Below are 56423 nucleotides of genomic sequence, written 5' to 3' on the forward strand. Positions count from 1 at the left end.
GAGTACTGCGATAGCGGTCCGGGCGGCCGGGCGAATAGCGGCCCTGCACCGGCACGCGATGGCCGCTCGCGTACATGCACTGCACGTAGGCGTGGTCATAACGCTGCTGGGCCTCGTAGCCGGACACTTCGGCCGCGCCGCTGCCCGCCGCACTGCCGATCAGCAGCCCGGTGCCGGCCCCCACTCCGGCGCCGCGGCCGCCATCGACGGCGGCACCGACGGCCGCGCCGATCGCCGTGCCGACCACCGCGCTGCGCACGCCGGCGTCGGCCGCCGCCTGCTCGGCGGAGCGTCCGCCGAGGTAATCGCGCGCGTACTGGCGACAGGCGGCGTCGTCGGCGCGGAACTCATTGAAGCTCGCACGGGTACCGGGCAGCACGAGCACGCTCGGCCCCGACGGCATCGACACACAGCCGGCCGTCAGTAGCGCAAGCGCGAGCGGCACGAAACGGAAACAGGTGCTCATGTTCGGATCCTCCCTCAGCGCGACGACCGCGGCTTCACGCGTTCCCAGCCGCCGGGGCAATCCTTGACGTCGGGGTAGTAGCCGGCCGGCCGGTCGCAGTAATACCAGTAGCTGCCCGCCGAGGAGCGGTCCGCGTCCGCTTCGTCCTCACGCTCGATATAGACGGGCGGCGATGACGGTACGGTGACGACCGGCGGATACGCGTAATAGGGCGGGTAATAGTAGGAGTAGGGATACGGCGAGTAGAAGGGCGAGTAATACGGCCCCGGCCACCCCCAGTGCAGCGGGACGCCGATGAAGAGGCCGATGCTCGAACGACTGTGCCCGCGGAACCGTCCGCGGTCGGCCGCAGCCATGTCCGGCAACGCGGATCCCAGCACCAGAAGCGCGACAAGCGCAAGTTTGAGCCACTTCATGATGGCCTCCCCTCGACGGGCTGACATTTCCTTAACGCACGAATCTCCTGAAAAGACCACAGCTTCGGCAAGGAATTCCCGCCGGCGTGACGGCGCCGCCCGCACCCGTCGTGACTGTTGTGATACAAATTGCTTGCCGTCAATCAATCAAACCAGTATCGTTTTCTGCAAAGAGGTCGCCCGTCCCGGAGCGAGCCGGCAATTCTCAGGAGACATGCCGATGCAGCAGCATTCCCATTCCTCGTCCGCCGTCGATATCGGCGGCATTCTCGACTACGGACCCTTCACGTCGATGCAGAAGCTCGTCGTGACGCTCGCCGCGCTGGCGATCGTGATGGATGGCTTCGACGGACAGCTGATCGGCTTCGCGATCCCGATGCTGATCAAGGAATGGGGCATCACGAAGGCCGCGTTCGCACCCGCCGTGGCCGCGGGGCTCGTCGGCATGGCGGTCGGCAGCGCCTGCGCCGGCATCGTCGCGGACCGCATCGGCCGGCGGCTGGTGCTGGCCGCGAGCGTGTTCCTGTTCGGCGCCGCGACGATCGCGATCGGTTTCGCGCCGGATGTGACGACGATCGCCGTGCTGCGCTTCCTCGCCGGGCTGGGCATCGGCGGCGCGCTGCCGACCGCCTCGACGATGACCGCGGAGTTCACGCCGGCCCGCCGACGCACGCTCGCCGTCACCGCGACCATCGTGTGCTACCCGCTCGGCGGCATGCTCGCAGGTCTCTTCGCCGGCGCGATCCTGCCCGTACTCGGCTGGCGCGGCCTGTTCTGGATCGGCGGCGCGGTCCCCGTCGCCTACAGCCTCGTGCTGCTCGCGCTGCTGCCCGAATCCGCCCGCTACCTCGCCCGCAAGACCGCCCGCTGGCCGGAACTGTGCCGGCTCCTGGCGCGCATGGCACGCCCTGCCGCACCCGGCACCGTGTTCGTCGATGCCGTCGAAGCCGGCGCCGGGCACGGCGCGGGCTTCGCGGCGCTGTTCCAGGCCGGCCGGGCACGCGACACGCTGGCGATCTGGGCCGGCTTCTTCCTCGTGATGCTCGCCACCTACACCGCCTTCAGCTGGCTGCCGACGATGCTGGCGGCCGAAGGCCTGCCCGCGACGCTGGCCGGCTCCGGCCTCACCGCCTACAACCTCGGCGGCGTGATCGGTTCGCTCGGCTGCGCACTGGCGATCACGCGCTACGGCTCGCGCTGGCCGCTGATCCTCGCCAGCATCGGCGCGGCGGCCAGCGCCTTCATGCTGCAGGGCGTCGATTTCTCGGCGAACACGACCTGGCTGATGATCGGCCTCGGGCTGCACGGCATGTTCGTGATCGCGGTGCAGGCGACGATGTATGCGCTGTGCGCCTACGTCTATCCGACCCTGGTGCGCGCGACCGGCACCGCCTCGGCGCTGTCCTTCGGGCGCCTCGGCGCGATCCTGAGCTCCTTCGCGGGCGCCGCGGTGATCACCTCGGGCGGCGCGTCGAGCTACCTGTCGCTGCTCGGCTTCTCGATGGTATTCACGCTCCTCGCGCTGGCGCTCGTGCAGCGCCATATCCCGGGCCTGCGCCGGCACGCGCCCGCCGCCGAACCGGCGATGCCCGACCCGGCCCTGGCGACCCGCAGCGCACGATAGCTGCCGTCCCGCGCGTATTCGACTAGGATATGTACGATGAGCGCTTTCCGAACGTCCCGGTACCGGGGGGTACCGGGCGGAAAGCGCCCGGCGCCCTGACGCGCCGGACGGAGGCGAACGTGATCGACATCAAGTGGGACAGCAAATTCGAGATCGGGCACCCGCGCATCGACGCCGAGCACCGGGCCTTCGTCGATCTCATCCGTGCGGTATCCCTCGAAGCCGAGCGCGACTGCCCCAAGGAAAAGGCGATGCGCCTGCTCCTCGAAGTGCGCAAGTACGCCGAGTTCCACTTCGTCAGCGAAGAGAACATCATGCTCGACATCGGCTACCCCGACTACGCCGAGCACCGCGAAGAGCACGCGTGGCTGCTGCGTCGGCTGGAAGACGAAGCCCACTCGTACTACACCGACAGCGCCCCGCTCGAGGAGCTGGCGCACTTCATGTTCAACTGGTTCGCGCTGCATACGACCACCGTCGACAAGAAGCTCGTCGCCAGCATTGCCGCGCACGAGGCCGCGGCAAAGACGTAGCGACCCGCGCGACGGACCTTACCGGGGCCGCTCGTCGTCGAGCTTCAACTGCAGGAAGGCGAGATCCAGCCAGCGGCCGAACTTCGTCCCGACCTCGGGCATCAGGCCGGTGCGCGCGAAGCCCAGCTTCAGGTGCAACGCGATCGAGGTCTCGTTGCCGGCCTCGATGCCCGCGACCATCACGTGCTTGCCGAGCGCGCGAGCGCGCTCGATCAGGGCAAGCATCAGCGCCTTGCCGATGCCCGCGCCGCGGCCATCCTGGTGCACGTACACCGAATGCTCGACGGTATGGCGATAGCCGTCGAACGCACGCCAGTCGCCGAAGCTCGCGTAGCCCAGCACCGCGCCGTCGGCGCCCGCCGCGACCAGCACCGGGTAACCGAGGGCCTGGCGGTCGGCGATCCACTTGCGCCGGTTCGCCGCGTCGACCAGCGTCTCGTTCCAGATCGCCGTGGTGTTGGCGACCGCGTCGTTGTAGATCGCCATGATGCCTTCCGCATCGTCCGCGCGCGCATCGCGAATTTCCATTTGCTCTCCTGAAGTGCGTTCCCGTGCCCGATCTTTCATCCGGCGAGGATCGCGCGGAGACGTGCAAATTGCTTCTCGCCGTGCCGCGCCGCCGTTGAAGTCGTAGACTCACACATCCACGAACGGAGAGCCAAGCGGTGGAACACCCTGAAAACCTCGGCGCCGACCTCGCCCGCGCCCTCAAGGCCGCGAGCGGCATCGATTTCGCGGCTGCCCGGCTGCGGCCGGTCGGCGGCGGCTGCATCCATCGCACGCGGGAAGTCGAAGCCGGCGGCCGGCGGTACTTCCTCAAGCTCAACCACGCCGCGACGCGGCCGATGTTCGAGGCCGAAGCCGACGGCCTCGCCGCGCTGGCGGCCTGCGACGCCTTCCGCGTGCCGCGCCCGCTCGCCTGCGGCGCCACCGACACCGAAGCCTTCCTGCTGCTCGAACACCTGGAGCTGCGCCCGCTCGCCAGCGCCGACGACGGCCGGCGCTTCGCCGAAGCGCTCGTCGCGCTGCACCGCGACACCGGCGAACAGTTCGGCTGGACGCGCGACAACTACGTCGGCGCGACGCCCCAGCTCAACACGCCACACGACGGCTGGGCGCGGTTCTTCGTCGACTGCCGCCTGCTGCCGCAGCTGCAGCTGGCGCGCGCGAAGGGCTACGCGGGCGCCGTCGGCCGCGACGCCGACAAGCTCCTCGAACGCATCCCCGCCGTCTTCCTCGACTACCGTCCGCGTGCGAGCCTGCTGCACGGCGACCTGTGGAACGGCAACGCGGCCATCGCCGCCGACGGCACCCCCGTCATCTTCGACCCCGCCGTCTACCGCGGCGACCGCGACGCCGACCTCGCGATGAGCGAACTCTTCGGCGGCTTCCCGTCGTCCTTCTACGCCACCTACCGCAGCGCCTGGGCGCCCGCCGAAGGCTACGAGCTGCGCAAGACGCTCTACAACCTGTACCACATTCTCAACCATCTCAACCTCTTCGGCCGCAGCTACTTCGGCCAGGCGGAGCGCATGATCCGCACGCTGACCGCGGAGCTGGTGCGCTGATGCGCCGGCAGATTCCGTATCGTCCGGGCCCGCCGCTCCACTAGACTAGAGGGTCCACAGCACCATCACCGCAGGGGCTTCGCTCATGGACGCCAACTTCTGGCACGCGAAATGGGAACGCAACGAGATCGGTTTCCACGGCAGTGAAACCAACCCGCTGCTCCTCGAACACTTCGATGCGCTCGCGCTCGCACCGGGCAGCCGCATCTTCCTGCCGCTCTGCGGCAAGACGCTGGACATCCACTGGCTGCTCGCCCAAGGCTATCGCGTCGTCGGCGCGGAACTGAGCGCGCTCGCCATCCAGCAGCTCTTTGCCGAGCTCGGCGTGGAACCGACGGTATCGCGCGTCGGCCCGCTCGATCACTACGCGGCCGAGAATCTCGACATCTACGTGGGCGACATTTTCAGCCTCACCGCGGAAATACTCGGCCCGGTCGACGCGGTCTACGACCGTGCCGCACTCGTCGCCCTGCCGCCCGGCGTGCGGCCGCGCTACACCGCCCACCTCGTCGCCATCACGCACGGCGCGCCCCAGCTGCTCATCTGCTTCGAATACGAGCAGGACCGGCACGCCGGGCCGCCCTTCGCGGTCGAAGGCGACGAGGTACGGCAGCACTACGAGGCTGCCTACCACCTGACCCGGCTCGTGCAGATCGACGTGCCGGGCGGCCTGAAAGGCAAGTGCCCGGCCACCGAAAGCGTCTGGATGCTCCGCCCGCGCTGACGCGACCGCGCGCCGACGCCCGGCAAGGGGTCACGGGCGGCCGGACGTTACCCCGGCTGCTATGTCCGCACCACTGTGTCGGGCGATATCTTCCGACCGTACGCTGGCGAGTGATGCGCACCTTCACACCCGCGGCGCAGGCAATGCGCTGACCACGCGGGCGCCCGTGGAAGGATCATTGTGCGCCGATCGCGGCGGGGATCGTGCAACTCGCGCAAGCACTCGGGCGAACACGACGCGGGCCAACGCCGCGCAATGCGGGTTGGCCCGGAAGGATCATCGCACGCCGGTGGGCGCAGCGTCCGGCGCTCGGCCGTTCCGGTGGGAAGGCCGGGCCGAGGCATCCTGGCGAGGTGTCGCCGGGGCCCGTCGCTTGTGGCGGCGGGGGGATGCATCGGCTGCGGATGGGTCCATTAGACCCGCATCGGCGCGATCTGAAAAATACAGAATCGCGATTGTTCGATCTATTTTCCAGATACCTCTACAATCCTCGGCATGGAATTGCGCCAGCTGCGTTACGTCATCGCGATCGCCCGCTCCGGCAGCCTGTCGAAAGCCGCCGAGCAGGTGTTCGTCGCGCAGTCGGCGCTGAGCCACCAGCTCGCGCAGCTCGAGGAGGAGCTGGGGACGCCGCTGTTCCACCGCTCGCGGCGCGGCGTGGAGCCGACCGAGGCGGGGCGCATCTTTCTCGCCCATGCGGCGGCGATCCTGCGGCAGGTGGAGGATGCGCGCGTCGCGGTGCAGACGGCGCGCGGCGAGCCGACGGGCAAGGTGGTGTTCGGCATTCCGCACAGCGTCTCCGCCGCGCTCGCGCTGCCGCTGCTGCAGGCGGTGCGCGAACAACTGCCGAAAGTCGAGCTGGAGCTGACCGAGGAGCTCACCGGCAACCTGATGCTGCAGTTGCGCAGCGGCCAGCTTCACCTCGCGGTACTGTTCGACGACGGCCTGATCGGCGAGTTCACGCGGCAGCCCTTGCTCGACGAGCGCCTGATGCTGATTTCGCCCGCGCAGGCGCCGGAGCGGCCGCGCCGGAAATCGGTCACCCTCGCCGCTGCGCTGGCGCTGCCGCTGATCCTGCCCGCGCCGCCGCACGGCGTGCGCCCCATCATCGAGCAGGCCGCGCGCGAGCATGGCTTGCCGCCTCCCAACGTGGTGGCCGACATCAGTTCGATCAGCATCCTGCGCACCAGCCTGCTGGCCGGCCTCGGCCACACGCTGCTGCCTCCGATGCCGCTGCGCCACGAGCTGGACGCCGGCCTGCTGCACGGCTGCGAGGTGGCACGGCCGACACTGGGCCGGCGCGTCGTGCTGTGCGCGTCGCGCCACCTGCCCTTGTCGGCGGCAGCGGAGGCGGTGGCCTCGCTCACCGGCCCCTTGTGCCGGGAACTCGCGCGTTCGGGACGATGGCAGGGCGCGACGCCGGTCGCGGAACCCGATCAGGACGGCGGATTCGCCCTGCCCGACAACACACAAAATGTCCATTTCTTGCGCTAAATCCACGCCTTGCGAATTCCGGCGCGGCGCGGCGGATGCATCCGGGCGCTGGATGGAGCCTGTCAACGTGTTTGCCTTGTAGGAAAGGGTACGGTTCAATGAGCGGCTGGCAGCAAGTTCCCTTAATCCAAACCAATTCGCTGGAGGACTTATGCAACTGATGTCCAAGACCCTCGTCGTTTGTGGCGCCCTCGCCTGTGCCGGCCTCGTTCACGCCGCCGACATCAAGATCGGTGTCGCCGAAGCGCTGACCGGCGGGGCGGCCCAGTATGGCGTCACCATCCGCAACGGCTTTCAGCTGGCCGCGGACGAAATCAACGCCAAGGGCGGCATCAATGGCAACAAGATCCAGCTCGTCATCGAGGACGAACAGGGCAAGAAGGAAGAAGGCATCAACGTCTTCAAGAAGCTGATCTTCCAGGACAAGGTGCTGATGATCTTCGGCCCCACGCTGTCCAACTCGATGTTCGCCGCCGGCCCGGTCGCCAACGCCGCGAAGGTCGTCGTCTTCGGCACCTCGAATACCGCGAACGGCATCACCGATATCGGCCCCTACGTCTTCCGCAACTCGGTGATGGAGTCCGACGTGCTGCCGGTCACCGTCGCTGCCGCGACCAAGCAGTACAAGCTGCAAAAAGTCGCCGTGATCTACGGCAACGACGATGCCTTCACCAAGAGCGGCTACGACGTCTTCAAGAAGGTGCTGGAAGAGCAGAAGCTGCCGGTCACCACGACCGAGACCTACGTCAAGGGTGACGTGGATTTCAAGGCCCAGCTCACGAAGATCAAGGCCTCGGCGCCGGACGCGGTGATCTGCTCCTGCCTCGCCGAGGAAGCCGCCAACATCATCCTGCAGGCGCGCGGCCTCGGCATCAAGGCGCCCTTCATCGGCGGCAACGGCTTCAACTCGCCGAAGCTGTTCGAGATCTCCAAGCTGGCCGGTGACGGCACCTTCGTCGGCAGCCCGTGGGCCAATACCAATCCGGCGCCGGTCAACAAGGCCTTCGTCGCCGAGTACCAGAAGAAGTACAACGCCGAGCCCAACCAGTTCGCCGCCCAGGCCTATGACGCGCTGTACATCGCCGCGGCGGCGCTGAAGGACGTCAAGCTCTCCGGCGACCTGAACGCCGATCGCGAGGCGCTGAAGAACGCGCTGCCCAAGGTGGCGATCAACGGCGTCACCGGCCCCTTCAAGTTCCGTCCGGCGAAGACCAAGGACGGCAAGCCCGGCGGCTGGGATGCCGACCAGAAGCCGTTCATCTACGTGGTCCAGGGCGGCAAGTTCGCGCTGCACGACGCCAAGTAAGCCGGCATACGCCAGGCATGCGGGGCCGATGAGAATCTGCCCCGCTTTGCTTTTGGCGCGACGTTTCGCTCCACGGACGGAATCTTCCGATGCTTGAACAACAACTTCTCAACGCGCTGACGCTCGGCAGCGTCTACGCGCTGTTCGCGCTGGGCTTCACGCTGGTGTTCGGCGTGCTGGCGGTGATCAATCTGTCGCACGGGGCGGTGTTCATGGTGGGCAGCTATGCCGCCCTGGCCCTCGTCACCCGCCTCGAGGCGCCGCTGTGGGCGGCCATGCTCGGCGCGATGCTGGTCAGCGGCACGCTGGGCCTGCTGGTCGACATGCTGATCCTCAAACCCCTGCGCGCGCGCAACGCGCCGCACCTGATCCCGATGATCGCCACGATCGGCGTCGGCATCATGCTCACGAGCACAGCGCAGGGCCTGTTCGGTGCGGAAATCCTGCGCTTCCCCGACGGCATCCTGCCCGCCGGCGAGTTCGTCGTCGGCGACGTGCATGTCCGCGCCCTGGAAATCGCCATCGTCGCCATCGCCTTCGTGCTCATGGCGGTGCTGTTCGCCGTGCTCAAGCGCACGCAACTGGGCCGCGCGCTGCGTGCCATTGCCGAGTCGCCGAAGGCGGCGTGGCTGCTCGGCATCAACGTCGAGCGCCTGTTCCACATCACCTCGTTCGCGGCGGCCGCGCTCGGCGGCATCGCCGGCGTGCTGATCGGCCTCAACTTCAACGCCATCACGCCGCAGATGGGCCAGCCCATCCTGCACAAGGGCATCGCGGCGATCATCCTCGGCGGCATGGGCGACATCCGCGGCGCGCTGTTCGGCGGCCTCTTCCTCGGCTTCGCCGAAGTCATCAGCAAGGCCTACCTGTCGAGCCAGATGGGCGATGCCGTTGCCTTCGGCCTGCTCTTCCTGATCCTGCTGGTGCGCCCATCCGGGCTCTTCGGCCGCAAGCTGGAGCGCAAGGCATGATGGACTGGCTCCCCGGCAACTTCAGCGATTTCTGGTCCACCTACAGCACCCTCGTGTTCTCGGTGGGCGTGCATGCCCTGCTCGCGCTGTCGATCTGGCTGACCCTCTCCTGCGGCCTGCTGTCGCTGGCGAATGCGGCCTTCATGGGCATCGGCGCCTACGTGTCGGCCCTGCTGACGCTGCATCTCGAATGGTCCTTCGGCACCGTGCTGCTCGCCGGCGGAATCGCCCCGGCCGTCGTCGCCCTGATCATCGGCGCGCCGGTGCTGCGCCTGTCGGGCGTCTATCTGGCGATGGCGACGCTGGCATTCGGCGAGGTGGTGCGCATCACGGTACTCAACCTCGAGATCACCGGCGGCCCGGAAGGCCTCAACGGCATTCCGCTCGCCACCGAGGGCTGGCACATCGCGTTGCTGCTCGCCCTGACCGTCTACGGCCTCGCCCGCCTGCGCCGCTCGAAGGTCGGGCGCGCCTTCGAGGCGATCAAGGAGGACGAGGTGGCGGCGCGCCTGATGGGCGTGGACGTCGATCGCTACAAGCTGCTCGCCTTCGTGCTCGGCGGCTTCATCGCCGGCATCGCGGGCGCGCTCAACGCGCACTTCACGTTCTTCATCAGCCCGCGCGAATACGGTTTCGAGAACGCCGTCGACATCCTGACGATGGCCGTCCTGGGCGGCACGTCCGGCCTCGTCGGACCGATGCTCGGGGCCTCCATCCTCACCCTGCTGCCGGAACTGCTGCGTTCGCTGCACGATTTCCGCTCGCTGGTGAACGGCGCCATCCTGGTGCTGGTCGTCCTCTTCCTGCCCAAGGGCATCTGGGAGCCACGCCGCATCCGGAACTGGCTGAATCGCAACAAGGGGAAGCCGGCATGAGCGCCAACCTGCTGTCCATCCGCAACGTCGGCAAGCATTTCGGCGGCCTGCACGTGCTGCACGACGTCAGCTTCGAAGTGCCCGCCGGCTGCATCTACGGCCTCATCGGGCCGAACGGCGCCGGCAAGACGACGGTCTTCAACCTGGTCACCGGCCTGCTCGCGCCGAGCAGCGGCAGCATCGACTTCCGCGGCGAAAGCCTGCTCGGCCTGGCACCGCATCGCATCACGCAGCGCGGCGTGGCGCGCACCTTCCAGAACATCCGCATCTTCAAGGAAATGGACCTGCTGGAAAACGTCATGGTCGGCCGGCACGAGCACCTGAAGTACGGCGGGGCCGGACTCTTCTTCAACACGCGGGCCTACCGTGCCGCGGAACGGCGCGCACGCGAACGCGCGCTCGAACTGCTGACCTGGGTCGGACTCGCGCACAAGGCTGACATGCTGGCCGACAACCTGTCCTATGGCGACCAGCGCAAGCTGGAATTTGCCCGCGCGCTGGCCACCGAGCCCAAGCTGCTGCTGCTCGACGAACCGGTGGCGGGGATGAACCCCGCGGAAAAGACCGTCCTGATGGAAGAAATCCGCAACATCCGCGAGCGCGGCTACGGGGTCTTCATGATCGAACACGACATGCGCTTCGTGATGGGCGTGTGCGACCGCATCGCCGTGCTGAACTTCGGTCGCATCATCGCGGAAGGCACGCCGGACGAGGTGCGCAACAACCCGGAAGTGATCGAAGCCTACCTCGGCAAGGAGGACGCAGCATGAGCGAGATCCTGCGCGTGCACGACCTCGCCGTGAGGTATGGCCACATCGAGGCCGTGAAGGGGCTGGACTTCCGGCTCAACGAAGGCGAGATCACCGCCCTGGTGGGTGCCAACGGCGCCGGCAAGAGCACGACCCTGCTGGCCCTGTCGGGGCTGCTGAAACCCTCGCGCGGCCGGATCGAATTCCAGGGGGAGGACATCACCCGCCTCGCACCGCACCAGATCGTCCAGCGCGGCGTGGTGCAGGTGGCCGAAGGCCGCGCCATCCTCACCACCCTGACGGTCGCCGAGAACCTCCAGCTCGGCGCCTATACGCGCCCGGACAAGGCCGGCGTCGGCGATTCCCTGGACGAGGTCTATCAGCTGTTTCCCCGGCTCAAGGACCGGGCCGCGCAGTTCGCCGGCAACCTTTCCGGCGGCGAACAGCAGATGCTGGCGATCGGCCGTGCGCTGATGGCGAAACCCAGACTGCTCCTGCTCGACGAGCCCTCGATGGGGCTGGCGCCGCTGATGGTCCAGGAAATCTTCCGCACCGTGTCCGAGATCAACCGGGCCGGCCTGACCATCCTGCTGGTCGAGCAGAACGTCCGCCAGGCTTTGAAGATCGCGCGTCAGGGCTACGTGATCGAAACCGGGAAGATCGTCCTGTCGGACTCGGGGGAGAACCTGCTGGCCAATCCCAAGGTCGAGGAGGCTTACCTCGGGGGGTAGGCAGGCGCTGGCGTAGCGGGAGGGAGAGCCGAAGCGAAAAAGCCACCGATTGGTGGCTTTTTCATTGAAGCGGCGCACCCGGGCCGACGTGCGTGGGCACTCGACTGAGGTGGCGCAGCTACCCGTCGGGTCGTCCCAGTCGCTTGATCAGCCCCTTCCGGCCATGATCGTGCGACAAAGCCCTATCAATACACAGTTCCTCCATCGCTCTTCTGGTACAGGGAGCGCCGAGGTTTCTTGAAGACCTGCCGCACCATGGGTTCGAAGAATTCGAGCGGCAGCGTTTCCGCGGCCGGATCGAAGGCGGGCGCGTCATAGCGGGCGCAGAACTCGGCAGTATGGCGAAAGTGCGGATGATCCTTGAAGCGGTCGCGCAGGTTGCGGTCGAGGCCGAGGTGATGGAAGAAGTAATAGCCCTGGAAGATGGCGTGGTGGGCGACCATCCAGTGGTTTTCCTCGCTGACGAAAGGCTGCAGCAGGGTCGCGGCGAATTCGGCGTGGTTGTAGGAGCCGAGCAGGTCGCCGATGTCGTGCAGCAGGGCGCACACGACGTATTCCTCGTCACGGCCGTCGCGGTGCGCGCGCGTCGCGGTCTGCAGGCAGTGGGTCAGCCGGTCGACGGGAAAGCCGCCGAAATCGCCCTCCAGCTGCTTCAGGTGCGCGAGCAAGCGATCCGGCAGCGCGGCGGCATAGGGACCGAAATGCGCGGTGATCCCGGCCCAGTCCTCGGCGGTGGCGTCCTTCAGGTTGGTAAAGCGGGTGGCGCTCATGAGGGTCCTCGCGGTGTTGACGTCGGGGCCGGCCCGATCAGAGCTGGTAGCCCGGGTTCACGCGGTCGAGACGACGCAGGAGGGCCGGCCAGGGCACCGATCCGTCGAGGTGCTTGCGGTGACCGCGCATCCGGTCGTTCATGGCGACGGTCAGGGTGACGGTCCTGTCCTCGACCTGCGGCGACACATGGGTCAGTTCCACGCCGCAGCTCAACGCCTTCACCTGGATCTCGCAGGTGCGCTGCAGCATGTACATCATCAGGAAGGTGTCGGCGACGGTCTCACCGCAGGTCAGCAGGCCGTGGTTCGGGAGAATCAGGTAGGATTTGTCGCCCAGGTCCTGCTGCAGCCGCGCCCGCTCGTCGGGGTTCAGCGCGACGCCTTCGTAGGGGTGATAGGCAAGGCTCGCGCGGATGAACACCGATTGCTGCGACAGGGGCAGCAGGCCGTCCTTGTGCATCGACACGGCGATGCCGTCGGCCGTGTGGGTGTGCAGCACGCAACCCACGTCCGCGCGCGCTTCATGGATCGCGCCATGAATGATGAAGCCGGCGGGGTTGATGTCGTAGGGGCTGTCGAGCAGCTTGTTGCCGGACAGATCGACCTTGACCAGACTCGACGCGGTGATCTCGTCGAACATCAGGCCGTAGGGGTTGATGAGGAATTCCTCGGTGCCGGGCACCTTCGCGGAGATGTGCGTGTACACCAGGTCTTCCCAGCGGAACAGGGAAACGAGGCGATAACAGGCGGCGAGCTCGACGCGCGTCTGCCATTCGAGGGGCGAAACCTGTTGCCGGACTTCGGGATGGACGAATGGTGTGCTCATTTGCGGATCTCTCTTCGGGGGTTGAGGATGTATAGGTGTTGTATCGGGGGAGTCTAGAGAGCGATGCCCTCCCCGACTGTCAAAGTCTTTACAGTCGCCGCCGATCGCGAGCGGCGGACGCTCCTGCTGCGCAATCCGATGTTCCGCGACCTGCCGGAAGCGGCCGTTGGCGCCGTGGTCGCGATGACACGCACGCGGCATCTGACGGACCATTCCCGGCTGTTCACGAAAGGTGACGTCCCCGACGGCATGTATGGCGTGGTGAGCGGCTGCATCCGCGCGACGAGCTCGACGGCCGACGGACGCGAGGCGCTGCTCGGACTCATGGAGCCGGGCTGCTGGTTCGGCGAATCCTCATTGTTCGACGGCCTGCCGCGCACCTACACCGCGGATGCCCAGGGCGACTGCGAGCTGCTGATGATCCCGCGCGAACCGCTCAACGCCCTGCTCGACGCCCAACCGCAGCTGTACCGCCATTTCGTGCCGCTGCTGTGCCAGCGCATCCGCCTCTCGACGCTGCTGCTGGAAAGCAATGCGCTGCTGTCACTCGAGGGCCGGCTCGCACAACGCCTGCTGCTGCTGGCGGAAAACGTGCTGCAGGGTGGCGGGGAGCCCCCGCGCCACATCCTGCACCTGTCGCAGGAAGACCTGAGCCAGATGCTCGGCACGAGCCGGCAGAGCATCAACAAGGTGCTGGGCGACTGGGAGCGTACCGGCCTGATCGAGCGCCACTACGGCGCGCTGACGCTCTCCGACCCGGCGGCGCTGCGCGCGCTGTGCGCCCCGCCCTGAGCGCATTCCGCCGCGCGCCGCTCGCGCGCCCAGGCTCTCGCCTCGGCCGAGCACGCCCAGCGGATGGCATTCGCGAGCACGCGCCGGAACGCGGGATTGCCGTAGGCCGCGGGACCATCGCCGAACTGCAGGTATACGATCGGGCTGTTGCGGTAGTGCTTCACCCATCCGACCAGGTTGCTGCCGGGCGCGTGAGTCCAGCCCGCATTCGAATTGAGCTGCCCGGCCAGCGCGAGCCGCGCCGAGAAGAAGTTCTCCGCGGTGAAGGAATAATCGCTGCGGAAGAGCGGCACCACGGAATCCTCGAACACCTCGAACAGGTAGGGCTCGTCGACGAGTTCGAAGGCTTCGACGCCGCGCGTGATCGGGTGATCGGCGACGGGCACGATGCGGTGGGCGGCATCGATGCGGTAACCCGAATCCGGCCTGTCCCGTCCGCGCGATTTCATCGGCAGGTAGAGGAATTGCCCGCCGACGATCTCCGCCCACTCCGGCCACGCGGGCCACGCCGCACAGGCATGGTGGAGGATGACGAGCGGGAAGCCCTCCTCCAGCATCGCGAGCAGACCGTTGCGGTAGGACTCGGGCGGCTCGTGGAAGACCGGCACCCCGTCGCCATGCCGCTTGAACTCGATGCCGGGCATGTCGTACAGCACATAGCAGTCGAAATGGCGGGCGATGGCCGGCGCGAACATGAGCTGCGCCGCCGGATGTTCGACGCCCGACCACTCGATCTCGGGGTTGTCCTCGAAGAGCGCGTAGAACGGATCGCGCGCGAAGGCATGGCCGCGCGTGACGACCAGGAGGTTGTGCTTAGTGCCGCGGGCCGGGAAGAAGGTCTGCCCGCCCTTGCCGCTGCGTCGCCGATGGTGGTCGGGGACCTCGTTGTCGGGCGTCATCGCCGCTCCGCTTGGTCAGTCGGCGGGCGGCGCGCACGCCACCCGCAGAGGGCCGCCGTGGCGGACTAGATGCCGGCCTTCTTGCGCGTGCGCGGGGCAGCCTTGGCACGCGTGGCACGCGGGCGCCGCGTTGCGACGATGGCCGGCTTCTTGAATTCTTCCAGGCTTTCCTCGGACGGGAAGACAAGCTCGCCGACACGGATCTTGCGCACCATGTCGGCCGTGAAGGCGAGCAGGATCCATTCGGTCGCGGGATCCTTCCACAGGTCGCGGCTCATCGTCAGCCCCTCGAGGATCGCGCGCGTGAGCCGGCGGGTGAGTTCGAGCTTGCGCATGTCGTCGCGCCACTCGGGGAAGACCTTGAGGAGCTCCTCCTTCCACACGAGGTCGTGATGGCGCGCGCGCGGCAGGAAGATCGCGCGCAACTCGCTGTTGGTGCGCGAGGCGACGCGCAGTTCGAGGTAGGCCTGGAACTCGCGGCTCTGGCACAGCTGCCAGTCGATCCCGATCGCGCTGTTGCGGCCGACGCGGTCTTCGTCCCGCAGCCGGACCACCGTCTGGCTGAACGCAGTCATGTGCTTGTAGAAGGCGTAGTCGATGACCGCCACGAGGAGATCCTGCCGCGTCGGGTAATGATGCAGCATCGCCCCGCGCGAAACCTTCGCGATCTCGCAGATCAGGTTGTTGGTCGTTTCGGCGTACCCATGGTTGGCGAGGCAGTCGAGCGTCGCCTCGAGGATGGTTTCGCGCGTCTCCGAACTCTTCCGCTCCTGCTGGCTGTCGGGCCGCGGCGCCAGCCCCTCTGGAGCGAGTTCCAGGATGGCGTTGGGAAGGTCATTGTTCATGGTCGGTTGCAGTCCAGGCAAAAACAGAAAGGGCTTGCGCCGGCGCGCGCGACGAACGCGCTCACGACGCAGGATTCAAACACAAGATGCGGCGCTTGACGATGCCTCGGACGGGCGGAGGGCTTGCGATCGCAACCCCCGATGTCCGACGCCCGGCCCGCGGTCCGCGAACGCGGCGACAGCCGCCAGGAGCGCACGGCACCGCTCATGCGGACTTGCACTCCACCACCCCGGGCGGCACTGCGCGTGCGGGTTTGAGCGCGCTCAATACGGTGCCCAGCAGCACCAGAATCATGCCCGCGAGGTGCCAGACGCTCAGCGGCTCGCCGAGCAGCAGGGCACCGAACGCGACGCCGAGGACCGGAACCCAGGCCATGTAGATGGCCGCACGCCCGGCGCCCATCGCGGCGACGCCGCGCGCCCAGGCGAGCGCGCCGAACGCCGTCGCGCCGACACCGGAAAACGCCACGACCAGCCAGTCGCGCCAGCCCAGCGTCTGCAGCACCGCCAGCGGAGACTCGATCACGGCTGCGCTGTGCACGCAAAGCGCCAGCGCACCGACCGCATACAGGAACACGTTGATCGCGAGCGGATTGCTTTCCCGCGACAGGCGCTGCAAGGCCAGCACGCCGCAGGCGAAGCTCAGCATCGAGCCGAGCACGAGCAGGTCGCCGAACGAGGGGCCGGCGAGCGCCGCGTGCGCTTGGTTGAGGACGACCAGGCACACGCCGGTCACCGCCAGCAGCGCGCCGGCGACGTAGCGGCCGGTCAGCGGCTTGCGGAACACCAGCGCCTCGAGGACGCCGTTGATCAGGGGATTCAGCGCTAGGATCAGGGCCGCATTGGTCGCGGTCGTCGTCTCCATGGCCTTCGCGAACAGCATCTGGTTGCCATACACGAGCAGCAGCGCACTGGCGCACGCGAGCAGCAGCATCCGTCCGCGCCAGCGCGGAAAGTGCTGGTGACTGAACAGCAGCAGCAGCGCCAGCGCGACCACGGCGCACACCATGCGCAGGCTCGCGACCAGGGTGAAGTCCATCACCCCGGCGAGCCATTTCACGGCGGTGACGTTCAGCGCCCAGACGACCATCGTGGCCATCAGGGCGAGGTGCAGGCCGGCAGTGACCGGGCGCGCGTTCATGCGGACGGTTCCTGCGTGGCGGCCTTGCGGTTCGCCTCCGCCATGCTGCGCGCGTCGTAGCCACCGGTGCGGTTGCCCGAGATCAGTTCGCTGTGGCTGTGCGCGAAGTGGTGCCAGGCGAAGGAGGCGTCCATGGCACTGCGCTTGCCCTGCAGGTCTTCGACGTGGTTGATGGCCTGCTTGGTGAGCGCGAGCCCCATGCGCGGCTGCTCGGCGATGCGGGCCGCGAGCACATAAGTGCCCTGCTCCAGCTCCGTGCGTGGCAGCACGCGATTGACCATGCCCATCTGGTACGCGCGTTCGGCGCTCATGCGGTCGCCGACAAACAGGAATTCCTTGGCGATGCGCGGGTTGAGCTCGTACGGGTGGGCGAAGTATTCCACGCCGGGAATGCCCATGCGCACGACCGGGTCCTGGAAGAAGGCGTCGTCGCTCGCGATGATCAGGTCGCACACCCACGCGAGCATCAGCCCTCCGGCGATGCACGCGCCCTGCACCATCGCGATGGTCGGCTTGGGCAGTGCGCGCCAGCGCCGGCACATCTCGAGGTACACCTCCTGCTCGCGCGCATAGAGGAATTCCCCGCCCGGCTTGTTGGTGTGGTCCCACCACAGGTGCGTGCGCTCGAACGGCTTGTTGATGTCGCGCCCCGGCGTACCGATGTCGTGCCCCGCCGAGAAATGCTTGCCCGCGCCGCGCAGCACGATGACCTTCACCGCGTCGTCATCGACGGCGCGCCGGAAGGCGGCGTCGAGCGCATAGGTCATCTGCGAATTCTGCGCGTTGTTGAAGGCCGGGCGGTTCATCGTCACGCTCGCGACGCCGTTCTCCACCGCGTACAGCACGGGCTCGGCGGTCTCGTAGGTCGACGTGTCCTCGCGCGTGACGAAGCCGGCTGGAGTATTCGTGGTCATCCTCGGATCCTTGGAAACATTGCGAGGCCGTCGCAGGCTCAGCGCCGCGCTGCGCGCAGTGCGAAGAAGGCGTCGATCGCGGCGACGAACTCCGGGCGGCCGGCACAATCGAGGAAGGCCTCGTACTCGGCATCGAGCTGTGCGGCGAGGGCGCGCCCCGAAGACGCACGCATCAGGCGCTTGAGGTGCGCGAGCACGTGCGGTTCGCGACTGGCGAGGCGCCGGGCGGCCGCCAGCGTCTCCTCGGCCAGGGCGTGGGCGGGAAGGACGCGGTTGACCAGCCCCAGCCGCAGCGCCTCCGCGGCATCGAAGGTGTCGCCCAGCAGCGCGATTTCCAGCGCCTTGCGCATCCCGACCACGCGCGGCAGGGCCCACGACATGCCGCCGTCGCAACTGGTGCCGATGTCCGCATAGGCGAACGTGAAGCGCGTCCCCTCCGCGGCGAAGGCGAGGTCCGCCGCCAGCATCAGGCTCATCCCCGCCCCGGCCGCCGCGCCGTGCACGCTGGCGAGCACGGGCTTGGGCATCTCGGCGATGAGGCGCACGGCCTCGTGCACGGGCGGGATCAGCTCATGCACGGCCTCGGTCGGCCGCGCCCGCAGGGTCTGCAGATCGCCGCCGGCCATGAAGGCCTTGCCGTTGCCAGCGAAGACGACGACCCGTACTTCGGCATCCTCGGCGAGTGCACGGCAGGTCGCCGCCAGCGCGCGCGCCAGCTCGCCGTCCAGCGCATTCAGGACGTCGGGGCGATCGAAACGCACCTGGGCGACGTGGTCGGCGACTTCGACGGTCAGGGGTGAACTCATGCTCATGGTTCCTGCGGTTTCAACGACGTGGTGAGCGAGGTGCTCACTGGGTTTCGGGGACGTGCAGCGTCAGGCGGCCGTCGAGCTCCGGGGTCACGGCGATCTGGCAGCTGAGACGGCTGTTGGGGCGGCGTTCGGCCGCGACGGCATCGAGCAGCTCGTCCTCGAGCGTGCCGCGCTCGGGCAGCAGCCCCTCGCAGCTCGGATCGACGTACACATGGCAGGTCGCGCACGCGCAGGAGCCGCCGCATTCGGCGACGATTCCGGAGATGCCGCTCTGCACGGCACCGCTCATCGCGCTGGCGCCCTTCAACACATTCACTTCGCGGCGCTCGCCGTCGGGCAGAACAAAGGTCACGCTAGGCATTTCAGATACTCCGGGAACGCCGGCCCCGCAGCACGGGGCAGGCAATTCCAATGTTGATGAAGAATCGGCATCAGTCCAGCTTCGGCATCGTGCCGAGGAAGCCGCCGGGCCGGCTGTGGAACAGCGCGGACGCCGAGGAACCTGCCGCCGATACGCCCGAGTCGATGACCAGGGTATGGGCATTGACGTGGCGCGCCTCGTCGCTGGCGAGATACAGCAGGGTCTCGGCGACCTCGATCGGGAACGCGGGACTGCCGAGCGGCGAACCGCGTCGCGCGCCTTCCATGGCACCGTCGCGGTCGCCATACACCTGCTCGACCAACGGCGTGACGACCAGTCCCGGCGCCACCGCGTTCACGCGGATCCCGTACTGCGCGAGTTCGGAGGCGGCACCGCGCGTCAGGGCGATGACGCCCGCCTTGGCCACGCTGTAGACCTGCGGCCCTACTCCGCCGACCACGCCGGCGAGGCTGGACAGGGACAGGATGACTCCGTCGCGCTGCTCGCGCATCTGCCGCCCCGCATGCTTGATGCCGTAGAACACGCTGTCCAGCAGCACGGAATGGGTGCGGTGCCAGTCTTCCGCCGAGGTTTCGAGAATGGAGCCGACGACGCCGATCATGCCGGCGTTGTTGACCATGCAGTCGAGCCGGCCGTGCAGGCTCACCGCATGGGCCACGGCCGCCGCGACCTGCGCTTCGACACTGACGTCGGCAGCGACGAAGCCCGCGCCGAGTTCGGCCGCCAGGCGCTCGCCTGCGGCCGCGTTGATATCCGATAGCACGACCGCGGCCCCTTCGACCGCGAACAGGCGCGCCGTCTCGGCGCCGATGCCGCTCGCCGCACCCGTGATGAGTACCACTTTGCCTTTCAGGCGTTCGCTCATGATGAGGTTCTCCGATCCCTTGCCTGTTCAGGCATTGCCCGACGGGCCGATGAAGGTGCTGGGGCGGTCGCGCAGCACGCTCGCGCCGGACGCGAAGCCGCCCGCCGTGACGCCCGAATCGACCACCAGCGTGTGCGCCGTCACATGCGCCGCGGCATCGCTGGCGAGGTACAGCAGGCTCGCGGCGATCTCCTCGGGGAGGAGCGCCGAACCCAGCGGCGAGACCTGCTTCGCCCCTTCCATCGCCGCCTCGCGCCCGCCGCGGATCTGCTCGACCAGCGGGGTGACCGTCGTCCCGGGCGCCACGGCGTTCACGCGGATGCCGTATTGGGACAGTTCGGCCGCCGCCGAGCGCGTGAGGCCGATCACCCCGTGCTTGGCGGCGGTGTAGGCATGCGGCCCGAGGCCGCCCATCACGCCGGCGATGCTCGACACCGACAGGATCACGCCGCTGCGCTGCTCGCGCATCTGCCGCGCCGCATGCTTGATGCCGTAGAAAACGCTGTCGAGCAGCACAGCCTGGGTCGCACGCCACGCCTGTGCGGTGGTCTCCATCAGTGAACCGACGGCGCCGACGACGCCCGCGTTGTTGATCATGCAGTCGAGGCGGCCGAGGAGCTCCACCGTGCGCGCCACGGCACGCGCGATCTGCTCTTCGCGCGTCACGTCGAGCACGACGAAGTGCCCGCCCAATTCAGCCGCGAGCGCCGTCCCCGCCGTCTCGTTGATGTCGGCCAGCACCACCCGGGCTCCTTCGGCGGCGAAGCGGCGCGCCGCCGCGGCACCGATGCCGCTCGCCGCCCCGGTCACCAGCGCGACCTTGTCCTGCAGACGTCCACTCATGTCGATCTCCAATAACTCAGCCGAGGAGCGCGTAGGGGCGCTCGACCCACTTGCGCAATGCTGCGAGGAAGCTCGCACCGACGGCGCCGTCGATCGCGCGGTGATCGCAGGACAGCGTCACCGACATGCGCGAGCGGAATGCCACACCGCCATCCGAGGCCTCGCAGGCCTCGCGGCGAACGGTGCCGACCGCGAGGATGGCGCCCTGCGGCGGGTTGATCACCGCGTCGAACTGGCGCACGCCATACATGCCGAGGTTCGACACCGTGAAGGTGCCACCGGTGAGCTGTGCCTGGCTCAGCGTCCGGCTGCGCGCCCGCTCGGCGAGATCCGCGGTTTCCGCGGCGATCGCGAACACCCCCTTGTCTTCCGCGTTGCGGATCACCGGCGTCACTAGCCCGCCCTCGATCGCCACCGCCACGCACAGGTGCACCCCGCTGAACTGCTTGATCCCGGCCTCGGTGAAATGCACGTTCGCCGCCGGCACGTCGCGCAGCGCCAACGCCACCGCCCGCATCACGAAGTCGTTGAGCGACAGCTTGCGCCGCCCTTCGCTCTGCTCGTTGACGGCCTGGCGCAGCGCGATCAGCGCATCGAGCTCGAGATCCACGGTGAGGTAGAAATGCGGGATCGTCTGCTTCGACTGCGTGAGGCTCGCGGCGATGGCCTTGCGCATCGGGGTGAGCCGGATCAGCTCGAAGTCCTCGACCGGCGCCGCGGCGACGTCCTGCGTCAGCGCGGCGCGGAAGGCCTCCTTCACGTCGCCTTTCTGGACGGTGTTGCGCGCGCCGGTTCCACGCAGGGTGGACAGGTCGATGCCGAGCTCCGCGGCCAGCTTGCGTGCAGCCGGGCCGGCGCGGACGTCCGACAGTGCGGCCGGCGTCGCGGGTTCATGCGATCCAAAATCCCCGACCGGCGTCTGCGTCGGAATCCTGCACACACGCTCGACATCCGCCACCGAAATCCGTCCGCGGCGACCGCTGCCCGCAAGGGCCGAGAGATCGACGCGGCTGCGATTCGCGAGTCGCCGCGCGATGGGGGACGCGTGAGCCCGCGCGTTGCGCTGCTCCAGTTCCGCATCGCTCGGAACGGGAATCGCCACGGCGCCCTCGTGCAGCCCCTGACGACCGGCCGCGACATCCTCGAGCGACACGCGGCCGTGGCGACCGCTTGCGGCGAGGGTCGTGAGGTCGATGCCGGCACGATCGGCCACCCGGCGCGCGACCGGACTCGCCTTCACCGTCGCATTGCGCGTGACGATGCGTTCGCGCTCCTCGCCGCTGAGCGGGACGGCGATCGGCGCCGGCGCGGCCTCGTGTTGCTCAACCGCCTCGCTCACGTCCGCAACGGGCGGCACCGGCGCTTCCTCCGCCTGCGCGACCGGTGCAGGAGCCACCGCCGTCGCGGGCGCCGCGCCCTGCCCGTTCTGCGCCAGATACGCGTCGATCTCGGCCTCGCCCACTTCAGAGTCGGCAGCGACGGCAAGCAGCCCGCCCACGGGCAGGGTGTCGCCCTCCTTCGCCACCAGTCGGCGAATGACGCCCGGCACGTCGCCCATGGCCTCCATCGTGTTGATGATCTTGGCCGTCTCGATGTCGACGAGCTCGCGGCCCTTCTCGACGCGGTCCCCGATGGCGACGTGCCATGCGGAGATCGTCCCCTCGGTCATCTCCAGGCCCCACTGGGGCACGGTGATCGGATGAATCCTGCTCATGCCGGCCCCCTCAGTGCGCGATCACGGAGCGGATGGCCCGCTCGACGCGTGCGGCGTCGGGCAGGTACTCGCGCTCCAGTTCCGGCGCGAACGGTACCGGCGTGTGCGGCGGCGTGACCGTCGCGACCGGCGCACGCAGGCTCGCGAACGCCTCGCGCGCCGCCAGCGCGGCGACGTCGGCGGCGAAACCGCAGCGCGGCGGCGCCTCGTCGACGACGACGAGGCGCCCGGTCTCGCGCACGCTTTCGAGGATCAGCTCCTCGTCGAGCGGCGAGGTCGTGCGCGGATCGATCAGGTCGCAGCGCACCCCTTCGGCCGCGAGCCTGTCGACCACGCCGGTCGCGAGCTTCACGAGCTGGCCCGTCGCCACGACGGTCGCGTGCTCGCCCTCGCGCACCAGCACCCCTTCACCAAAGGGAATCGTGTAATCGCCGTCGGGCACTTCGCACGTGTCGTTGTAGAGCATCTTGTGCTCGAGGAAGATCACCGGGTCGTCGTCGCGGATCGCCTGCAGCAGCAGGCCCTTCGCGTCGTAGGCGTTCGAGGGCATCACGACCTTGATGCCGGGAATCGCGCTGAGCAGCGCGTGCATGCTCTGCGAATGCTGCGCAGCGGCGCTGCGCCCGGCCCCCACCGTCATGCGCACGACCAGCGGCGCCTTGGCGCCGTTGAACATGTAGCGGAACTTGGCGGCCTGGTTGAGGATCTGGTCGAAGCACACACCGATGAAATCGCTGAACATGATTTCCGCGACCGGGCGCAGGCCCGCGAGCGCGGCGCCGTTGGCCGCGCCGATGATCGCCGACTCGCTGATCGGGGTGTCGATGACGCGGTGCTCGCCGAACTTCGGCAGCAGGCCCTTCGTGAGGCCGAACACCCCGCCGGCGGCGTCGCGCTGGCCGGACGTGCCGCCTGCGCCGCCGGACACGTCCTCGCCCAGCACGATGACGGACGGGTCGCGGGCCATTTCCAGGTGGAGCGCTTCGTTGATGGCTTCTCGCATTGACTTCTTAGGCATGGCAGCGGACCCGTTCAATAGTTGTCATAGACGTTGGTGAGGAGGTCTTCGGCGCGGGGGCGCGGCGCGTTGCGCGCCTCCTGCACCGCGCGCTCGATCAGCGCGCCGACTTCGCGGTCGACCGCGTCGAGCTCGGCCGCCGTCAGGCCGCCATCGGCCTCCATGCGCGCCCGGAAATTCACCAGGCAGTCCTTCTCGGCGCGGTAGCGCTGCACCTCGTCCTTTGCGCGGTAGTTCTGCGGGTCGCCCTCGAAATGGCCGAAGTAGCGGATGGTTTCGCAGTAGATCGCGGTCGGGCCGCCGCCGTTGCGCGAGACCTCGAGGGCCTTGCCCATCGCCTCGTACACCGAGAAGAAGTCGAAGCCGTCGGCCTGCCACACCGGAATGCCGAAGCCCTCGATGCGCTTCACGATGTCCTCGCAGCCGATGCCGTAGGAGGCGCCGGTGTGCTCGCTGTAGCCGTTGTTCTCGAACACGAAGACCTTGGGCAGCTGCAGCACGACGGCCATGTTCATCGCCTCGAACACCGTGCCCTGGTTCGACGCGCCGTCGCCGGTGAAGGACGCCGCAATCCGCCCCTCGCCGCGCAGCTTGCACGCGATCGCCGCGCCCACGGCGATCGGCTGGCCGGCACCGACGATGCCGTTGGCGCCGAGCATACCCTTGCCGATGTCGGCGATGTGCATCGAGCCGCCCTTGCCGCCGTTGAGCCCGTCGCGCCGCCCGTGGATCTCCTTCATCATGCCGACGACATCGCAGCCCTTGGCGATGCAGTGTCCGTGGCCGCGGTGCGTGCTGATGATGTAGTCGGCATCGCTGAGGTGCTCGCATGCGCCGACCGCCACCGCCTCCTGGCCGCAATACAGGTGCGTGAAACCGGGAATCGCGCCGGCGGCGTTCTCGACATGCACGCGCTCCTCGAATTCGCGGATGGTCTTCATCTGACGGTAAGCGCTCAACAGCTGCTCGCGGGTCAGCCCGTCGCCGTGACGCGCGGCCGAAGCGGCCTTCGGCGCAGTGATCACATCTTGTTCGGCAGTCATCTCTCTGTTTTTCCAGATTTGTGGGGTTGATTCCAGCGCATCCCGGCATTCTTAAAACCGTCTAGCCGGCTTGTTTTTACATCAAATCGACGCGCGAGGCAAAGAATTTTTTATGCGGGGATAACGGGAAGCGGTGCGTCGTGCTTCCGGCGCCCGGCTGCGGCCGGGAAAAAGGGATGCCCGCGCCGCGTCGCGAGCGCGGGCACCCGGCGGAGAGCCGCTTACTTGCGCGCGGCGTCCAGCATCGCTTCGATGTTGCGATGGATGTTCTGCAGCGCGATCTCGTTGGCGCCCAGCACCGGCTTGAAGTCGGCCGGCGCATAGCTCATGTTGCGCTGCCCGTCGCGCGACACGGAGTAGTCCTCGGTGCCCACGACCTTGTGGATGAAGTCGTGCATCTCCGTCCAGGGCTCCGTCTCCGGGATGTGCTGCATGTGACCGGGCTTGTAGGTCGTGATCAGCGTCGTCGCCTGATCCACCGTCTCGCCCGGGAACAGGCGCGACATGCCGTAGAACTGCTTGCCGCCGGGGATGTTGTTGCAGTTGATGACGACGTTGGGGAAGATGTAATACAGGCCGCCGTAGTTCGTGTCCGGCCATTCGGCCTCGGGCTGGTCGGCGTAGTCCATGAACTCCGCGCGCGGCATCGCCATGCGATGGTTGGGGCCGTAGTTGTCGTAGGTCATGATGTTCGACAGGGCCAGCGCGCCGATCGTGCTCGGGTGCAGCGTCGCGAAGTGGTAGCCCTCGCCATAGGTGTCGAGCGCGTACTTCCAGTTGCTGTTCACGTCGATGCGCGTGGTCTTCATCGGCCGCGCCTTTTCCAGCTCGAGGTGCGCCAGCTCGCGCGCGAAATCCTTGCCGAGGTGTGCCTCGACATCGATCGGCTCGCCGTTCGGCACCGCGCGCACGAAGATCAGGCCGTGCCATTCGGCCACCGGCACCGGGATCAGGTTGCGCTGCGCCATGTCGATGCCCTTGAAGCCTTCCGCGCCCGGCACGCCGACCGCCTTGCCGTCGAGATCGAAGGTCCAGCCATGGAACTTGCACGACATGCGGTTGCGGCGCTTGCACTCGGTGACGAGTTTGGCGGCGCGGTGCGTACACATGTTGAGGAAGGCGTTCACCTTGCCCGCCTTGTTGCGCACCAGCAGGATCGGCGGCCCCACCTCGTCGAACAGGAAGGTGTCGCCGGGCTCCGGCAGGTCGCCGGTCAGCGCCGCGAGGACGGGGCGCTCGCGGAACAGCACGCGCTTTTCCTCTTCGAAGCGGACCGGATCGGTATACACCGCGGTGGACACCGTCATCGGCGCCTCGGCGAGATCCGTGGTCCGCGCCTTGATGTGCGCGATCGTCCTGCGGCGAAGGTTGTTGTGCGACTCGCGGCGCAGCACGGTCCATTCACTGCCCTCGCCAGCGTGCTGGCCACACCCTGCGGTAATCACGGCTTCTTCACTCATGACGCGTCTCCTCTCTTTTGTCGGTGCTGTGGTTGTCATTGCCTGCAAATACCGGAATCCCGGTCAATCCCGGCCCGCCGCCGGCAGGCGGGTGTCCCGGGTTGGAGCCTCGCCGCCGCGCAATGCGCGCAGCAGGTGCCGGAAAGTCGAAACGCTGTGCGCGAACTGGGCGCGACTGGGCGCGCGCAGCGAGCGGTAGCCTAGCGCGCCGACGAACAGCGAGATCAGCAGCGAACCGAGTTCGGCCGCATCGACCGTCGCCGGCAGCTCGCCCTTCGCCTTGGCGCGTTCGACCAGGCGGATCGCGACCTCGTCGCGGCGTTGTGCCGCGCGGGCGATGCCGCCGAAAAGCTGCGGATCGCGCACCGCCTCGAGCTGGGCCGTGAGCCCGAGCAGCTGCAGCACGCCATCGCCGCGATACATCGCGGGAACGCGCTCGAGCAGGCGCTCGAGCGCCTCATGCACCGAGTCGAGCGGGTCGAGCACTTCCGCGAAGACCGCAACCTCTTCGTCGTACATGAGGCCCACGACTTCGGCGAACAGTGCATCCTTGGAGCGGAAATGGTTGTAGATGGCCGGGCCGGACATGTCGGCCGCGCCGGCGATCTCCGCCAGCGTCACACCGTGAAACCCCTTGCGCGCGAACAAGTCGGCGGCGACTTCGAGAAGCTGCTCGCGGGTGGCCTGCCCCGACCTGCGGCCGACTCGCTTCCTGAGCGGAGCGATGATCATGTCCAATGTCTCTTCCATTCCGGCTCCACGCAGTGCATCGCATAAGCCCGGTTTATAATTAATTAATACTAATTAATCTAAAACCGTCCAGACTGCTTGTCAACGAATTGCTGTTCGGGGCCCGCGGGGCCCGGCCGCACAAGTGCACGGCCGCCCCGCGGGCAGTATTCACACAGGGGCCAGCACGGCGTCGAACCAGCGCTGCGTCAGGCGACGCACGACGCGGGCACGCTCGGAGAAATCGGGAAAATCCTCGCGCAGGCGGCTCGAGCGCACCTCGACACTGAGCGGCAAGGCCGAAGGCAGCGCGGCCAGCAGCGCGCGCAGCGGCAGCCCGCCTTCGCCCGGACACGAACGCCGGTCCACCGCCTCCTCGCGGATCGCCGCGCGGTCCGTCGCTGCCGGCCCCACGGCCGACGCGTCGCACAGCTGCGCATAGCTGAACCACTGTCGCGGCACCGCGGCCAGCGCGTCCGCGTCCCCGCCCGAGCGATGCAGGTGCAGCGCATCGACGAGCAAGGCCTGGTTGGGAAGATCGACCCGACCCAGGATCGCCAGCGCAGCATGCAGGTCGGGCACGTCGGTGAAGGCGCCGAACTCGAGCGCGACACGCAGCGGCATGCCGCGCGCGTGTTCGCACAACGCGGCGAACTTCCCGGCCGTCGCGCCCGCGTCGGGGTCCGAACTCACCACCAGCACGTTGGCGGCGCCGAGTTCGGCAGCGATGTCGAGCGCCCTCAGATGGGCGGGATTCATGGGGCCGGGCCGCAGCCACACGACTTCGGCGTCGAGGACCGTGAGGCCGCCATCCGCGAGGGCGGCGCGCACCTCCGCGGTGGTGTGCGCCGTCCAGCGCTCCGGTTCGATCCACAGGCCGACGGCCGCGAATCCCGCCTCGGCGGCCGCCCGCACCGTTTGCAGCGGAGTCGCCTCGGGCATGACGCCCGAGGCGAGCGACAGCAAGCGTGACGCGGCCACGGCTCAGCCCCGGCGGCGCACGGGGTCGCGCCCGTCCCAATTGCGTGCGGCTTCGCGCAGGCTCGCGAAGAAGGCGCGGCCGGCATCATCCCCCTTCCACAGCTCGACCATCGAACCCGGTCCGCCGTGCGTGTCGACGTAGATCACCTCGGCGCTGCCGCCACGGAATTGCGCCTCCTGCAGCACCGTCGCACCCACGGCGGCGCACACGCGACGTGCCTCGGCCATGTCGTCGACCGCGATGCATACATGATGCAGGCCTTCCAGCCCCTGCTCGCGCCAGGTCGTGTAGATGGACGGCGTCGCGTTGTGCTGCCGGATCAGTTCGATCTGCATGTCGCCCCAGTAGCCCATGGCCGCCGAGAAGTCGATGTCGGCCGGCTGGCCGAGGTAGCGCAGGTTCTCGGCCTTGATGTGCTCCATCAGGTAGAAGGGGCCTGCGCCCATCGTTTCCGTCCAGAAGCGCAGCGCGGCGTCGAAATCGGCGGGCACGAAGGCGAGTTGCATGACCGGGCCGAGCGCGGCGATGCGCCGATCGACGGTCGGGACCGGCTGCGGGGTCGGTGCGTTCATCGTCGCCTCCCTCACTTGTAGAAGACCGGCAGCGTGCCGCCCTTCTTTTCCATGAACGTGACCTGCTCCTCGAGCACGGCCGCCTTCAGGATGCCCATCGCTTCCTGGTAGCGCGGCTCCTGGCGATAGAAGTCGCCGTTCATCACGCGTTCGACGTGCGCCATGCTCTCCATCTCCCAGATGTCCACGACCACCGCAGGCTTGATCGAGCCGTAGCGTTCGACAAAACAGCCGTGCAGCCGCCAGCCATGCTCCTCGAGCATCGGCACCAGCTTGCCGAGCAGGACGTCAAGAAACTCCTGCAGCTTGTAGGCATCGACTTTCAGCGTTGCCTTCATGAAGATCGACATCGTATTCCCCTCGTGGTTTGTGTCCGATCAGCGCTGGCCCAGCGGATTCGCGGCCGGCCGGATCAGCGGACTTACGTTCTTGCGCTCGCCGCCGGTCGCATGCTTCCGCGCCTTCTCGTCGGCCGGGCCGGGCTGTTCGGTGGTACTCGCAGGCAGCTCCGCGGCTTCGTCGCGAACCGCCGGCGCCTGGGGCACCCGGTCGGCCTGCGTGCGCAGCAGGAAGTGCGACAGCGCGGGGATCAGGATCAGCGCGCCGACCATGTTCCACACGAACATGAAAGTGAGCAGGATGCCCATGTCGGCCTGGAACTTGATCGGCGACCAGGCCCAGGTCACGACCCCCGCCGCCAGCGTCACGCCGACCAGCGCCACGACCTTGCCGGTGAATTCCATCGCCTGCGCATAGGCTTCGCCCAGCGTCATCCCCGCACGCTGATTCTGCAGCTGCACCGACAGCAGGTACAGCGCGTAATCCACACCGATGCCGACACCCAGCGCAATCACCGGCAGCGTGGCGACCTTGATGCCGATCCCGAGCACGGCCATCAGCGCCTCGCACAGGATCGAGGTCAGCACCAGCGGGATCACCGCGACGATCACCGCGCGCCAGCTGCGGAAGGTGATGAAGCACAGGACCACGACTGCCGCATAGACATACAGCAGCATCAGGCGGTTCGCCTTCTCGACGACGATGTTGGTCACCGCCTCGATGCCCGCCGGCCCGGCGGCGAGCAGGAAGCGCAGATCCTCGCTGTCGTGCTCGGCCGCGAACTTCTCGACCAGTGCCACGACCCCCTTCAGCGTTTCGGCCTTGTGGTCGGTGAGGTAGGCGAACACCGGGATCGTCGAGCACGCGGTGTCGACCACGTCCGGGTTGTCCGTCAGCGTCCATTGCGCGGCCGTGCCCAGAAGCGCCGGGTTGCGCGACACCGACAGCCACTTGGGGTTGCCTTCCTGCAGGCCCGACACCAGGTTGATGATGTTGTCGGACATCGCGGAGGCGCTCTGCACGCCCGGCACCTGGCGCAGCGCCCAGGTCAGGCTCTCGGTTTCCTTGAGCACGCGGTAGTCCGCACACATTTCGTCGCGCGTCTTCACGATCACGACGAACTGGTCGTTGGAGAGCCGGTAGTGACCGCCGATGTAGGCCGAATCGACGTTGTAGCGCGATTCGGGACGCAGTTCGGGCGCGCCGGCGTCGAGGTCGCCGATCTTCACGTCGAGGCTGACGAAGAAGCCGGCGATGCCGAGCACGAGCGATGCGAACACCGCACCCAGCGCCCAGGGACGCGTGGTGAAGCGCGACAGGAAGAGCCACACGCCTTGCTGCCCCCGTCCGGTCGCGGTCGCGGCTTCCTTCGCCAGACTGCGCTCGCTCGCCGCCTTGCTCACGCCGACGAAGGACAAGGCCACCGGCAGCAGCAGCAGGTTGGTGAAGATCAGCATTGCGACGCCGATGCTGGCGGTGAGCGCCAGATCCTTGATGACCGGGATGTCGATCACCATCAGCACGCCGAATCCGACCGCGTCGGCGAGCAGCGCGGTGAAGCCGGCGAGAAACAGGCGCCGGAAGGTGTAGCGCGCGGCGACGTACTTGTGCGTGCCGCGGCCGATGTCCTGCATGATGCCGTTCATCTTCTGCGCCGCGTGGCTGACGCCGATCGCGAACACGAGGAAGGGCACGAGCACCGAATACGGGTCGAGGTAGTAGCCCATCAGCCGGATGCAGCCGAGCAGCCAGATCACCGCGACGCATGAGCACAGCAGCACCAGCACGGTGCTGCGCACGCAGCGCGTGTACAGGTAGATGACGCCCGCGGCGACCGCGGCCGCGATGCCGAAGTAGGTGATCACCTGCAGCATGCCGTCGATCAGGTCGCCCACGAGCTTGGCGAAGCCGACGATGTGCACCGACACCTTGCCCGCCTCGCCGAACTTGCCGCGCACGTTGTCCTCGAGACTACGGGACAACGCAGCATAGTCGATGCGCTTGCCGGTCGCGGGGTCGAATTCCATCAGCGGCACGATGTACATCAGCGACTTGTAGTCCTTGCCGACCAGGCTGCCGACGAGACCGGCCGAGCGGATGTTGCGCATGAACTCCTCGGTCGCCTGCGGCGATCCGTCGAAGACTTCAGGCATCACCGGGCCGCCGCGAAAGCCCTCCTCGGTGACCTCGGTCCAGCGCACGCCGGACATCCACACCGATTTCATCCACGCGCGATCGACGCCCGGCGTGAGGAACAGCTGATCATTGACCTGCTTCGTGAGCTCGAGGAAGCGGGGATCGAAGATGTCGCCCTGCTCGTTGCGCACCACCACGCGCACGACGTTGCCGAGGCCACCGAGGCGCGCGCGGTTCTCGAAGTAGTTCTGGATGTACGGGTGGCTCTGCGGGATCATCTTGTCGAAGCTGGCGTTGACCTCGAGCTTCGCGATCTGCAGGCCGAGCACCGCCGTGATCAGCGCGCAGGCCAGGATGAACAGCACGCGGTGGTTGAACACCGCGCGCTCCAGCCAGTTGCCGGAGTTCCGGTCGAATTGCGCCAGGTCCCGGATCGCGGGCATCTCGCCCATCTGTTTGCTACCGACTGCCATAGCGTCGCCCACCTATTTCTGAATGCTGATTGACTCGACCTGGACACCGCCCGAGCCGACCACGACGAGGGACTGCGGACCCGCGGCGGCGAGGCTGAAATACGCCATCGCGCGCGTGACGGGCATCTCCTGCAGATGCCCCCGACCGCTGTCGACGAGGAGCTTGCCGCCCTGCGTCGCCAGCACCACGCCGCCGTCGGGCAGGCGCGCGGCGCCGGTGATCGCGTCGGTCACCCCGGTCCTGAGCTCGCTCCAGCTCGCGCCGCCGTCGTGGCTCGCGAAGGCGTTGCCCCGCAGGCCGTAGGCGACGAGGCCCGTTTCGGTGCCGAGCAGGCCGAAGAAGCTCCCCCGGTAGGGCGACGCCATCGCATCGAAGCGTTCGCGCTCGGCATCCCACCTGAGCAGCATCCCCTGCTCGCCTGCCGCATAGATCTTGCCGCGCGACTGCGCGAGGGCGTAGATGTGCAGCGAGCGCGGGTTGTCGATGCGGCCGAGCAGCGGCTTCCAGCTTTTTCCGCCGTCCCGCGTATGGAAAGCCTGGCCGAACGCGCCGACGATGAAACCCTCCTGCTCGTTCAGGAACAGGACATCGAGGAAGGGCTTGGTCGGCCCCTCTTCCTCATAGCGCGCGACGTCGCTCAGCAGCTTGCGCGCATCCTCGTGGCCCATGTCGGCACGCTGGACGAAGTAGTCCTTCATGATGCGGATGGCCTGCTGGCCGTCGAGCTGTTTGGCCCACGTCGAGCCGCCGTCCGCACTGTGAAGCACCACGCCGTCGTGGCCGACGACCCAGCCGTCGCGGGGCGTGACGAAGCGCACCGCGACGAGATCGACGCTGACGGGCACCTCGACCTGCTTCCAGCTCGCGCCGCGGTCGTCGGAGAGGAGGATGTGGCCGCGCGGGCCGACCGCGACGAGCCGCTCGCCGGCCGCGGTCACGGCCGTGAGGCGGCTGGATTTCGCCAGCTGCAGGTTGATCTGCGCGGGCGTCTCGAGCGGGTCGCGGAACGCGGCCGCTGCGGGAAGGGAGGCGATCAGGGCCGCGCCGAGGATCACGGACTTCAGGTGCCGGCTGGTCATCACTGTTGCAACTCCGGTAATGCGCATGAAGACTGCGCGCCGCCCCGGACGGGAACCGGGACGGCGCGCCTTTCGCGGGTTACTTGAAGATCACCTTGTCGAGATAGTCCGGCGACAGCTGCGCGGCGGGCAGGCGCGGCACGACGTGGTAGCCATCCTGCGCGATCATGCTCATGTACACCCCGGAGATGAGATCGACGACGTAGTTCTCGGTGATCGACGGCGCGGGCACTTCGTACGCGGGCGCACCGATCTGGATGTTCACGCGATACAGGTTGCCGGCCTTGTCGTAGTTTTCCGAGATGCCGTCGCTGTACGAATCCTCGTCGAGGTATATGTCGCGCTTGCTATAGACGTGGCGCTTGCCGTCCTTGAGCGTCGCCTCGACGTGCCAGACGCGGTGCAGCTCCCAGCGTACGCACTCCGGGTTCATGAAACGGGTCGTCGCGTTGCGCTTCTCGTGGTTGCAGCCGCCCTCTTCGGGGTACATCACGCGGAAGTTGTTGTACGGGATGTAGACCTCCTTGCGGCCAACCAGCTTCCAGTCGAAGCGGTCCTTCTTGCCCGAGAACAGCTGGTCCTCGTCATACACCTGGGCGCCGCCGGTCGCACTGATCGGCGTGTCCGCGGCCGAGTCGGGCGACAGGCGCACGCGCCTGGTCGCCGGCTGATAGGCCCAGCTGCGGCGCTCGCTGTCTTCGAGCATGTCGTGCCACAGGGTTTGCATGCCCGCCAGCCGCGTCGGGGCGAAGTATTCCATGCGGAAGGACAGCGAGGCGTCGGGCTTGTCCTTGCTCTTGTCGTAGAAGCCGTAGTCCTTGTAGGTGTGGCCCTTGGCGGTAATGACCACCTCGCCGCTCGGCTTCACGTAGCTGACCCAGGCGTTGCGGCCCATGAAGGTCGGGCGGAAACGCGCGTCGTGGTTCCACATCACCTCGAGGCCGTTCTTCGGGATCGGGAAGGGGATGCCGAAGCCGCAGCCCTTGGAGGTGTCGAGGCCCAGGTCGCCGTTGATCGTCGCGCAGCGCGTGGCGTTCTTGATCGAGTTGTCCAGCACGTCCTGCGGATAGCCGGCCGAGCGGCGGGTCTGGAAGACGTTGATGTAGTAGTCCGGGTACTTCTTCATCATCTCCATCGTGCCCGGGGTCAGGCGGTCCTTGTACTTGTCCATGTTCTTCGCGTCGATGCGGACCAGCACCTTGTCGCTCGCGAAGGGATCCGGACGCCAGCCCGCACGCTTCGGGTCGTAGTTCGCCGGCGGCTTGCCGAGGCCGCCGGTGTATTCGGGGATCGAGCCGTCGGCATTGCCCGCCTTGATCGCGCCCCACGGGGTCAGCGTGGTGCCCAGTTGCTTGATCTCGTCCGGGTTCGGGGTGGCATGGGCGAGGCTGCCTGCGGTTGCGAGCAGCAGCGCCGGAATAAGGGATTTACGAACGCTCATTGGGGTCTCCTCATGTCTCTCGGTGGGGCGGGCCTCAGAACGAGCCCTTGTAGGTCAGCGACAACCAGCCACGGTCCTGCAGCTGGCTGCCGTTGCTGAACTGGATCAGCCCGTTGGCCGGGTTCTTCTGGTAGGTCGCCAGGTAGTCGTTGTAGGCGATCGTGAAGTCGTGCTGCTGGTTGTAGGTGAAGGTCATGCCGACGGTCCAGCTGCCGCTTTTCTCGTTGCCGCCACCGAGCACGGCGCTGTTGCCGGCGATGCCATAGGTCAGGCTGGCGGTGCTGGAGATGTCCCAGCCGGGCCACACCGCCGTCCACGTCGGCGAGAAGCGCACGGTGCCCTGCCAGGCTTCACGCGAGGCGCAGCCGGTCTTCTCGTCGCGGCTCGGCGCGCCGTCGCGGTGACAACCGTTGAAATAGCGCTCGCCGGAAGTCACGCGGTCGAGCTTGCTATAGGCCACCTCGCCAGTCAGCGCGGCAGAACTCCACAGCGAAGTCGGTCCGAAGGTCGCGACGGCGTTCACCAGGCCATGCCAGGTGTCGCCGCGCGCGCCTTCGTTTGCGCCGTCGGTGATCGAGCTGGCGAGGGCCGTATCGCGGCGATGCACGAGCTCCGCGCCGACCGACACGCCGCCGATGTTCTTGGCGAGACTCAGGCCGTAGAGCTTGGCGTCTTCCGGATAGATCGCACGATAGGTACGACGCGCGAGATCGATACTGACGGTCGGCGACCGCTCGTCGAACACGCGGTAGTACGCGCCGACGGTCGCGCCCAGCAAATCGGAGTTGTAGCGCGCCGCGAGACCCCAGTCCGCCTGGCCCTTCGGCTTGTCGATGCCCCTGTTTGCCAGGTTGACGCCCGGCGCCAGCGAAAAGCGGTCCGGACCGTCGAGCAGGAAGTCGGTGCTCGAAAGATAGGTGCCGCCCTGTGCGAGACGGGTGGGATCCCACGCGTAGTAGTACTGCGCCGCGAGCGACAGGCGATCGGTGAGCTGCAGCGAGCCGTACACCTGACCGACCGGCAGCGACACTTCCTTGGCATCGACACCCGGCGTCGCCGTGGCCTTGAAGGCGTCGATCGGGGCCTGGGCGTAGGAGACGCTGTGCGACGACAGCACCAGCGCTTCGCCCCACAGGTTGGTCTGCCGGCCGACCTTCAGGCTCGCCGGCATGCTGCCGAGGTTGAAGTTGCCGAAGACGAAGGCGTCGAGGAGTTCGCCCGACGGACCGCCGTGATAGCGCTTGGTGCGGTCGGAGAACTCGTTGTCGATGTAGCTGCCACGACTGGCCAGGCCGGCCCCCGTCTTGACGTTCTCATCGAAGGCCGCGTCGTACCAGGCCGCCGCGCTGACGCGGAAGCCGACCTGGCGGCGGTAGGAGACGTCGAGCTCGGTCAGGAGGTCGACGCGGTTCGTGACCATCTCGCCGCGATCGAAGGAGTTATCGCCTTCGTCGGTATTCGGACTGTTGGCGATCACCCGGTCCTTGCCGTTCATGCGCCAGCCGGCGTTGTAGCGGACGGTGTTGCCCCACTGCATGCTGATGTCAGGATTGCCGGTATCGATCTCGATCGCCTGCGCGGCGCCGATCGCACCGAAGAGTGCCACCAGCGATACCGCTGCATGCATCGTCACCTGGCGTCCCTTTTTGTCGAATTGCATCTCTTTTGTCTCCCCTGTGGGTGGGTGCTGCTTGAATCGCGAACCTGGCGTCCGCTCGATTTTTTTGTTCGATGTCCGCATCCCGGCCTTAGCCCGGATCAGCTCCTCCAGTCCAGGACGAGCTTGCCGATATGGCGGCTGCTCTCCATCAGGCGATGCGCTTCGGCAGCTTGCGACGGCCTGAAGGTGGCGTGGATCTCCGGGCGGATCTGCCCGTTCGCTAGCAGCGGCCACACGTGCTCGCGAAGGCGCCGGGCGATCGACCCCTTGAACGCGATGGAACGAGCGCGCAGCGTGGAGCCGCTGATCGTCAGGCGCCGCATCAGCACCTTCAGGAGATCGACCTGCGTTGCGGTGCCGCCCAGCACGGCAACGAGGGCGAGACGCCCGTCGACCGCCAGGCAGTCGATATCGCGCGGGATGTAATCGCCGCCGACAATGTCGAGCACCACATCGACTCCGCGCCCCGCCGTCAGCTCGCGCACGACCTCGACGAAGTCCTCCGTGCGGTAGTTGATGCCGCGCTCGGCGCCGAGGCGCTCGGTCGCGCGGCATTTCTCGTCGCTGCCGGCCGTGGCGTACACCGTGTGACCGAGCGCGCGCGCGATCTGGATCGCCGCGACGCCGATACCGCTGGTGCCGCCATGCACGAGCAGGGACTCCGGCGTGCCGTCCTCCCGGCGCCCCAGACGGGCGCGGTCGAAGACATTGCTCCACACGGTGAAACAGGTTTCCGGCAGCGCCGCCGCTTCCACCAGCGACAGACCGGCGGGCACCGGCAGGCACTGCGCGATCGGCGCCACGCAGTACTCGGCGTAGCCGCCGCCGGCGACGAGCGCGCACACCGCCTCGCCGGCCCGCAAGCCGAAGACGTTGTCGGCATGCTGCAGGTCGCCGTCGACGATCTCGCCCGCCACTTCCAGCCCCGGCAGCGGCGAGATGCCGGCCGGCGGCGGGTAGTTGCCTTCGCGCTGCGACACGTCGGGGCGATTGACGCCCGATGCCGCAACACGGATCAGCACCTCGCCCGCAGCGGGGACGGGCATCGGCTGCTCGCCCAGCTGCAGCACCTCGGGCGCGCCGAAGCGCGTGATGGCCACTCCTTTCATGTCCGGCTTCACTCCGCGTCGTCCGCGAGATACTTGTCGAGCGTCTGGTGGAAATGGCGGATGCGGATTTCCTGGTAGTTGCCCAGGTGCAGCTCCTTGTTCTTCGACGCCTTCATGCCCGTCTGGACGTGCGGCAGGTTGCCCATGTCCTGGTCGAGGATGCCGCCGAGCACACCCAGCGCGCTCGCCCACGACTCGTCGGCCTCGAGCTGGCGCATCGGCACCGCCGGCGGAATCTGCTGCCCGGGAGGAACCGGCGTCAGGACGCGCACTTCCATCAGCGTGTGGTCCTGGTCGGGCCACGGGCGCCAGCGATACACCACCGACGGCGAAAAGCCGCCCCACGGCGAGAAGTTCGGGAAGACGTTGTAGGTCAGCGCGTCCTGCACCTCGGCGTCGCTGGCGTGATCGAGGTCCTCGCCGGCCATTTCGCCGAAGCGGAAGCGGTTGAAGTCGCCCATCACGCGGCGCGCCGACTGCCCCTCGGGCACCGTGATCGACGCGTTCGGCGGAACGACGCGGCCGTTGTACTTGAGGAAGGCGTCCATCACTTCCTGCTCGCTCAGCCCCGTTCCTTCCAGGTGCGGCGAGGTCGTGCCGAAGGGCGTGATCGCGAGATTCACGTTGTCGCCGTACAGGTTGTACTTGCTGTTGGCGTCGCCCGTGAAAGGCATGATCTGCGGATGCGTCGCGATGACGTGGAAGGCTTCCATGAAGGCTTCGGCCACCGCCTTCCAGTTCGCCGGCACGACCTTGGCGGCCCACGCCGAGGTGTAGCGGCGCTCCGGTTGCCAGCGGCGGAAGTGCTCGGGCAGGGGCGCCAGGAACTCCTCGAGCGAGGGACCGCCCTCCTCGTCCTTCACGAAGATGAAGCCGCCCCAGCGTGCGACCTGGGCCTCCGGCAGCTGCATGTTCTGCTCGTCCAGATGCGGGAAATCCCAGCGGCACGGGATGTGGCGCAGGCTGCCGTCCGTATTCCACGAGAAGGCGTGATAGGGGCAACGGAACTCGCCGACGCGGCCGTTCGCGGTGCGCAGCTTGCGGCCGCGATGCAGGCAGACGTTGTGGAACGCGCGCACGGAACCGTCGGCCTGGCGCGTCACGAGATAGGAACGCCCGGCGTTCTCGTACAACACCACGCTGCCCGGCTCGATCAGCTCCTCCTCGCGCGCGGCGAACTGCCACACGCGCGGCCACATCCGCTCCAGCTCCTTGCGGAAGAACTGCGGGCAGGTATAGCGATCGGTCGAGAGCGGCTCGGAACCCAGATTGCGATACGTGTCTGCGCGCAGGAAGCGGGGCACTGCGCGGCTGTCGCTCGCCGCCAGCTCATCCCACGACGGCGCCGCGCAGCGATCGCCCCCTTCCTCGCCGAACAGACGGTCCTTTTCAGCCATGACCCCCTCCTATCAAAAAATTCTATCGAGGCATCCATTCGCCTTTCGGATGCACTCTAACCGTGTCACGGGCAAATAACAAGCCTGCCAGACTGTTTTTTTATTTCGGATGCGCAATCCTGAAGAGCGAGCCTGCAGCGTACATAACTCGCTGTTTTCACAAGCCACAATTAGATGCGCGACTCCACTCGCCCGAAAATTACGAACAAGCTGGACTGTTTTATTTTTTGGAAATAGACTCTTCCTCGCATGCATCAACCCACAGAGAGGACACAAGAATGGATCTCGGACTGAAGGGCCGGAAGGCCATCCTGGCGGGCGCCACCAAGGGCATCGGGCGCGCGGTCGCCGAAGTGCTGGCCGCCGAAGGCTGCGCGATCGAGCTGTGCGCGCGCGACCGGCATGGCGTGGAGGAAGCGGTCGGGCAGCTGCGCAGCCGCGGCGCCACGGCCGGCGGCGAAAGCGTCGACCTGGGCGACGCACAGGCGTATCGCGACTGGGTCGGGCGCGCGTGCGAACGGCTGGGTGGCTGCGACATCTTCATCTGCTTCGGCTCGGCCGGCGGCGGCGCCCCTTCCGAGGAACGCTGGCAGGCCGCGTTCGAACTCGATCTGCTGGCGACCTACCGGGGCATCGACGCCGCCCTGCCCGCCCTCGAACGCTCCGGCAGCGGCGCAATCGTGGTGATCTCCACCACCGTCGCGATCGAGCCGGCCTTCGGACCGCAGCCGTATGCGGCGCTCAAGGCCGCGGTGACGAACTACGCCGGGGCGCTGGCGCAGTCCCTCGCGCCCAAGGGCATCCGCGTGAATACCGTGTCGCCGGGACCGGTGTTCATCGAGGGCGGCGCCTGGGACAAGATCAAGAACGGCCGGCCGGACTTCTACGACCGCACGGTCGCGCAGGTTCCGCTGGGCCGACTCGGCAGCGCGCAGGAGATCGCGCAGGCCGTGGCCTTCCTCGCCTCGCCCGTCAGCGCCTTCACCACGGGGACCAACCTCGTGATCGACGGCGGCATGACCAGGCGCGTCCAGCACTGACGGAGCGACCATCGTGCGCGTGAACTGCGTCCTGATCGCCGGCGGCAAGTGGCACGACATCGATTTCGCCCGCCTCGAACTGCTCAAGCTCCTCGGCGAGGACGAGCGTGTGCGGGTGCGCGTGTTCGAGGATTACTCGAACCTCGATGCCATCCGTGCGGCGGATTTCCTGGTCACCTACACCTGCGACGTGACACCGCCGCTGGAGGCGCAGGAAGCGCTGCGCGACTGGGTCCGCCGCGGCGGACGCTGGTTCGCGCTGCACGGCACCAACTCCATCCTGCGCTTCCTCGAGGACGGCCGCATCGACGCGCCGCGCTGGGCGCCGCTGTTCATGGACACGCTGGGCTCGATGTTCCTCGCCCACCCGCCGATCGGCGCCTTCCGCGTCGAGCCGACGGGGCGCCGCCATGCGCTGGTCGCGGGCATCGAACCCTTCGAGGTCGTCGACGAGATGTATCTGTCGGAAACCTATGCGCCGCTGGAGGTGCTGCTCGACGCCGAATTCGAAGGCGACGCGGGGCGCTTCGTGCATAAACAGTGGCCGCGCCAGCGCCATCCGGTGTTTTACCTGCGCAAGCTCGGCGATGGTGAAATCCTCTACTTGACCCTCGGCCACTGCCGCGGCCACTATGACCTTCAGCCGATGGTGGATTACTACCCGCAGGTCGAGCGCTGCGCGTGGGAGCTTCCCGTGTATTACGAACTCCTGCGCCGCGGCCTCAACTGGGCCCGACGCCGGCTGTGACAGGAATGCGGCAGTTCCTGGCACGAAATCCAATATAAAAACGATATGGAGACACCCCAATGCAGAACGATGCCAGCGGGCAAGCCCTGCCCGCCGTCCCGCCGCGCGAGCAGTTCAAGGCGATGGGCGTCGCCTCCCTCGGCGGCATGCTCGAGTACTTCGAGTTCATCATCTTCGTCTTCCTGGCACCACAGATCACGGCACACTTCGCATCGCCGGACATGCCCGAGTGGCTGCGCCTGACGCAGACCTTCGGCATCTTCGCCGCCGGTTTCCTGATCCGCCCGATCGGCGGCATCCTGATGGCACAACTCGGCGACCTCGTCGGCCGCAAGCGCATCTTCACGCTGACGCTCGCGCTGATGGCCGGCCCCACGCTCGCCATCGGCATGCTCCCGGGCTATCACGAAATCGGCATCTGGGCGCCGATTCTGCTCCTCGTCTGCCGCCTGCTGCAGGGCTTGTCGCTCGGCGGCGAGCTGCCCGGCGCGATCAGCTTCGTCTCCGAGCAGGTCAGCGGCCGCCGCGTCACGTTCGCGCTCGGCATCCTCGCCTCCAGCATCTGCCTCGGCTCGCTCGCCGGTTCGATCACGGTCAGCGCCCTGAGCGCCCATCTCGGCAGCGCAGCGATGGCCGAGTACGGCTGGCGCATCCCCTTCCTGATCGGCGGCCTGTTCGGCCTGCTCTCCGTATACCTGCGCCGCTTCACCCATGAGACGCCGGTGTTCAAGGCAATGAAGGCGCGCCTGATGCTCTCGGAGCGCCCGCCCTTCGCCACCCTGCTCGCCGATCACCGCTTCAATCTCTTTGCCGGGATGATCCTCGCCGGCACGACCACGGTCGTCGCGGCGGCCACGCAGCAGTTTCCGATCACCTTCTTCGTCACGATCAAGCATCTGCCGATGGCCGACATCGCCGCCATTCAGACGCTGCTCATCGCCTTCACGATGGTCGGCAATATCCTGGGCGGCTTCCTCGTGTCCTGGCGCCTGCTGCCGATGCGCGTCGCCTACGTCGGGCTGCAGTGCCTCACCATCGCCGGCATCTTCTGGGCGTATGGCCAGGATACGGTCGAAGGCCTCGTGACGCCCTTCATGTGCCTCGGCCTGAGCGGCGGCGCAGCGATGGGCCTGTCGCTGACCTTTCTCGCCCGCGCCTTCCCGGCGCAAGTGCGCTACACGGGGCTGGCGACCTGCTACAACGTCCCGATCGCGATCCTCGGCGGCACGGCGCTGATCGTCCTGACCTATCTGGCCCGGTTCTCCGAACACTATCCGGCCTTCTATCCGGCGTTCTTCTGCGTGCTGTCCATCGGCGCCGCGCTGGCCCTGTGGCCGCGCCGCCACGCGATCAGCCCCTTCGACCAGAACGACCCCGACGCCAATCCGCGTACGCGCCAGACCCCGGCGCCGTGCAGCAACACGGCCTCGATAGCGGTCGGCCAGATTCACTGACCAGCCGTTCCTTCACGACTTCCAGGAAAGACCATGTCCATCGATTCCAGAATCGTCATCATCGGGGCGGGACACGCCGGCGGCACCCTTGCCGCAGTGTTGCGCGACCAGGGCCATGCCGGCCTCATCACGCTGATCGGCGAAGAAACCCATCTACCCTACCAGCGCCCGCCGCTCTCGAAAGCCTTTCTCAAGGGCTCGGCCGAAATCCCGTCCCTGCTGCTGAAGAACGCCGATTTCTACACGACCCACGACATCGCGCTGCAACTCGGACGGCGCGTCGAAGCCATCGATCGCGCCGCGCGCAGCGTCACGCTCGACGACGGCAGCGTGCTGCCCTACGACTTCCTCGCCATCGCGACCGGTGCCCGGCCGCGCCGCCTCCCCATTCCCGGCGCCGATCTGGCGAACATCCTGACCCTGCGCAGCATCGCCGACGGCGAGCGGCTGCGCGATGTCCTGCAGCCGGGGCGGCGTCTGGCGGTCGTCGGCGGCGGCTATGTCGGCCTGGAAGTGGCCGCCTCGGCCCGCGCGCTCGGCCTCGACGTCACGGTGGTCGAACGCGAGGCCCGCCTGCTCGCGCGCGTCGCCAGCGGACCGCTCGCGCGCTTCTACGAACGCCACCACGGGCAGCAGGGCGTGCACATCATCTGCGACGCCCAGGCGGCCCGCTTCGAAGGAACGGACGCGGTCGAGGCCCTGTGTCTCGCCGACGGCCGCCGCATTCCCTGCGACGTCGCGATCGTCGGCGTCGGCGCCCAGCCCAACGACGAGCTCGCGCGTGCCGCCGGCCTGCAGTGCGAGAACGGCATCGTGGTGGATCAGGACGCGCGCAGCAGCGACCCCGCGATCTTCGCGATCGGCGACCTGAGCTGGCGCCCGATGCCGCTGTACGGCAACCGCATGTTCCGGCTCGAGAGCGTGCCCAACGCGCTCGAACAGGCACGTCAGGCGGCCTGCGCGATCCTCGGCAAGGCGCGTCCGGCGCCCGAGGTGCCATGGTTCTGGTCCGACCAGTACGAGCTCAAGCTGCAGATCGCCGGCGTGCCCTTCGATGCCGACCGGCAGGTGCTGCGCGGCGATCCGGATCAGGCCAAATTCGCCGTCTATCACCTGTGCGGCGAGCGGGTCGTCGCCGTCGAGGCACTCAACTCTCCGCTCGACTTCATCGCCGGCAAGCAGTTCGTCGCCGCCGGGTCGGCGGTTTCGGCCGAACGGCTCGCCGACCCCTCGGTGAAAGCCAGGGACGCCGTGCTCGTTCCCGCGTGAAGCCGTAAAGGACTGCGCGCCCGATCAACGGGCGCGCAGTCTTGTTTCCGAGCGAATCGAGGTACCTACTTCACCAGCAGCACCGGCACCGAAACCTCATGCACGACACGCGATGCGACCGAACCGAGCATCAGGTTCGAGAAGTTGCTCATGCCGCGTGTGCCCATCACCACCGTGTCGCAGCCGAACGCCTTGACGGCCTTGCCCACTTCGGAGATCACCTCGCCGATCGCCTCATGACCGGTGCACTTGATCCGCGCCGCGGACAGGATGTCGAGCGCCTTGGCGTTGATCCCGGCTGCATGCTGCAGCGTCGCCGCTTCCATCTTGTCCAGCATCTCCGACGAGAAATACTCGCCGTACAGGGCCGCCTTCGGCTGCACGTTCAGCACATGCACGCGCATGTCCGCAAAGGCCTGCGCGGCGGTCACCAGGTATTGCAGCGCGCGCTCGGCACACGCGGAGCCGTCGAACGGCACCAGGACTGTCTGCATGGGAAACTCCTATTTTCTTGAAGGGAAGACGCGCGGGCGGAAAGGCCGGTCAGGCAAACGCCCGCGCGTGAAACGCACGCCGCTCAGCCGCGGTTGCGCTCGTCGAGAAAGCAAAGACTCTGGTACAGCATCCCGATCTTCGGCAGCGACACGCCCGCTGCGGCAGCCGCTGCGAGCGGCGCCCCATAGATCGCCTCGAGCTCCAGCGGGCGCTGTTCGCGGTAGTCGAGCAGCATGCTCGGCATGTAGTCCGGCTTGCCGTTGGTGGCCGCCCAGGCGACGTCGATATAGCCCTCGGGCAGCGCGTGGCCGCATGCCGCAGCGCCGGCGGCGACCTCCTCCATCAGCTCGCGCACGAGCGTTCGCGTGCTCGGCTGCGTCATCAGCGCCTGCGTGCCGCTGTCGATCAGCACCGAGAGGCCGTTGAACGGCACGTTCATCACCAGTTTCTGCCACCGCGCCTGCGCCAGATCGTCCATCACCGGCGCGTCGAGCCCCGCGGCACGGAACAGCGCCGCCGCCTCCTCGACGATCGTTCGCGCCCCCGCGGCGCCGCGAGCGGGACCGGAGTGATAACCGAGGTTCACGCCGCCGTAGGCGTGATGCTCGATCACGCCGGGGCTGTGGCGGTGGACCGACACGATGCACAGCCCGCCGAGCAGATGGACCGAATCCGGCAGCATGGGCCGCATCGCGTCCTCCACGCCCAGTCCGTTCTGCAACAGCAGCACGCGCCCGCCCGGTGCGACCACCTGCCGGATTGCCGGCGCGAGCGACGCATTGGCCGTGGTCTTGGCAGCCACGAGCACCCAGTCGCACGGCGGCATGTCGGCCGCGTCACGGTAGGCCTGGATCGGCTTGAGGTGCTGGTCGCCGTACGTCGCGCTCTTCAGCAGCAAGCCCTCGGCACGGACCGTCTCGTACTCGCTGCGGTAGAGGAAATGCACGTCGAATCCCGCGCGCGCGAGCATGGCGCCATAGAAGCCGCCGATCGCCCCCGCACCGATGACCCCGATCCGGGGTCGGGCGCCCTCCGTCGGCGTCGCGCCTGCAGCCGTGTCGGCCAGCGCGTCGATGCGCGCGCTCATTCCGTACTCTCCCGGTAGTGCGTCAACGCCCCGCGCAACAGCCACGCAGCCCCGAGCGCGCTCGCACTGCACACCGCCGCGAGCGAGATGCCCACCTGCGCGGGGTCCTTGAGCACGTGGTCGGTCACGAAAGCGATGATGCTGGGCGCGATGCCCAGGCCGAAGACCGAGATCAGGAAGTAGAAGATCGACACGGCGATGCCGCGCATGCGGTTCGGCGTCGTGATCTGCAGCGCGGAGGCCGCCACCGCCCACGGCAGCGCGTAGAACAGGTTGATCAGCGCCGACACGCCCAGCGTCAGCTCATAGCTGCTGACAAAGGGGAAGATCGCCAGACAGCCCAGCACGGCGACCGAACACAGCATCGCGCAGCGTACCGGCGCATCCTTGTAGCCGCGCGACGTCAGCCAGCGCTCCAGCCACGGGCCGGAGTAGATACCGATCGCCCCGATGACGAGCACCTGTGCGCCGTAGCGGAAGCCGACGGAGGCCGGATCGGCGCCGAAGTGGCGCATCAGGTAGGCCGGCATCCAGGTCGGGAACCCGTAGATGACGATCGCAAGCAGGGACAGGCCGATGAAATAGCGCAGGTAGAACGCGCGGTTCGTCCAGAAGAAGGCGAGGACCTCGCGCATCGTGAAGTGCTCGTCCTTCTGCGCGGCCCCGCCCATCGAACTGCGTTCCGGCTCGCGCACCGTGAGAAGCAGCAAGGCAAGGACGAAGCCCGGCACGCCGACCATCACGAAAGTGAGCTGCCACACGCTCAGCCCGGACAGGGCCGGGAACCACTCCGCCAGCGTTGCCACCGAGTTGATCACGAGCCCGCCCGCGATCAGCGCGAGGCCCGCCCCCAGCGATGGCCCGAGCATGAAGATGCTCATCGCGCGCGGCAGGCGCTGGCGGCTGAAATAGTCGGCGATCAGCGACCAGCCGGCGGGCGCGAGGCACGCCTCCGCGGCACCGACGCCGGCGCGCGCGACGAAGAGATGCCAGTATTCCTCCGACAGCCCGCAGAACACCGTGAACGCGCTCCACAGCGTCACCCCCAGCACCAGCACGTTGCGCCGGTGACCGGTATCCACCCAGCGTCCGAAGATCGGCCCGAACACCACGTAGGCCGCCATGAAGGCGAAGCCCTGCAGCAGGCTGATCTGCACGTCGCTCAGCAGCATGTCCTTCTTGATCGGATCGACGAGCAGGTTCAGCACCTGCCGGTCGATGAAGGCCACCGTATACGCGAAGGTCAGCAGGAAGACGACATACCACGCGTAGCTGCCGTCCTGCCGAATCGCGCCGCTCCGGACCGGAGCGTTCAAGGTCATTTCCGTCATTGCCTCACCCTGCATCAGTTGTTTTTCGCGCCCGCCGCGATCCAGTCGCGCACGAGTGCGATGTCACGTTCGGCCAGCGGCTCCTGGCCCATCGGCATCCGCTCGCCGGAGCCGCCCTGGTCGAGGTGGGTGCCCTGCAGCTTGTGCACGAGGTAGCTGCGTTCCGGCTCCCCCGGCGCCACGCGCGGCAGGCCGCTGCCGCGCGAGGCGACGCTGACGAGTCCCGCATAGGCCAGGCCGGGCGCCAGGCCCAGCTGCCCCTGCTCTTCGCCGGTCATGTGACAGGCGACGCACTGGCGCTTGAACACGCCGACCACGTCCTTCGTGAAGCTCACCGCCCCGGCCGCGTTCGCGCCCGGGCTCAGGAGCAGCAGGAGCGAAAAGCCGAGCGCCACCCTGCCTCCGCGCGGCGGCATCACGCGGCCCCGCGGCGATGCGCCGACTGCGCGGCGATGTAGCCGAAGGTGAGCGCCGGCCCGATCGTCCCGCCGGCGCCGAAGTAGCCGCTGCGCGTCGGGCTGCCGATGCAGTTGCCGACCCCATACAGGCCCGGGATCGGCCGCCCCTCGGCGTCGAGCACGCGCGCCTCGGCATCGATCTGCGGCCCGCCGTTGGTGTCGAGCGCGCCCGGGGCGACGATCAGCGCGTAGTAGGGACCGCCATCCGTGAAAGGATGCATGGTCGGGTTCGCCATACCCTGCAGCTTGTCCTCCTGCCCGGCGCGCGGGCGCGAGAAATACGCGAGCCAATCGACTTCGGCCGCGTCGCCGCGCTTGAAGTCGTCGTCCCGCCCCTGGCGCGCGAAGCCGTTGAAACGCTGCACCGACTGTTCGAGCTGGCGCGTGAAGTCCGGCGCAAGCTGCACCGCGCCGATCCGCGGCGCCAGCTTGTCGAGCCGCGCCTGCACGTTCTGCGCAAGCGCAGCGAACGTGCTGCCCTGGATCAGCAGCGCGGATTCGCGCACGTCCTTGGGGAAGGGGTAGGAGCCGCCATAGACGTCGATCGCGCGCTGGTCGAACACCATGAACAGGAACTGGTTCGGGTAATCGACGCGCACGGGATCCCACACGAAATGCACGCGCGTGCGGTCGTTGTAATTGCGCTTCTCGTTGACGACGCGATGGCCGTGCTTGTTCACGAGGATCATCGCATCGCCCGGCGGAATGTTCAGCGCACGGCCGATGACGCGGTTCTCCAGCGCCTCTTCGAGCAGGACCTGCGTGCGCCACGCGCTGCGCATATTGTCCATGCGCGCGCCGACGGCGGTCGCCATCGGGATGAAGTCGCCGGTCGAGCCGGGCGATGCGCAGGCCCCGTAGATCGGATCCTGATGGCGCTGCCCGATCTGCGGATTGTGTGCAAAGCCGCCCGAACCGAAGATCACGGCCTTTTTCGCACGCACGTTCAGGCGCTTGCCGCCCGCCTCGACCTCGACCCCGACGACGCGCCCCTGCTCCTGGATCAGCCGCACGACGCGGTGATCGGTGAGTGCCGTCCCGCCGTGCTTCTCCAGCCACGCGATCATGTGATCCACGATCGCGGATCCGCGCCCCCCGTCCACCTTGGGATCGGGCCACAGCGCGCGCCCCTTCGGCACCTTGTTCTCAGGCAGGGAAGCGGCATAGTCGGGCGAGGGGCCGACTCCGCCCGGAAGCTCGAAGCGCACGAAATGGGCGGCGCCGATCTCGTTGAAACGCGCCACCGCCGGCGCCGCGTTGCGGTAGAAGGCCTGCAGCCGCGCGAACTCGAACGGCTCGAGGCCGAAGTTCTCGGCGTCGGCGCGGTAACGCTCGGGGAAGCCGTAGCGGCACATGTAGCGCATGCAGTCGGCCTCGGCGTCCTCGACACCCTGGGCGCGCAGGCTGAAGTTGTTCGGGATCCACGCCACGCCGCCGGAACGACGGGTCGTGCCGCCGAACACCGGCGCCTTCTCGAGCACGATCACCTTGTCGCCAAGATCGGCCGCCGTGACCGCGGCCGAGCACGCGGCAGCGCCGCTGCCGACGCACACGATATCGGCCTGCATGTCCCAGCGCACGGACTGCGGCTTGGCCGGCGCAGCGCTCACGCCCGTCGTGCCCGCCAGCGCCGCACCGGCGACGCCGAAGTTGATCAGCCTGCGCCTGTGCAGGTCCACCTTGTCTTGCTTGTCCATCAATCGTCCCCTCTGATGAGGAATTATCGGATCCGAGGCTCTTTTTCCGAACTATAAGTACCGTCCGGCCGGCTTTTTTATTGGGTTGATTACAACTATGCCCGGAAACGGCGTCAGCTGCAAAAGTCCGGCTGCCGGCTCATGCGGTTTTCAGCCACGACCGCGGACGCGGCTTGCCTGTCGCGCTGATTGAGGCGGCGTCGAACTCCGCATTGGTCGGATTGCGCCGCAGCGTGAGGCCGCCATTGACCTGCAGGTTCTGCCCGGTCATGAAGCATTCGTCGCTCGCCAGCCACACGGCCGCCGCGGCGATGTCCTCCGGGGTGCCGAAACGCCCCAGCGGGTAGCAGCTGCGATAGGTCTCGAAGATGCCCGGAACCGCCTTGGCACGCGCGGCCATCGGCGTATCCGTGAGGCCCGGCGAGATCGAGTTCGCGCGGATACCGCGCACGCCGTACTCGTTTGCAAGACAGCGCATCACATGGTCGAAGCCGGCCTTCGTGCCCATGTACGCGGCATGGTCCTCGAGCATGATCGTGGCGGTCGCCGACGAGATCTGGATTAGGCTGCCGCCGTCCGCCATCGCCCCGAGCATCGCCTGGAAGAACAGGAAGGGGCCGATGAACTGCAGATCCGTCATGCGCCGCAGCTCGTCCTCGGTGGTGAGCTCGAAGGGCTTCAGCAGCCCCCAGCCGGTCGCATTCAGCGCAATGTCGATGCCGCCGAGTCTCCCGGTCGCAGCCTGCGCCAGCGCGACGCAGTCGTCGCGCCTCGTGATGTCGCACAGATGCGCATGGCCGCCGATCTCCGCGGCGAAGCGCGCGAGTTCGTCGGCGTGGCGCCCGGCGACGAGCACCGTGGCGCCCTCCGCGGCGAACCGCGTCGCGATGCGCTGCGCCATGTTGTCGCGGCTCGCCGCGCCCAGGATCACCGCCCGCTTTCCTGCCAGCCTTGTCATGTCGCTCTCCTGTCCGGGCCGCGCGTTCACACGCCGACCACCGATTTGGCGATGATGCCGAGCTGCACTTCGGCGGCACCGCCGAAGATCGTGTAGGCACGGCTGTTGAGGTAATCGGGCACGAGCACCGGCAGCACGCTGTCGCCCGCGCTCTCCCGCCGCCAGCGCAATGCCTCGCCGCCCAGGACTTCGACGCCCAGTTCGGCGATCGCCTGCTTCATGCGACTCGCGCGCAATTTCAGGATCGACGACACCGGCCCCGGGCTCTGCCCCGGTTGCAGCGCGCCCATGATCCGCAGTTCCATCATCTCGAAGCAGTCCAGATCGGCGCACACCTCGCCGAAGCGCGCGACGAGGCGCGCATCGCCGCGCACATCCACGCCGGAGGCCTCGAGCTCGCCGACCGCATCGCCGACGCGCTTCAGTTGCGAGCGCAACCGGCCGCTGAAGATGCCCGCGCCGCGCTCGAACTCGAGCAGGTACTTGGCGCAGTCCCAGCCGGCGTTCTCCGCGCCGATGCGATTCGCCTGCGGCACCCGCACGTCGGTGAAAAACACCTCGTTCACGTCGTGATCGCCGCCAATGGTGGCGATCGGCCGCACCTCGATGCCCGGTGTGTTCATGTCGATCAGCAGGAAGCTGATCCCCTCCTGGCGCTTGCCCTCGGTGCTGGTGCGCACCAGCGCGAACATCATGTTGGCGTGGTGGGCATGGGTGGTCCAGATCTTCGACCCGTTCAGGATGTAGTCCTCACCGTCGGCCACCGCGCGCATCTTCAATGACGCGAGATCGGAACCCGCGCCGGGCTCGGAAAAGCCCTGACACCAGTAGTCCTCACCCGACATGATGCGCGGCAGATAGCGGCGCTTCTGCTCCTCGCTGCCGAAACGCAGGATCACCGGTCCGACGAGACGCACGCCCATCGGATGCACGAGCGGCGCTCCGGCCAGCGCGCATTCGGATTCGAAGATGAAGCGCTGCACCGCCGTCCACCCGGTGCCGCCCCACTCCTGCGGCCACAGCGGCACCAGCCAGCCCTGGCGCTGCAGCGCCTGCTGCCACGGTCCCGAGGTTTCCGGCTCCGGGTACATCGAGCTCGTTTCACGCTGGCCGCGTCTCAGCTCGTAGGTCAGGTTGTCGCGCAGGAAGGCGCGCACGTCTTCGCGGAATGCCTGCTCCGCGGGGCTCAGTTCAAGATTCATGGGGAATTCCTTCAGGCATGGGCAAGGGACGGGAGGGTGCGGCTGTACCGCCACGCGTCGCTTAGCAGCATCAGCTCGCCGTAGCGCTGGCCCGCGTGGGCCGTACCGCCCGAGCCCTGCGCGAACGCAAGAAGCTTGCGGAAGTGGCTCGCCACCGGCAGTTCCTCGGACACGCCCATCGCGCCATGCAGCTGCACCGCCTCCTGGGCGACGAAGCGCGCGCCTCGTCCCACCTTCGATTTCGCCATCGCCGCAGCCGAGATCGCCGATGTGGGGTCGCGCTCGATGCTCAACACCGCGAGCTGGCAGGCCGCCAGCGCCTCCTCGCAACACACGGCCATCTCCGCGAGCCGGTGCTGGACCACCTGGAAGCTGCTGATGGATTTGCCGAACTGCACCCGCTGTTGCGTGTATTCGGCCGTCTGCTCGAGCGCCGCCTGCATCGCGCCGCAGGCCTCCCAGCACTCGCTCACGATCGCCTCGGCGAGGATCCGCCCCAGCACCTCGCTCGCATCCACCGGTTCGCCCAGCAGCGCCGCGCGCTCGACCTGCACGTCGTCGAAGCGCAGGTCCGCCGCGCGTGCGCCGTCGAGCATGCGGCACGCTTCGACCGTCACGCCCGGCGCATCCAGCGGCACCAGGAAGAGCGCGAGGCCCCCGGTTTCGGTACGGGCGGACACCAGCACCGCGTCCGCGCCGGGCGCGCCGGCAACGATAGCCTTCGCCCCGGAGATGCGGAAACCGTTCCCCTGCTCCTGCGCCCGCGTGCTGCGCGCCGACCAAGGATCCGCGACGCCGCGCTCGTCGTGCGCGAGCACAACCCGGCGACGCCCGTCGACCAAGTCGGGCAGCCACTCCGCGCGCTGCTCCGCCCGCCCCGCTTCGGCGATCAGGCGCGTGCCAAGCAGCACCGCATTGAGGTAGGGCTCGACGACGAGGTGGCGGCCGAAGGCGCGCATCAGCAGGCCGCTCTCCATCGCACGCCCGCCGATGCCGCCGTCGGCCTCGGGCAGCGGCAATCCCAGCCAGCCCATTTCGGCGAAAGCCCGCCACACCTGCGGCGCGATGCCGTCGTCGGCGTCGCGGCTGCGCGCGCGCTTGATGAAATCGTATTCGTTAGCCAGGAATTCGAGCACGCTCGACTCGATCATTTCCTGCAGTTCGGTCAGGGACAACAACATGAAGAGACTCTCCGCGAATCGGATGGACTGGAGCGCGAGGCGCGGCTCAAGGTGCGAGCAGCAGGGCGTCGATCGCTACGGCACCGGACGTCCCGACCTGCAGCGGGTTGATCTCGATTTCCTGCGCGGCGGCCCCGAGCGCAGCCGAGGCGCGCGAGATCGCGGCGATCGCCCCGCAGGCCGCCGCCACGTCCGCCTTCGGGCGTCCGCGGAAGCCGTCGAGCAGCGGATAGGCCTTCAGCTCGCCCAGCATCTCGCCGACCATCGCTTCATCCACTGGCAGCAGGCGATGGCTGACGTCACGGTACAGTTCGGTCAGCACGCCACCGAGGCCCACCGTGAGGGCGGGACCGAACACCGGGTCGTGCGTGACCCCGGCGATGAGCTCCGCGACGCCCTTCGACATGGCCTGCACCAGCACGCCGTCGATGCGGGCCTGCGGCGCATAGCTGCGCGCCGACGCGAGGATCCCGGCGAATGCCTCGCGCACCTGGCCCTCGTCGGCGAGGTTCAGCCGCACACCGCCCGCCTCCGTCTTGTGCGCGATGTCCGCGCTCAACACCTTGAGCACGACCGGGTAGCCGATGCGCGCTGCCGCCTTGACCGCAGCGTCGGCATCGACTGCCGGCATTTCTGCGACCGCCGGCACCCCGAATTCGCCCAGCAGGCGCTTGGTCTCGTATTCGTTGAGCCCCGCCACCGCATAGTCCTTCTGCCCGGAGGTGGTCTCGCGCCGCAGCCTCGCCCAGCGGCGCACGCCTTCGCGACCGGCGAGCCAATGGCAGAAGGGCGCGAGCGCCTGCACCGCACGCCCGATGTCCGTGAACACCGGCACCCCGCCCGCCGCCAGCCGCTCGCGGCACGTCGCCTTGCCGGTATCGATCGCGACAAAGAGGCGCGGATGACGTGCGCACACTTCGAGGAGCGGCTCGGCCATGCGATCGAGCAACGAACCCGACGCATAGATCACCACCGTATCGACGGCATCGCTGCTCGCAAGCGCGCCGAACACCGAACGGACAAAGGCCGGGTCATTGACGATGTTCCCGGTCACGTCGATCGGGTTCGACACCATGCCGTAGTCGGGGATGCCATCGCGCAAGGCCTGCTGCACCTCGGCGGGCAGCGTCGGCACGTCGAGCCCGGCGGCGATGAACTTGTCCGCGAGGATCGCCCCCAGCGCACCGGAGAGCGTCACGATCGCGACCCGCTTGCCGCCCGCGCGGTGGCGGAAACCGCTCAGCCAGGCGAGGTCCGCCATCTGCGCGAAGTCCTGCCCCTGGATGACGTTCAACTGGCGGAACCCCGCCTTGTACAGCGCCAGATTGCCCGCCAGCGCCGACGTATGCGAGCGCACCGCCTCCGACCCCTTCTCCGTCTCGCCCGCCTTGTACAGGATCAGCGGCTTGTCGGCTTCGGCAAAGGCCAGCGCGGCATCGACGAAGCGGCGCCCGTCGCGTAGCTGCTCGATGTAGCCGACCACGCAGTCGGTCTCGTCGTCCTGCGCGAGGAACTCCAGGTACTCGGAATATTCCAGGCACGCCTCGTTGCCGGTGTTGATGAAGTGGCTCACCTCGACGCCCAGCTGGCGCATCAGCGCGAACACGGCCGAACACACGTTGCCGCTCTGCGTCACGAGGCTCGCGCGACCGGCCCCCGTCTGCGCCGGCACGTTCTTGAACACCGTCGCAAAAGCCGTGTAGGCCTTCAGATTGAGGTTGGCGAACCCCATGCAGTTGGGGCCCGCGACCACCATGCCGGTCTCCGCCGCGAAGCGCTCGAGCTCCTCCTGCAAGGCGATGCCCTCGCCACCCATTTCCGCAAAACCCGCCGCATACACGATCGCGGCGCGCGCCCCCCGCGCATGGCACCGGCGCAGCATGGCCGTCACGTCGGCCGCGCCGATCGCCAGCACGACGAGTTCGGGCGCTTCGGGCACCGATTCGATGTCCGGATAACAGCGGTAGCCGAAGATCTCCTCGTACTTGGGATTCACCGGAAAGACCCGGCCCTCGTAGCCGAAGTGCTTGAGCAGGTCCAGCGGCATGCCGCCGATGCGGGCCGCGTTGTTGCTGGCCCCGATCATCGCGATCGAACGGGGCTGCAGCAGTGGGGACAGGCGATGGGACATGGAAAACCCTCTTCTCTTTCGGTCGCAACTCACATTTCACGAAGGACCCGCCGACACCGTTCGCGAGCGAAAGGCCGATGGGAACAAGCCCTTGCACGACCTTCGCCGCGCGCTCCACGACCCGCCCGAAAACGAGGCTCGGCCATCCATTAACAAAACCGGCCAACCGGCTTTTATTTAGTATCGGACAAATATCCGGCGCGCACAATCACAAATGCACTCATTAACGAATTTTCTTGGCCGAGGCATGCCAAGCCTTCCTCCCGGAACGTCCAGATCCGGCTCTAAACCCTTACATACATTGAAATTCGAGTCCCTGATCGAACTCTTGTCGAACGTCCCGATAATTCCCGCGAGCGCGCCCGCGCGACCATGAACCGCGCGACAGGGCAGATCTTCCGCACCTCGTCAGCCCCCTTGACGTCACAAAATTCGAAAACGTTTTACAAGCCGTCCGGCCTGCTTTTACAATCGACAGCAGAAGACGCGGCAGGCAGACGCCTGCTGAACCGGTTCAATGTTTGGAGAAGATGGAATGACCCAACGCGAGATCTTCGTTGTCGCTGCGGCACGCACCGCAATCGGCACTTATGGCGGCGCCCTGAAGGACGTGCCCATGACGCAGCTGGCAACGACCGTCGTGCGCGCCGCGCTGGAACGCAGCGGTGTCGCGCCCGACGCCGTCGGCCATGTCGTCATGGGCAACGTCGTCCCCACCGAACCGCGCGACGCCTATTTGAGCCGGATCGCCGCGATGGACGCGGGTCTACCGAAGGAAGTGCCGGCCTTCAACGTCAATCGCCTGTGCGGCTCGGCGCTGCAGGCCGTCATCTCGGCCGCACAGACCATCCTGCTCGGCGACGCCGAGGTCGCGATCGGCGGCGGCGCGGAGACCATGAGCCGCGGCCCCTACCTCGTCCCCGCCGCGCGCTGGGGTGCCCGCATGGGCGACACCGCGCTCGTCGACTACATGAACGGCATCCTCCACGACCCCTGGCAGCGCATCCACATGGGCGTGACCGCGGAGAACGTCGCCGCGCGCTACGGCATCTCGCGCTCGGCCCAGGACGAACTCGCTCTCGAAAGCCAGCGCCGCGCGGCACGGGCGATCGCGGAAGGCCACTTCGCCTCGCAGATCGTTCCCGTCGAGCAGCAGACCCGCAAGGGGCCGGTGCCGTTCGCCGTCGACGAACACGTCCGGAGCGACGTCACCGCCGAACAACTGGCGAAAATGAAGGCGGTTTTCCAGAAGGACGGCACCGTCACCGCCGGCAACGCCTCGGGTCTGAACGACGGCGCCGCGGCGCTGGTACTCGCGAGCGGCGACGCCGTGCGCAGGCACGGCCTGCAGCCGCTCGCCCGCCTCGTCGGCTACGCGCATGCGGGCGTCGAGCCGGAATACATGGGCGTCGGCCCGATCCCGGCGACGCGCAACGTCCTCGCGCGCACCGGACTGCGGATCGCGGACCTCGACGTGATCGAGTCCAACGAGGCCTTCGCTGCCCAGGCCTGCGCCGTGTCCGGTGAACTCGGCTTCGATCCCGCGAAGGTCAATCCGAACGGCTCCGGCATCTCGCTCGGCCATCCGGTCGGCGCGACCGGCGCGATCATCGCGACCAAGGCGATCTACGAACTGCAGCGCATCGGCGGCCGCTACGCCCTCGCGACGATGTGCATCGGCGGCGGACAGGGCATCGCCGCGATCTTCGAGCGCACCTGACAATGGACGGCACAAACGACATGACACTCAACACGATCGGCGTCATCGGCGCCGGAACCATGGGCAACGGCATCGCGCAGGTCTGCGCCAGCAGCGGCATGGCCGTCGTGATGCTGGACGTCTCCGACGAGGCGCTGCGCCGCGGCGTCGCCACCATCGAAGCCAGCCTCGCACGCATGGTGAAGAAGGGGGCCCTGTCCGAAACCGCCCGCAGCGAAACGCTTGCGCGCATCCGCGTGACGACCGACTATGCGGCGCTTGCCGACTGCGACTTCGTCATCGAGGCGGCGACCGAAAACCTGGAACTCAAGAAGAAGATCCTGCGCCAGGCCGGCGAAGCGACGCGCCCGACCGCGATCGTCGCGACCAACACGTCCTCCCTGTCGGTCACCGAACTCGCCGCGGCCCTGCCCCATCCCGAGCGCTTCGTCGGCACCCACTTCTTCAACCCGGTGCCCGTCATGGGCCTCGTCGAGGTCATCGCGGCGATGCAGACGAGCGCCGCGACGCTGGACGCAACCCGGGCCTTCGTTGCGGCGATCGGCAAGCAGATCGTCGTCGCACGGAACAGTCCGGGCTTTGCCGTGAACCGCATCCTCGTGCCCATGATCAACGAGGCCATCTTCGCCCTGCAGGAAGGCCTCGCGACGCGCGAGGACATCGACGCCGGCATGCGCCTGGGCTGCAACCACCCGATCGGCCCCCTCGCGCTGGCCGACCTCATCGGATTGGACACGCTGCTGGCCGTGGTCGAATCCTTCCACCACGGCTTCGACGACCCGAAGTATCGACCCGCCCCGCTGCTCAAGGAAATGGTCGCCGCCGGGTATCTGGGGCGCAAATCCGGCCGCGGATTCTTCGAGTACTGACCTCTATCCGGCACCCCGTGGGGGCCGCCCTTCTCTCTTTCCTCCGGCTCCATACTCTCCTCCGGAGCACTTCAATCCCGCCTCACGGCGGGATTTTTTTGGCTCATCGCACGTTCGCGAAGAAGGGGCGACGGACAGCACCCTTGACGCACAGCTCCCGGACGACACCTTACGTGACAGGAACGGATTGATCAGATTGCAGTGGAAGTCTCGCCCGCATAGGCAGCGCACGGGCTATGCGGCGGCGATACCATTAGAGCATCTGACCGAAAGACGGCACCTGCACTCATGACCAGCCTTCCCAACGGCCTCTATGATCTGCTGCTTGACGGGCGCATTCGCGAACTCGCGCTGCAGCTACGCGATGCGGGGCACGCCGACATCGAGCACCTCACCGGCGACGCCCGCCGCCGCCGGCTGGTCGAAGTGCTCGCCCGACTGCTGCCCGATTTGCTCGAAGAGGCGACCGACGCCGAAGACGACATCGCACGCGAGCAACGCGAACTGGCGCTCATCAATGGCCTGCTTACCCACCTGCGATGCGGCGATGCTCCCGCCGGGGAGTGGACTGCGCCCGTACTGGCGCTGCGCTCGATTCATCGCGGCAATACCCGTCCCGCACAGCCTCCCACCGGCTTGCTCGCTCCATGGCTATTCACCGCCGGGCGCGCCGACCCCTCGCTGTTCGCCGAGCTTCGGGCCGAGCTCAGTTCAGCCGATCACGTGGACATCGTCGTCAGCTTCATCACCTGGAGCGGGCTGCGCAAACTCCTCGACGTGCTGGAATCCGTCACCGCGGTCGGCGCCGACGGCCAACCGCGCACGCGGCTACGCGTCATCACGACCACCTATACCGGCGCGACCGAAGCCCGCGCCGTCGAGACGCTCGCGGCCCTGCCGGGCGTGGAACTCCGCATCTCCCTCGACGGCCGCCGCAGCCGCCTGCACGCGAAGGCCTGGCTGTTTCACCGCGCGACCGGCTTCGGCACGGCCTTCGTCGGCAGCGCCAACCTGTCCGCGGCCGCGCTGCTCGGTGGCGTCGAATGGACGGTGAAATTCACCCAGGCCGGGCAGACCGATCTCT

General features: G+C 67.7%; 54 protein-coding genes (1 of these 54 running past the window's edge). 18 read left to right on the forward strand and 36 right to left on the reverse strand.

What is annotated here, in order from left to right:
- Together GPA22_RS01715 and GPA22_RS01720 are read right to left on the reverse strand one after the other, a co-directional pair.
- The coding region (locus GPA22_RS01715; RefSeq protein ID WP_169254375.1) for a glycine zipper family protein at positions 1-466 on the reverse strand (466 nt) is incomplete at its 3' end.
- A gap of 14 nt (positions 467-480) precedes the next feature.
- Complete coding sequence (locus GPA22_RS01720; RefSeq protein ID WP_169254376.1) at positions 481-882, reverse strand: hypothetical protein; 402 nt, start codon at positions 880-882, stop codon at positions 481-483.
- A 220-nt stretch (positions 883-1102) separates the two neighbouring features.
- Here GPA22_RS01720 and GPA22_RS01725 point away from each other — a divergent pair, with 220 nt between their 5' ends.
- Entirely contained in the window at positions 1103-2506 is a 1404-nt protein-coding gene (locus tag GPA22_RS01725; RefSeq protein WP_169254377.1) for an MFS transporter, read from the forward strand.
- A gap of 119 nt (positions 2507-2625) precedes the next feature.
- A complete protein-coding gene (locus GPA22_RS01730; RefSeq protein ID WP_169254378.1) occupies positions 2626-3039 on the forward strand; it encodes a hemerythrin domain-containing protein in 414 nt (137 codons plus the stop codon).
- An 18-nt stretch (positions 3040-3057) separates the two neighbouring features.
- On the opposite strand, the gene GPA22_RS01735 is transcribed toward GPA22_RS01730, so the two are convergent.
- Positions 3058-3567 carry a GNAT family N-acetyltransferase gene (locus tag GPA22_RS01735; protein WP_169254379.1) on the reverse strand — a complete coding sequence of 170 codons (510 nt, stop codon included), beginning with the start codon at positions 3565-3567 and terminating at the stop codon, positions 3058-3060.
- Between the two features lie 137 nt (positions 3568-3704).
- On the opposite strand from GPA22_RS01735, the gene GPA22_RS01740 reads away from it, so the two are divergent.
- The 8 genes from GPA22_RS01740 to GPA22_RS01775 all read left to right on the forward strand — a co-directional run bounded on the left by GPA22_RS01740 (position 3705) and on the right by GPA22_RS01775 (position 11457).
- Positions 3705-4607 (forward strand): fructosamine kinase family protein, encoded by a 903-nt coding sequence (locus tag GPA22_RS01740; protein WP_169254380.1) that lies wholly within the window; start codon positions 3705-3707, stop codon positions 4605-4607.
- Between the two features lie 85 nt (positions 4608-4692).
- Positions 4693-5331: a thiopurine S-methyltransferase gene (gene tmpT / locus GPA22_RS01745; protein WP_169254381.1), complete on the forward strand. Its 639-nt coding sequence runs from the start codon at positions 4693-4695 to the stop codon at positions 5329-5331.
- Positions 5332-5826: 495 nt separating this feature from the next.
- Positions 5827-6825, forward strand: a complete 999-nt coding sequence (locus GPA22_RS01750; RefSeq protein WP_169254382.1) for a LysR family transcriptional regulator — start codon at positions 5827-5829, stop codon at positions 6823-6825.
- A 151-nt stretch (positions 6826-6976) separates the two neighbouring features.
- Positions 6977-8131 (forward strand): ABC transporter substrate-binding protein, encoded by a 1155-nt coding sequence (locus GPA22_RS01755; RefSeq protein ID WP_169254383.1) that lies wholly within the window; start codon positions 6977-6979, stop codon positions 8129-8131.
- An 89-nt stretch (positions 8132-8220) separates the two neighbouring features.
- Positions 8221-9102, forward strand: a complete 882-nt coding sequence (locus tag GPA22_RS01760) for a branched-chain amino acid ABC transporter permease (protein WP_169254384.1) — start codon at positions 8221-8223, stop codon at positions 9100-9102.
- Entirely contained in the window at positions 9099-9977 is an 879-nt protein-coding gene (locus GPA22_RS01765) for a branched-chain amino acid ABC transporter permease (protein WP_246263999.1), read from the forward strand. The genes GPA22_RS01760 and GPA22_RS01765 overlap by 4 nt, the downstream gene beginning before the upstream one ends.
- Positions 9974-10747: an ABC transporter ATP-binding protein gene (locus tag GPA22_RS01770; protein ID WP_211168880.1), complete on the forward strand. Its 774-nt coding sequence runs from the start codon at positions 9974-9976 to the stop codon at positions 10745-10747. Before GPA22_RS01765 ends, GPA22_RS01770 begins: the two co-directional genes overlap by 4 nt.
- Positions 10744-11457: an ABC transporter ATP-binding protein gene (locus tag GPA22_RS01775; RefSeq protein WP_169254385.1), complete on the forward strand. Its 714-nt coding sequence runs from the start codon at positions 10744-10746 to the stop codon at positions 11455-11457. Before GPA22_RS01770 ends, GPA22_RS01775 begins: the two co-directional genes overlap by 4 nt.
- 185 nt (positions 11458-11642) lie before the next feature.
- On the opposite strand, the gene GPA22_RS01780 is transcribed toward GPA22_RS01775, so the two are convergent.
- Together GPA22_RS01780 and GPA22_RS01785 are read right to left on the reverse strand one after the other, a co-directional pair.
- Positions 11643-12227, reverse strand: a complete 585-nt coding sequence (locus GPA22_RS01780; protein ID WP_169254386.1) for an HD domain-containing protein — start codon at positions 12225-12227, stop codon at positions 11643-11645.
- A 37-nt stretch (positions 12228-12264) separates the two neighbouring features.
- The gene (locus tag GPA22_RS01785; RefSeq protein WP_169254387.1) at positions 12265-13053 is read right to left on the reverse strand and encodes a class II aldolase/adducin family protein; all 789 of its coding nucleotides are present in this window, start codon (positions 13051-13053) and stop codon (positions 12265-12267) included.
- Between the two features lie 63 nt (positions 13054-13116).
- Here GPA22_RS01785 and GPA22_RS01790 point away from each other — a divergent pair, with 63 nt between their 5' ends.
- The gene (locus GPA22_RS01790) at positions 13117-13845 is read left to right on the forward strand and encodes a Crp/Fnr family transcriptional regulator (RefSeq protein ID WP_169254388.1); all 729 of its coding nucleotides are present in this window, start codon (positions 13117-13119) and stop codon (positions 13843-13845) included.
- Here the strand turns inward: GPA22_RS01790 and GPA22_RS01795 are convergent.
- The 22 genes from GPA22_RS01795 to GPA22_RS01900 form a co-directional block, all read right to left on the reverse strand.
- A complete protein-coding gene (locus tag GPA22_RS01795; RefSeq protein ID WP_169254389.1) occupies positions 13785-14744 on the reverse strand; it encodes a ThuA domain-containing protein in 960 nt (319 codons plus the stop codon). The genes GPA22_RS01790 and GPA22_RS01795 overlap by 61 nt on opposite strands.
- 65 nt (positions 14745-14809) lie before the next feature.
- The gene (locus GPA22_RS01800) at positions 14810-15589 is read right to left on the reverse strand and encodes a TetR/AcrR family transcriptional regulator (RefSeq protein WP_169254390.1); all 780 of its coding nucleotides are present in this window, start codon (positions 15587-15589) and stop codon (positions 14810-14812) included.
- Positions 15590-15794: 205 nt separating this feature from the next.
- Entirely contained in the window at positions 15795-16730 is a 936-nt protein-coding gene (locus GPA22_RS01805) for a DMT family transporter (protein ID WP_169254391.1), read from the reverse strand.
- On the reverse strand, positions 16727-17644 hold the full coding sequence (locus GPA22_RS01810) for an enoyl-CoA hydratase (protein ID WP_169254392.1): 918 nt from the start codon (positions 17642-17644) through the stop codon (positions 16727-16729). Before GPA22_RS01810 ends, GPA22_RS01805 begins: the two co-directional genes overlap by 4 nt.
- Before the next feature lie 38 nt (positions 17645-17682).
- Entirely contained in the window at positions 17683-18450 is a 768-nt protein-coding gene (locus GPA22_RS01815) for an enoyl-CoA hydratase/isomerase family protein (RefSeq protein ID WP_169254393.1), read from the reverse strand.
- A 43-nt stretch (positions 18451-18493) separates the two neighbouring features.
- Entirely contained in the window at positions 18494-18817 is a 324-nt protein-coding gene (locus tag GPA22_RS01820) for a 2Fe-2S iron-sulfur cluster-binding protein (protein ID WP_169254394.1), read from the reverse strand.
- A gap of 70 nt (positions 18818-18887) precedes the next feature.
- Complete coding sequence (locus tag GPA22_RS01825; protein ID WP_169254395.1) at positions 18888-19703, reverse strand: SDR family oxidoreductase; 816 nt, start codon at positions 19701-19703, stop codon at positions 18888-18890.
- 27 nt (positions 19704-19730) lie between these two features.
- Positions 19731-20546: an SDR family oxidoreductase gene (locus GPA22_RS01830; protein WP_169254396.1), complete on the reverse strand. Its 816-nt coding sequence runs from the start codon at positions 20544-20546 to the stop codon at positions 19731-19733.
- Positions 20547-20562: 16 nt separating this feature from the next.
- Complete coding sequence (locus tag GPA22_RS01835) at positions 20563-22260, reverse strand: 2-oxo acid dehydrogenase subunit E2 (RefSeq protein WP_169254397.1); 1698 nt, start codon at positions 22258-22260, stop codon at positions 20563-20565.
- A 10-nt stretch (positions 22261-22270) separates the two neighbouring features.
- Positions 22271-23263, reverse strand: a complete 993-nt coding sequence (locus GPA22_RS01840; protein WP_246264000.1) for an alpha-ketoacid dehydrogenase subunit beta — start codon at positions 23261-23263, stop codon at positions 22271-22273.
- 29 nt (positions 23264-23292) lie between these two features.
- Positions 23293-24321 (reverse strand): thiamine pyrophosphate-dependent dehydrogenase E1 component subunit alpha, encoded by a 1029-nt coding sequence (locus GPA22_RS01845; RefSeq protein WP_169254399.1) that lies wholly within the window; start codon positions 24319-24321, stop codon positions 23293-23295.
- Positions 24322-24542: 221 nt separating this feature from the next.
- Positions 24543-25781 (reverse strand): aromatic ring-hydroxylating oxygenase subunit alpha, encoded by a 1239-nt coding sequence (locus GPA22_RS01850; RefSeq protein WP_169254400.1) that lies wholly within the window; start codon positions 25779-25781, stop codon positions 24543-24545.
- Between the two features lie 63 nt (positions 25782-25844).
- Complete coding sequence (locus GPA22_RS01855) at positions 25845-26531, reverse strand: TetR/AcrR family transcriptional regulator (RefSeq protein WP_169254401.1); 687 nt, start codon at positions 26529-26531, stop codon at positions 25845-25847.
- Positions 26532-26681: 150 nt separating this feature from the next.
- The gene (locus GPA22_RS01860; protein WP_211168881.1) at positions 26682-27491 is read right to left on the reverse strand and encodes a sugar phosphate isomerase/epimerase family protein; all 810 of its coding nucleotides are present in this window, start codon (positions 27489-27491) and stop codon (positions 26682-26684) included.
- Between the two features lie 3 nt (positions 27492-27494).
- A complete protein-coding gene (locus tag GPA22_RS01865) occupies positions 27495-28064 on the reverse strand; it encodes a VOC family protein (protein WP_169254402.1) in 570 nt (189 codons plus the stop codon).
- Positions 28065-28075: 11 nt separating this feature from the next.
- Positions 28076-28414: a hypothetical protein gene (locus GPA22_RS01870; RefSeq protein WP_169254403.1), complete on the reverse strand. Its 339-nt coding sequence runs from the start codon at positions 28412-28414 to the stop codon at positions 28076-28078.
- 27 nt (positions 28415-28441) lie between these two features.
- Positions 28442-31012: an efflux RND transporter permease subunit gene (locus tag GPA22_RS01875; protein ID WP_169254404.1), complete on the reverse strand. Its 2571-nt coding sequence runs from the start codon at positions 31010-31012 to the stop codon at positions 28442-28444.
- A gap of 12 nt (positions 31013-31024) precedes the next feature.
- Positions 31025-32092, reverse strand: coding sequence for a WD40/YVTN/BNR-like repeat-containing protein (locus tag GPA22_RS01880; RefSeq protein ID WP_169254405.1), 1068 nt, complete (start codon positions 32090-32092; stop codon positions 31025-31027).
- A gap of 79 nt (positions 32093-32171) precedes the next feature.
- Entirely contained in the window at positions 32172-33533 is a 1362-nt protein-coding gene (locus tag GPA22_RS01885; RefSeq protein WP_169254406.1) for a DUF1329 domain-containing protein, read from the reverse strand.
- Positions 33534-33567: 34 nt separating this feature from the next.
- A complete protein-coding gene (locus tag GPA22_RS01890; RefSeq protein WP_169254407.1) occupies positions 33568-35193 on the reverse strand; it encodes a DUF1302 domain-containing protein in 1626 nt (541 codons plus the stop codon).
- 98 nt (positions 35194-35291) lie between these two features.
- Positions 35292-36302: an NAD(P)H-quinone oxidoreductase gene (locus GPA22_RS01895; protein ID WP_169254408.1), complete on the reverse strand. Its 1011-nt coding sequence runs from the start codon at positions 36300-36302 to the stop codon at positions 35292-35294.
- A gap of 8 nt (positions 36303-36310) precedes the next feature.
- Positions 36311-37699, reverse strand: a complete 1389-nt coding sequence (locus GPA22_RS01900; protein ID WP_169254409.1) for an aromatic ring-hydroxylating oxygenase subunit alpha — start codon at positions 37697-37699, stop codon at positions 36311-36313.
- A 278-nt stretch (positions 37700-37977) separates the two neighbouring features.
- Here GPA22_RS01900 and GPA22_RS01905 point away from each other — a divergent pair, with 278 nt between their 5' ends.
- From GPA22_RS01905 to GPA22_RS01920, 4 genes are read left to right on the forward strand one after another with little or no spacing between them, the layout of a single operon-like run.
- A complete protein-coding gene (locus tag GPA22_RS01905; protein ID WP_169254410.1) occupies positions 37978-38739 on the forward strand; it encodes an SDR family NAD(P)-dependent oxidoreductase in 762 nt (253 codons plus the stop codon).
- A 13-nt stretch (positions 38740-38752) separates the two neighbouring features.
- Complete coding sequence (locus tag GPA22_RS01910) at positions 38753-39487, forward strand: ThuA domain-containing protein (RefSeq protein WP_169254411.1); 735 nt, start codon at positions 38753-38755, stop codon at positions 39485-39487.
- Positions 39488-39546: 59 nt separating this feature from the next.
- A complete protein-coding gene (locus tag GPA22_RS01915; RefSeq protein ID WP_169254412.1) occupies positions 39547-40941 on the forward strand; it encodes an MFS transporter in 1395 nt (464 codons plus the stop codon).
- Positions 40942-40974: 33 nt separating this feature from the next.
- Positions 40975-42210, forward strand: coding sequence for an NAD(P)/FAD-dependent oxidoreductase (locus tag GPA22_RS01920; protein ID WP_169254413.1), 1236 nt, complete (start codon positions 40975-40977; stop codon positions 42208-42210).
- A gap of 65 nt (positions 42211-42275) precedes the next feature.
- Here GPA22_RS01920 and GPA22_RS01925 read toward each other — a convergent pair whose 3' ends face one another.
- The 9 genes from GPA22_RS01925 to GPA22_RS01965 all read right to left on the reverse strand — a co-directional run bounded on the left by GPA22_RS01925 (position 42276) and on the right by GPA22_RS01965 (position 52750).
- A complete protein-coding gene (locus tag GPA22_RS01925; protein ID WP_169254414.1) occupies positions 42276-42704 on the reverse strand; it encodes a universal stress protein in 429 nt (142 codons plus the stop codon).
- Between the two features lie 83 nt (positions 42705-42787).
- Positions 42788-43792, reverse strand: a complete 1005-nt coding sequence (locus GPA22_RS01930; protein WP_169254415.1) for a putative 2-dehydropantoate 2-reductase — start codon at positions 43790-43792, stop codon at positions 42788-42790.
- Positions 43789-45108 (reverse strand): spinster family MFS transporter, encoded by a 1320-nt coding sequence (locus GPA22_RS01935; RefSeq protein WP_169254416.1) that lies wholly within the window; start codon positions 45106-45108, stop codon positions 43789-43791. Before GPA22_RS01935 ends, GPA22_RS01930 begins: the two co-directional genes overlap by 4 nt.
- 29 nt (positions 45109-45137) lie before the next feature.
- On the reverse strand, positions 45138-45539 hold the full coding sequence (locus GPA22_RS01940; protein ID WP_169254417.1) for a hypothetical protein: 402 nt from the start codon (positions 45537-45539) through the stop codon (positions 45138-45140).
- On the reverse strand, positions 45539-47278 hold the full coding sequence (locus tag GPA22_RS01945) for an FAD-dependent oxidoreductase (protein ID WP_169254418.1): 1740 nt from the start codon (positions 47276-47278) through the stop codon (positions 45539-45541). The genes GPA22_RS01940 and GPA22_RS01945 overlap by 1 nt, the downstream gene beginning before the upstream one ends.
- A gap of 139 nt (positions 47279-47417) precedes the next feature.
- Positions 47418-48236, reverse strand: coding sequence for an SDR family oxidoreductase (locus tag GPA22_RS01950; RefSeq protein ID WP_169254419.1), 819 nt, complete (start codon positions 48234-48236; stop codon positions 47418-47420).
- A gap of 26 nt (positions 48237-48262) precedes the next feature.
- The gene (locus GPA22_RS01955) at positions 48263-49438 is read right to left on the reverse strand and encodes an acyl-CoA dehydrogenase family protein (RefSeq protein ID WP_169254420.1); all 1176 of its coding nucleotides are present in this window, start codon (positions 49436-49438) and stop codon (positions 48263-48265) included.
- An 11-nt stretch (positions 49439-49449) separates the two neighbouring features.
- Complete coding sequence (locus tag GPA22_RS01960; RefSeq protein WP_169254421.1) at positions 49450-50619, reverse strand: acyl-CoA dehydrogenase family protein; 1170 nt, start codon at positions 50617-50619, stop codon at positions 49450-49452.
- Between the two features lie 46 nt (positions 50620-50665).
- A complete protein-coding gene (locus tag GPA22_RS01965; RefSeq protein ID WP_169254422.1) occupies positions 50666-52750 on the reverse strand; it encodes an acetate--CoA ligase family protein in 2085 nt (694 codons plus the stop codon).
- A gap of 535 nt (positions 52751-53285) precedes the next feature.
- Between GPA22_RS01965 and GPA22_RS01970 the strand changes: the two genes are divergently transcribed.
- From GPA22_RS01970 to GPA22_RS01980, 3 genes are all read left to right on the forward strand, one after another.
- A complete protein-coding gene (locus tag GPA22_RS01970; RefSeq protein WP_169254423.1) occupies positions 53286-54470 on the forward strand; it encodes an acetyl-CoA C-acyltransferase family protein in 1185 nt (394 codons plus the stop codon).
- Positions 54471-54490: 20 nt separating this feature from the next.
- Positions 54491-55339, forward strand: coding sequence for a 3-hydroxybutyryl-CoA dehydrogenase (locus GPA22_RS01975; RefSeq protein ID WP_169254424.1), 849 nt, complete (start codon positions 54491-54493; stop codon positions 55337-55339).
- 288 nt (positions 55340-55627) lie between these two features.
- On the forward strand, positions 55628-56423 hold the beginning of the coding sequence (locus GPA22_RS01980) for a DEAD/DEAH box helicase (protein WP_169254425.1). It continues 2339 nt past the right edge of the window; the window shows 796 of its 3135 coding nt (coding positions 1-796); its start codon is at positions 55628-55630; its stop codon lies beyond the right edge, outside the window.

The sequence above is a fragment of the Aromatoleum toluvorans genome (assembly GCF_012910905.1).
GTDB classification, from domain to species: domain Bacteria; phylum Pseudomonadota; class Gammaproteobacteria; order Burkholderiales; family Rhodocyclaceae; genus Aromatoleum; species Aromatoleum toluvorans.

What these genes read in the sequence shown, in the direction of transcription:
- GPA22_RS01720 (WP_169254376.1), bottom strand. Translation starts at nt 882, where the DNA reads ATGAAGTGGCTCAAACTTGCGCTTGTCGCGCTTCTGGTGCTGGGATCC.
- GPA22_RS01725 (WP_169254377.1), top strand. Translation starts at nt 1,103, where the DNA reads ATGCAGCAGCATTCCCATTCCTCGTCCGCCGTCGATATCGGCGGCATT.
- GPA22_RS01735 (WP_169254379.1), bottom strand. Translation starts at nt 3,567, where the DNA reads ATGGAAATTCGCGATGCGCGCGCGGACGATGCGGAAGGCATCATGGCG.
- tmpT (WP_169254381.1), top strand. Translation starts at nt 4,693, where the DNA reads ATGGACGCCAACTTCTGGCACGCGAAATGGGAACGCAACGAGATCGGT.
- GPA22_RS01750 (WP_169254382.1), top strand. Translation starts at nt 5,827, where the DNA reads ATGGAATTGCGCCAGCTGCGTTACGTCATCGCGATCGCCCGCTCCGGC.
- GPA22_RS01755 (WP_169254383.1), top strand. Translation starts at nt 6,977, where the DNA reads ATGCAACTGATGTCCAAGACCCTCGTCGTTTGTGGCGCCCTCGCCTGT.
- GPA22_RS01760 (WP_169254384.1), top strand. Translation starts at nt 8,221, where the DNA reads ATGCTTGAACAACAACTTCTCAACGCGCTGACGCTCGGCAGCGTCTAC.
- GPA22_RS01765 (WP_246263999.1), top strand. Translation starts at nt 9,099, where the DNA reads ATGATGGACTGGCTCCCCGGCAACTTCAGCGATTTCTGGTCCACCTAC.
- GPA22_RS01770 (WP_211168880.1), top strand. Translation starts at nt 9,974, where the DNA reads ATGAGCGCCAACCTGCTGTCCATCCGCAACGTCGGCAAGCATTTCGGC.
- GPA22_RS01775 (WP_169254385.1), top strand. Translation starts at nt 10,744, where the DNA reads ATGAGCGAGATCCTGCGCGTGCACGACCTCGCCGTGAGGTATGGCCAC.
- GPA22_RS01780 (WP_169254386.1), bottom strand. Translation starts at nt 12,227, where the DNA reads ATGAGCGCCACCCGCTTTACCAACCTGAAGGACGCCACCGCCGAGGAC.
- GPA22_RS01785 (WP_169254387.1), bottom strand. Translation starts at nt 13,053, where the DNA reads ATGAGCACACCATTCGTCCATCCCGAAGTCCGGCAACAGGTTTCGCCC.
- GPA22_RS01790 (WP_169254388.1), top strand. Translation starts at nt 13,117, where the DNA reads ATGCCCTCCCCGACTGTCAAAGTCTTTACAGTCGCCGCCGATCGCGAG.
- GPA22_RS01795 (WP_169254389.1), bottom strand. Translation starts at nt 14,744, where the DNA reads ATGACGCCCGACAACGAGGTCCCCGACCACCATCGGCGACGCAGCGGC.
- GPA22_RS01800 (WP_169254390.1), bottom strand. Translation starts at nt 15,589, where the DNA reads ATGAACAATGACCTTCCCAACGCCATCCTGGAACTCGCTCCAGAGGGG.
- GPA22_RS01805 (WP_169254391.1), bottom strand. Translation starts at nt 16,730, where the DNA reads ATGAACGCGCGCCCGGTCACTGCCGGCCTGCACCTCGCCCTGATGGCC.
- GPA22_RS01810 (WP_169254392.1), bottom strand. Translation starts at nt 17,644, where the DNA reads ATGACCACGAATACTCCAGCCGGCTTCGTCACGCGCGAGGACACGTCG.
- GPA22_RS01815 (WP_169254393.1), bottom strand. Translation starts at nt 18,450, where the DNA reads ATGAGTTCACCCCTGACCGTCGAAGTCGCCGACCACGTCGCCCAGGTG.
- GPA22_RS01820 (WP_169254394.1), bottom strand. Translation starts at nt 18,817, where the DNA reads ATGCCTAGCGTGACCTTTGTTCTGCCCGACGGCGAGCGCCGCGAAGTG.
- GPA22_RS01825 (WP_169254395.1), bottom strand. Translation starts at nt 19,703, where the DNA reads ATGAGCGAACGCCTGAAAGGCAAAGTGGTACTCATCACGGGTGCGGCG.
- GPA22_RS01830 (WP_169254396.1), bottom strand. Translation starts at nt 20,546, where the DNA reads ATGAGTGGACGTCTGCAGGACAAGGTCGCGCTGGTGACCGGGGCGGCG.
- GPA22_RS01835 (WP_169254397.1), bottom strand. Translation starts at nt 22,260, where the DNA reads ATGAGCAGGATTCATCCGATCACCGTGCCCCAGTGGGGCCTGGAGATG.
- GPA22_RS01840 (WP_246264000.1), bottom strand. Translation starts at nt 23,263, where the DNA reads ATGCGAGAAGCCATCAACGAAGCGCTCCACCTGGAAATGGCCCGCGAC.
- GPA22_RS01845 (WP_169254399.1), bottom strand. Translation starts at nt 24,321, where the DNA reads ATGACTGCCGAACAAGATGTGATCACTGCGCCGAAGGCCGCTTCGGCC.
- GPA22_RS01850 (WP_169254400.1), bottom strand. Translation starts at nt 25,781, where the DNA reads ATGAGTGAAGAAGCCGTGATTACCGCAGGGTGTGGCCAGCACGCTGGC.
- GPA22_RS01855 (WP_169254401.1), bottom strand. Translation starts at nt 26,531, where the DNA reads ATGGAAGAGACATTGGACATGATCATCGCTCCGCTCAGGAAGCGAGTC.
- GPA22_RS01865 (WP_169254402.1), bottom strand. Translation starts at nt 28,064, where the DNA reads ATGAACGCACCGACCCCGCAGCCGGTCCCGACCGTCGATCGGCGCATC.
- GPA22_RS01870 (WP_169254403.1), bottom strand. Translation starts at nt 28,414, where the DNA reads ATGTCGATCTTCATGAAGGCAACGCTGAAAGTCGATGCCTACAAGCTG.
- GPA22_RS01875 (WP_169254404.1), bottom strand. Translation starts at nt 31,012, where the DNA reads ATGGCAGTCGGTAGCAAACAGATGGGCGAGATGCCCGCGATCCGGGAC.
- GPA22_RS01880 (WP_169254405.1), bottom strand. Translation starts at nt 32,092, where the DNA reads ATGACCAGCCGGCACCTGAAGTCCGTGATCCTCGGCGCGGCCCTGATC.
- GPA22_RS01885 (WP_169254406.1), bottom strand. Translation starts at nt 33,533, where the DNA reads ATGAGCGTTCGTAAATCCCTTATTCCGGCGCTGCTGCTCGCAACCGCA.
- GPA22_RS01890 (WP_169254407.1), bottom strand. Translation starts at nt 35,193, where the DNA reads ATGCAATTCGACAAAAAGGGACGCCAGGTGACGATGCATGCAGCGGTA.
- GPA22_RS01895 (WP_169254408.1), bottom strand. Translation starts at nt 36,302, where the DNA reads ATGAAAGGAGTGGCCATCACGCGCTTCGGCGCGCCCGAGGTGCTGCAG.
- GPA22_RS01900 (WP_169254409.1), bottom strand. Translation starts at nt 37,699, where the DNA reads ATGGCTGAAAAGGACCGTCTGTTCGGCGAGGAAGGGGGCGATCGCTGC.
- GPA22_RS01905 (WP_169254410.1), top strand. Translation starts at nt 37,978, where the DNA reads ATGGATCTCGGACTGAAGGGCCGGAAGGCCATCCTGGCGGGCGCCACC.
- GPA22_RS01915 (WP_169254412.1), top strand. Translation starts at nt 39,547, where the DNA reads ATGCAGAACGATGCCAGCGGGCAAGCCCTGCCCGCCGTCCCGCCGCGC.
- GPA22_RS01920 (WP_169254413.1), top strand. Translation starts at nt 40,975, where the DNA reads ATGTCCATCGATTCCAGAATCGTCATCATCGGGGCGGGACACGCCGGC.
- GPA22_RS01925 (WP_169254414.1), bottom strand. Translation starts at nt 42,704, where the DNA reads ATGCAGACAGTCCTGGTGCCGTTCGACGGCTCCGCGTGTGCCGAGCGC.
- GPA22_RS01930 (WP_169254415.1), bottom strand. Translation starts at nt 43,792, where the DNA reads ATGAGCGCGCGCATCGACGCGCTGGCCGACACGGCTGCAGGCGCGACG.
- GPA22_RS01940 (WP_169254417.1), bottom strand. Translation starts at nt 45,539, where the DNA reads ATGCCGCCGCGCGGAGGCAGGGTGGCGCTCGGCTTTTCGCTCCTGCTG.
- GPA22_RS01945 (WP_169254418.1), bottom strand. Translation starts at nt 47,278, where the DNA reads ATGGACAAGCAAGACAAGGTGGACCTGCACAGGCGCAGGCTGATCAAC.
- GPA22_RS01950 (WP_169254419.1), bottom strand. Translation starts at nt 48,236, where the DNA reads ATGACAAGGCTGGCAGGAAAGCGGGCGGTGATCCTGGGCGCGGCGAGC.
- GPA22_RS01955 (WP_169254420.1), bottom strand. Translation starts at nt 49,438, where the DNA reads ATGAATCTTGAACTGAGCCCCGCGGAGCAGGCATTCCGCGAAGACGTG.
- GPA22_RS01960 (WP_169254421.1), bottom strand. Translation starts at nt 50,619, where the DNA reads ATGTTGTTGTCCCTGACCGAACTGCAGGAAATGATCGAGTCGAGCGTG.
- GPA22_RS01965 (WP_169254422.1), bottom strand. Translation starts at nt 52,750, where the DNA reads ATGTCCCATCGCCTGTCCCCACTGCTGCAGCCCCGTTCGATCGCGATG.
- GPA22_RS01970 (WP_169254423.1), top strand. Translation starts at nt 53,286, where the DNA reads ATGACCCAACGCGAGATCTTCGTTGTCGCTGCGGCACGCACCGCAATC.
- GPA22_RS01975 (WP_169254424.1), top strand. Translation starts at nt 54,491, where the DNA reads ATGACACTCAACACGATCGGCGTCATCGGCGCCGGAACCATGGGCAAC.